This is a genomic window from Streptosporangium saharense, from assembly GCF_014203715.1.
GTDB classification, from domain to species: Bacteria; Actinomycetota; Actinomycetes; order Streptosporangiales; family Streptosporangiaceae; genus Streptosporangium; species Streptosporangium saharense.
Window position 1 is genome coordinate 1 of sequence record NZ_JACHJP010000017.1, and the last position, 56912, is coordinate 56912.

The following is a 56912-nucleotide window of genomic DNA, read 5'->3' on the forward strand; positions in this document are numbered from 1 at the left end:
GCCCTCGGCGAAGGCGACTGCACCGCACCGGGGCGCCAGTACGGCGAATACGAGAACTCCGTGGGCACCGGCCAGGTCCTGCTCTGGTTCGACCCACCCACCGGCGGTTTCCCCTCCCCCCGGCGCACCGACCCCTCCAACGACCCCTACCCCTACCCGTACCCCGGCTGATGTGCCCCGGGCCGTACGGCGCGCTCCGTTATCGTCGGGAGAACGCGCCGGTCGGCCCGGGTCCGTGGAAGCTTCCGATCTCTCAACGTGGAAAGGGCCGTTGATGCCCGAATATCGCAGAATCCTGCTCGACGGCGCCGCCACCCAGGTGCGACGTGAGGGCGAAGAGCTGGTCAGCGCCGACGGGCGGGTGGTCGGCGTCGAGGAGGCCGTGCACCTGCCGCCGGTCGTCCCCTCGAAGGTCGTCGCGGTGCACCTCAACCACCGCAGCCGGGTCGAGGAGTTCATGACGAGCCTGCCCGACGCCCCGACCTACTTCCACAAGCCCACCTCCTCCCTGAACGCGCACAAGGGCGCCGTCGTGCGTCCCGAGCGCTGCAAGTACCTCAACTACGAGGGCGAGGTGGCCATCGTCATCGGGCGCACGGCCAGGAACGTCTCCCCTGCCGAGGCGGGTGACTACATCGCCGGTTACACCATCGGCAACGACTACGGGCTGCACGACTTCCGCGACACCGACGCCGGGTCCATGCTGCGCGTCAAGGGCTCCGACACGCTGTGCCCGCTCGGCCCCGGCCTGGTCACCGACTGGGACTTCCACGGCAAGCGGCTGCGCACCCTCGTCAACGGGAAGGTGGTGCAGGACGGCTCCACCGACGAGATGGAGTGGGACATGCACTATCTGGTGGCCGACATCGCCCGCACCATCACCCTCTACCCCGGCGACGTGCTGCTGTCGGGCACCCCGGCCAACTCCCGCCCGGTCCAGCCCGGCGACGTGGTCGAGGTCGAGGTCGAGGGGCTCGGCAAGCTGACCAACCACATCGTGACCGGCCCCGCGCCGATCCGCGACGACTGCGGCGCCCAGCCGACCGAGTCGGAGGAGGTCATCTCCACCACCTTCGGCGGCGACTGGGAGTTCCGCGGCATCCGCGCCCCCATCCGCTAACCTCTGTCTGCCTTTCACCGGTGTTCCGTCTTCTCGCAGAGAAAGAAGGAGCACCGGTGTTTACTTTCCAGGGAAATTATTTCTTTAGAAAATAACGGTCTATAGGCGCTTATATCGTTATAAAGGCAGGGAAATCTGGGACATAGAGGACTGTTGGGCGTGATGCCAATAACATCCCGAGCAAGCGTGCGCGTGGCGGGCTGACCGTCGGCGGACGACCAGGATGACGAGCGGTCCGGCGCCCCCCGCGATCCGCCGACCGCGTCCGGAGGACCGCGCCATGAGAGCAGAGACCAGGACGCCACCCCAGGTTCCGGCCGTGCCGTGGAGCCATCCGTGACCGGCGCCGCCCCGGCCCTGCTGGTCGGGCGGGACGCGGAGCTGCGTGGCCTCCTGCTCGCGGTCACCCGCCCACCCGCGGTGGTGATGGTCGAGGGCGAGGCGGGAATCGGCAAGTCCCGGCTGGTCAGCACGGCCGTCAACCGGCTGCGCAGGAGCAGGCGCACGGTCCTCACCGGGCGGTGCAGGCAGGGCCGTACCCCCTTCCCCTACGGACCGGTCCTCGACGCGCTGCGCCAGACGGCCGGTGCCCTGCCCGCGCGGGAGCGGCTGAGCCCGGTCATCGGGGCCCTGAGCGGCCACCTGCCCGAGCTGGCCGGGGACCTGCCGATCGCCCCGCCCGCGCTCGGCGACCCCAGGGCCGAGCGGCACCGCCTCTTCCGCGCCGCGCACGCGCTGCTGTCCGCGCTGGCCCCCGCCGTACTCGTGGTCGAGGACCTGCACTGGGCCGACGAGGGCACCCGTGACCTGCTGCGTTTCCTCAGCGACCCGATGCCGACCGGGCTGGCGCTGGTGCTGACCTACCGGCGTCACGAGCTGCCGGTCGCCGGGCTGCCGCTCGGGCACGCGCTGCGGCGCTCGCCGGGCACGAGCGGCGGGGTGGTCGCGCTGGGCCCGCTGACGGCCGAGGGGGTGCGGGAGCTGGCCCGCGCGCTGCTCGGCCGCGAGGAGGTCTCGCCCGCCTTCGCGGCGAAGCTGCTCGAACGTACGGCGGGCATCCCGCTCGTGGTCGAGGAGGTGCTGGACACGCTGCGGGCCACGCCCGGGGAGGATTCCGAAGGGGAGGACGGCGAGGTCGACGCCCTCGACCGGCTGCCGGTGCCGCCGTTCCTGCGCGAGGTGACGGCCGACCTGCTCGCCGGGCTGTCCCCGGCCGGGCTCGCGGTGACCCACGCCGCCGCCGTACTCCACGTCCCCGCAGAGGAGACGCTGCTCGCCGAGGTGTGCGCCAGACCCGAGCCCGACGTGGCGCGGGGGCTGCGCGAGGCGCTCGCGGCCGGTGTCCTGCGGGAGTACGACGACGGCAGGTACGGCTTCCGCCACGCCCCCGCCCGGCAGGCCGCCTACGAGACGATCCCGGGACCCGACCGCAGGGCGGCCCACACCAGGGCGCTGACCGCGCTCGCCCAGGCCGTTCCCATGCCGCTCGCCGAGCTGTCCTTCCACGCCCGTCACGCCGGTGACCTCGACGCCTGGCAGCGGTACGGCTCGGCGGCGGCCGACCGGGCGGCGGAACTGGGCGACATCCCCGGCGCGATCGAGACGCTCGGCGGCATGCTCGCCGACCCCAGGCTGCCGAGGACGGGCCGCAGTGACCTGATGCTGCGCTTCAGCGGGCTGGCGATCGGCGGCGTCTCGCACGGCCGGGTGACGCGGCTGCTGCGCCGCCTGCTCGCCGACCCCCAGCTTCCCCGCAGCGTCCGTGGCGAGGTACGGCTCAACCTCGGGGTGCTGACCTGCAACCAGGCCGGGGCCGCGGCGGCGGGCAGACAGGAGGTCCTCTCGGCCCTCGCCGACCTGGACGACCAGCCCGTCCCCCTCGCCAGGGGGCTGGCGCTGCTGGCCGTACCGTATTGGGGGGACGAACCGCTCGCCAGGCACGTCGAGTGGATGGACCGGGCGGAACGGCTGGTGAAGGCCTGCGACAGCCCGGAGCTGACGGCGACCGTCCAGGCCAACAAGGTGACGCTCGCGATGTCGGTCGGCGACCCGGGGGCGTTCGCCCTGGCGGAGAGGCTGCCCGGCCCAGGGGAGCCGACGGTGATACGGCGGCAGACGGCCCGCGCCTACGCCAACCTGTGCGACGCGGCGACCAGCCTGGGCCGCTACGCCGACGCCGAGCGGTTCGCCCGCGAGGGCACCAGGATCGCCGAGGAGACGGGCGCCCCCTACCCCTCCTACCTGGTCGAGGTGACCTCGGTCCGGCTCGACTGGCTGACGGGCCGGTGGGAGGGGCTGCGGGAACGGGCACTGGCCATCGTGGAGCGGACCTCTGAGGCGCCGCTCATCGCGGTCGACGCGCGGCTGGTGCTCGGCCTGCTGGCGCTGGCGACGGGCGAGTGGGAGGAGGCGCGCGAGCACCTGTACGCCACGGGGCTGCGCGATCCCGACTCCGGCTTCCAGCCGCTGCTGGCCACCGCCTCCGCGGGGCTGATCGACCTGTACCTGGCCAGGGAGGCGCTCGACACCGCACTGACCGAGGTCGAGGAGGCGGTGGCCAGGCTGCGGCGCAAGGGGGTGTGGGTCTGGGGAGACCGCCTGGTCCCCTCGGCCGTCACCGCGCTGCTGTCCGCCGGGCGGCGCGAGGACGCCTCCGCGCTGACCGCCGACTTCGCAGAGGGCGTCGAGAACAGGGACTCTCCCGCCGCGCGGGTCGCGCTGCTGCTGGCCAGGGGCGCGCTGGCCCACGCCGAGGGCGGGTACGGCACGGCGGTCGATCTGCTCTCCCGGGCCAGGGCCGTACTGGAGGCGATGCCCCAGCCGTACGGCGTGGCCCGCGCGATGGAGGAGGAGGCCAGGTCGCTGATCGCGCTCGGGGACCGTCCCGCGGCGACCAGGACGCTCACCGACGCGGCCGGGCGGTTCACCGAGCTCGGGGCGGCCCACGACGCGGCGCGCTGCCGCAGGACGCTGCGCACGATCGGCGCCGGGGTGCTGCTGCCCCGGGGCAGGAGAAGACAGAACGCGCTCTCCCAGCGGGAGAGCGAGGTGGCCAGGCTGGTCGCGCTCGGCCGTACGAACGGGGAGATCGCGGAGGTGCTCTTCCTGTCGCCGCGGACTGTCGAGACGCACGTGGCCAAGGTGCTGCGCAAGCTGGGCGTGCGCTCCCGCACCGAGGTCGTGCTGCCCGGCGAATCGCTCAGGCAGGGACACGGCGAGCCCCGGCCGGAGTGATCCGGCCGGGGCTCCCCCCCACCGAGAGGACAGGGGTCAGGCGCGCGTCACACCGTGATGCTCCACGAGGTGAGCGTGCCGGTCACACCGTCCTGCCGGTTGTCCATGACCAGCAGGTACCACGTGCCGGTCGCGTTCGCGGAGACGGGCACGTCGAAGGTCTGTGCCTGCGACCACGGGGTGCAGGCGCTGCCGAACTCGGACTGCTTGACGGGGATGAACTCCCCGCCTCCGGGGGCCAGCAGCCACACCGACAGGCTCTCCCCACAGGGGTGGTTGACGGTCGCGGAGATCCGCACCGGGGAGTTGGCCTGGCCGCTGGCGGTCGAGGTGACCGGGCTGAAGGCGTAGGTGGTGTCGGTGACGGGGTAGCTGCTGGTGCTGGTGAAGGTCCGGTCACCGGGCGGGTTGGTCGGGGTGACGGTCGGCGTCACCGTGGGCGTCACGGTCGGGGTGGAGGTGGGCGTCACGGTCGGGGTCGGGCTCGGGGACGGGCTGGAGCCGACGGCGGCCTTCCAGATGGCGTAGGCGGTCGCGTCGCCCGCCCGGTCGAGGATGGTGTCGTTGATGTTGGTCGTGGTGTCGCAGGCGGAGTGGTAGCAGGAGTCGTAGGCCCTGCCCGCCGTACCGCCCCACTTGGTGGCCTGCGCCGAGGTCTTGGTGGCGCTGGCACCCGCGGCGACACCGGAGGTGGCGATGCCCGCGTTGCGGAAGGAGGCGTCGTCGGAGCGGTTGGCGCCCTCGACGTTCTCCTCCGTCTGGACCCCGATGCTCGTGTAGAAGGCCTTGAGGTCGGTCGCGGCGGCGGTGTTGATGTTGTTGATGAAGTAGCCGCCGTTGGGCGAGCCGACCATGTCGAAGTTCAGGTACTGCTTGATCTTGGAACGCTCGGTCGAGCCGAGCGAGTTGACGTAGAACTTCGAACCGAGCAGCCCCTGCTCCTCGTCCGTCCACCAGCCGAAGCGCACGTGCTTGTTCATGGTGGGGTTCTTCGCGGCCAGGGTCAGCGCGACCTCAAGCAGCATGCCGGAGCCGGAGGCGTTGTCGTTGATGCCGGGACCGGCCGAGACGCTGTCGAGGTGGGCACCGGCCATGATGACCTGGTTGGTGTCGCCACCGGGCCAGTCGGCGATCAGGTTGGGACCGGCGCCACCGGTGCAGCCGCTGGTGCAGTTCTGCCGGGTGACGGTGTAGCCCGCGGCGCGCAGCTTGTTCTCGACGTAGGTCACCGAGGCGGTGTAGCCGGCACCGGTCGAGCGGCGGTTGCCGCCGTTGCTGCTGGCGATGCTCTGGAACTGCTGCAGGTGGGACTTGACGTTGGCCACGCTGATGTCCGGGATGTCACCGGGACCCGTCGTGGGGGTGACGGTGGGGGTCACGGTCGGCGTCACCGTGGGCGTCACGGTCGGCGTCGGGCTGGCGGTCGGCGTGGTGCAGGTGGCCTCACCGGACTGGGCCGGGACGCTGACCGCAGTCCAGGCCGCCTTGACCGCGGCGCACTCGACGCTGGCGTTGCCGTACAGCTCGACGGCGGCGGCGACGGTGGCGACACGGACGTTGGCGTGCCGCCAGGTGGAGGTCTTGCGCAGCAGGCCGTTCAGGTAGATCTTGCCGGCCTTCTGGATGCCGATGCCCGTCAGGCTGGACGGACCGGCGCAGACCGGGCTGTTCGGCTTGCCACCGCCCGGGTTGGTGCCCTCGGCGAGCAGGTAGAACCAGTGGTTCTGCGGCCCGGCCGCGGCGTGCACCTCGGTGTTGGGGATCGAGGAGGAGTAGCAGTTGGGGTCGTTGTTCACCAGCGACGGCTGCGCCATGTTCCTGATCGGGCCACGGCCGACGAGGTTGACCTCCTCGCCGACCGTGTAGTCCGGCGGGTCGTTGGGGTTGTTCGCGTAGTTCTCCAGCAGGGCGCCGAAGATGTCACCGGTCGACTCGTTCAGGCCGCCGATCTCGTTGCCGCTGCCGGAGCTGCCGCTGCCCGCGAACTGGAAGATGGCGTGGCCGTACTCGTGGCCGACGACGTCCATCGAGGTGGCCTGCTGGCTGTTGGCCTGGTTGTGGCCGAAGTTGGTGTAGGAGCCGTTCCAGAACGCGTTGACGTCGTTCAGGCCGACCCGGGCGGGGAAGCCACCGCCACGGCCGTTGAAGCCGTTGTAGCCGAACCAGTCCCGGAGCATGTCCCACTCCTTCTGGGCGGCCCAGAGAGAGTCGACACAGGCGGCCTCAAGGTTCGTGCCCTGCCCGTTGCCCCAGGAGTCACTGCTCTTGGTGTACGGCGAGCCGTTCTGACCGCCGCACGCCAGGCCGCTGCGGGTGGTGTCCCGCATCGTGTAGGAGCTGCCCGAGCCGGAGGTGGTGATCGTCACCTGGCCGTTGTAGAAGCCGTTGCCGGTGCCGTACCTGACCAGGTCGTAGGCGTCCACGATCGAACCGTCGAGGGCGTCCACGAACACGTGCTGGATGCTCGGCTTGCGGTCGGCGATGCCGGAGACCACGGCCTCCCAGGCGAGCCTGTCGCCCTTCTCCCCGGCCCGCACCACGAGCTTGGGCTCCTGGGAGTCGTCAACCCGGGACAGCCGGGTCTTGGCGACCGTCAGGGCCTTCTTCGCGGTGATCTTCGGGGTCAGCGCGATGTCGTCGGTGGTCGGGCCGGTGGCCACGGCGGTGTCGGTGACCTGCCCGGCCGCGTCGGTGACGACGACCGCGTCACCGCCGACCACCGGCAGCCCCTTGTAGGTGCGCGCGTAGCTGACGTACTGCATGCCACCGGCGCCGGAGGTCACACCGGTGCGTTCGTAGGTCTCCTCGGGACCCTTGCGCAGCTTGCCGAACCCGGTGGCGATCGCCTTGTCCGCGGCCTTGGCGGCCAGCGACTTGGGATCGGCGGGGGCCGCGTTCGACGAGTTCTCCAGGACGGCCTGTCCGGCCGCGCTCACAGGTGATGTGTAAAGGGCCGTCGCCGCGATCGTGGCGACGCTCGCCGTCACCGCGATCAGTGCCTTCCGTCTCATACGTGTTGCTCCTTGCTGGCTTCCCCGCCTACCCGGCCGTCGTGGGGGTGGACGCCGGGCTCCGCCGTCACCGGGAATGTCCGGGAGGTACGGCACGTCACGGGGATTGGGGGGCAGAAAAGGGATGAGGTTCTCACCCTGTTGGCCAGACCGTAGGCACTGAGCCGTCACCGTAAAATCCGTTGATATATCCGTAGCTCTGGAGGAAAAGCTACGTATCTCCCCCCGGAAAAGCCGGTCCGAGGGCCTCGGGACCCGCCACCCCCTTTTCCCGAAATTTCATGACAAGGGGGATGACGTGCCCGGGAGCGGTGCTGTGGACGGTGGGCGGCGGGGGATATCGCACGGAGCTATGGAGGCCCGTTGGGTGCAAACGACCTCGGTCCCGTGCGAGCTTGAGGAAAGCCCAGCCATCCGGTTCCGAAAGTCCTTCCGCTCCTCCACGGGGCTTCCTCGCGGAACTCTGCCGCGGAGCTCTTTCGCGGAGCCGGACACCCCCAGGCCGAGGAGACCACCATGGATGCCGAGAACCACCCTCTGGAGAACGACGAGACCGCAGGCGGAATCAGCCGCAAGACTCTGCTGAAGGCCGCCGTCATGGGCGCGCCGATCCCGCTGCTGATAGGCCAGGCCGTACCCGCGCTGGCCAGGGACACCGGCCGGAACGGACGCCTGCTCGACCCGACACCGTTCTGCGGGACCGGAGACCAGCCGACCATCTCGCAGACCGAGGGCCCCTACTTCAAGCCCAACTCGCCCCAGCGCGACACGCTGCCCGGCTCCGGCACCGCGCTGACGGTCAGCGGCTTCGTCTTCAACCGCTCCTGCCAGCCGCTGGCCAACGTCCTGCTGGACTTCTGGCAGGCCGACAACCAGGGGAACTACGACAACACCGGATTCGAGTTCCGGGGCCACCAGTTCACCAACGCGCAGGGCGCCTTCAGGCTGACCACGATCGTGCCCGGCCTCTACCCGGGGCGCACCCGGCACATCCACGTCAAGCTCCAGGCCCCCGGCCGTCCGGTGCTGACCACGCAGCTCTACTTCCCGGGTGAGCCGCGCAACAGCACCGACACGATCTACGACCCCCGGCTGCTGATGGACGTGCGCACCAACGGCAACGGGCGGGAGGCGACCTACGACTTCGTGCTGAACGTCACCGGGACCCCGACTCCCACCCCGACGCCGACGCAGACCTCGACCCCGACGCCCACCTCCTCCCCCGGGAACGAGTGGCGGGCGGGCGTGTACTACCGGGTCGGTGACCTGGCCACCTACAACGGCGTGCTCTACCGCTGCCTGGCGGCCCACACCTCCTATCCGGGCTGGGAGCCGCCGAACTACAGCTTCCTGTGGGCCCGGGTCTGACCCGTCCATGAGCCGCGGGCGTGAGGTGCCAGACTTCCACGCCCGCACGGCCTGCTCCGTGGGTCCTCACCCCGTGGCGACGATCCACAGAACAGGCCGAGGGACCGGCGCCGTGCGGGGTGCGACACCTCCCCCACGGTGTCCTCGCGGCGCCGGTCCCCTTGTCTATCAGGGGGTGCTCACGGCGGCCTTCCAGATGGCGTAGGCGGTCGCGTCACCCGCCCGGTCCAGAACCGTGTCGCTGATGTTGGACGTGGTGTCACAGGAGGAGTGGTAGCAGGAGTCGTAGGCGCTGCCCGCCGTACCGCCCCACTTGGTCGCCTGGGCCGAGGTCTTGCGGGCGCTGGCACCGGCCGCGACACCGGAGGTGGGGATGCCCGCGTTGCGGAAGGAGGCGTCGTCTGAGCGGTTGGCGCCCTCGACGTTCTCCTCGGTCTGGACGCCGATGCTCGTGTAGAAGGCCTTGAGGTCGGTCGCCGCCGCGGTGTTGATGTTGTTGATGAAGTAGCCGCCGTTGCGGGAGCCGACCATGTCGAAGTTCAGGTACCGCTTGATCTTCGAGCGCTCGGTCGAGCCGATCGAGTTGACGTAGAACTTCGAACCGAGCAGGCCCTGCTCCTCGTCGGTCCACCAGCCGAACCGCACGTGCTTGGCCATGGCCGGTCTGGACTGGGCGAGGGTCAGCGCGACCTCAAGCAGCATCGCGGAGCCCGAGCCGTTGTCGTTGATGCCCGGACCGGCCGAAACGCTGTCGAGGTGGGCACCGGCCATCACGACCTGGTTGGCGTCACCGCCCGGCCAGTCGGCGATCAGGTTGGGGCCCGCACCCCGGCTGCAGCCGCTGGTACAGCTCTGCCGGGTGACGGTGTAGCCCGCGGCGCGCAGCTTGTTCTCGACGTAGGTGACCGAGGCGGTGTAACCCGGGCCGGTCGAGCGGCGGTTGCCGCCGTTGCTTGAGGCGATGCTCTGGAACTGCTGCAGGTGAGCCTTGATGTTGGCCAGGCTGACCCCGGGGACAGCCGCGGATGCCAGGGTGGTGCCCGGGACGACGGCGGGGACGTTGACCGCTCTCCAGGCCGTCCAGACGGCGACGTACTCGGGGCTGCCGAAGCCGTACAGCTCGGCCGCGGCGGCGAGGGTCGCGCGGCGGACGTCGACGTGACGCCAGGTCGAGGTCCTGCGCAGCAGGCCGTTCAGGAAGATCTTGCCCGCCTTCTGGATGCCGATGCCCTTCAGGTAGGACGGACCGGCGCAGACCGGGCTGTTCGGCTTACCGCCGCCGGGGTGGGTGCCCTCGGCGAGCAGGTAGAACCAGTGGTTCTGCGGCCCGGCCGCCGCGTGCACCTCGGCGACGGCGATCGCGGCGGAGTAGCAGTTGTGGTCGTTGTTTATCAGCGACGGATTGGCCATGTTCCTGATCGGGCCGGTGCCGATCAGGTCGACCTCCTCGCCGACCGTGTAGTCCGGCGGGTCGTTGGGGTTGTTGGCGTAGTGTTCGAGCAGCGCGCCGAAGATGTCGCCGGTCGACTCGTTGAGCCCGCCGGTCTCGTTCCCGGTGCCCATGGTGCCGCTGCCCGCGAACTGGAAGATGACGTGGCCGTACTCGTGGCCGACAACGTCCATCGCGGTGGCCTGCTGGGTGTTCGCCCGGTTGTGGCCGAAGTTGGTGGAGGAGCCGTTCCAGTACGCGTTGGCGTCGTTCAGGCCGACCCGCGTCGGGAAGCCGCCGCCACGGCCGTTGAAGCCGTTGTAGCCGAACCAGTCGCGGAGCATGTCCCACTGCCGCTGGACGGCCCACAGGGCGTCGACGCAGCCGGTCTCCAGGCTGGTGCCGGTCCCGTCACCCCAGGAGTCGACGGTCTTGGTGTACGGCACGCCGTTCTGCCCGCCGCAGGCCAGGCCGCTGCGGGTGGGGTCCTTCATCGTGTAGGAGCCGTCCGAGCCGGAGGTGGAGATCGTCACCTGGCCGCTGTAGAAGCCGTTGCCGGTGCCGTACTTGACGAGGTCGTAGGCGTCGATGACCGAGCCGTCGAGGGCGTCCACGAACACGTGCTGGACGCTCGGTTTCCGGTCGGCGACGCCGGAGACCTCGACCTCCCAGGCGAGCTTTTCGCCCTTCTCCCCGGCCCGCACCACGAGCCTTGGCTGCTCGGCCCTGTCCACCTGGGACAGCCTGGCCTTGGCGACCCGCAGGGCACTCCTCGTGCTGACCTTCGGGGTCAGCGCGACGTCTCCGGTGGGGCCGGTGGCCGCGACGGTGTCGGTGACCTGCCCGGCCGCGTCGGTGACGACAACCGCGTCACCGCCGACCACCGGCAACCCCCTGTAGGTGCGCGTGTAGCCGACGTACTGCATGCCACCGGCGCCGGAGGTCACGCCCGTGCGTTCGAAGCTCTCCTCCGGGCCTCTACGTAACGTGCCCTCGGCGACCGCCTTGTCCGCCGCCTGCGCGGCCAGCGCCCTGGGATCGCTTCCCGGGTCGGCCGTCGTCGCGTTCGACGTTCCCGGGGTGGTCTGTCCTGACGCGCTCACGGGCGCCGTGTAGAGCGTGGTCGCCGCGACCGTGGCGACGCCCACCGCGACCGCGATCAGTCCCTTACGTTTCATGCGTGTCGTTCCTTCCTGGCTTCCCCGCCTGCCCGGCCGTCGTGGGGTGGATGCCGGGCGCCGCCACCACCGGAAACATCCGGAAGGTACGGAACATCACGGGGATTGGGGGGACAGAAAAGGGATACGGTTCCAACTTTTTCGGCCAAACGGTAAGCACTAAGTGGCCACCGAAAAACCATCGCCACATGCGTGGCCCAATAGAAGAAGCTACGTATCTCCCCCCGAAAAAACCACCCCTGCGCCAGGGAGATCCTTCCTCCAATTACCGAAATTTCATGAAAAGGAAGGCACTATATCGGGGCCACGACGCCGCAAACAATGAACAGCCAGGGGGTATTACCCAAAACTATGGACACCCGTTGGGTACGAATAATCCCAATTCCACACGACCTTAAACAAACCAGCTCGCGCCGTGTCAGGCCTCCAGCACACGAAGCACCCACGTGTCCAGATGCAGGCAGTCACGCCGCAGAGCGGCAAGGCCGTACGCCTCGATGGCGCGAGGCCCATCATGGGTCTTCCGGTATCCCGGGCACAGCGCCAGGATGCGCTTCGAGGGGGCGGTCTCCCTTCCGCCGTTGACCAGCTCGGGTCCCCCGGCCCGCTCGACCTGCTTGCGCAACTCGACGGCGACCTTCGGCTTGCCGAGGAGCTTCCCCAGTTCGTTCGCCGCGGCGAACACCCACGTCTCCGTCTCGTGCAGGACGAGGTTCGGAATGAAACGCGGGTTGTCGTCCAGAGCACGATGGATGGCTCTTTCCACATGCTCGACGCATGTGTGAGGCGTCCCACCCGGAAGGTCGTCCATCCCCGGGGCGCCCTGGGGAAGGCCGTAATAGTCGATGAGCGTGGTGACACGGTGGTAGCTGGGATTCCGCAGCAGGAGCCGCAGATCGCGCTCGATCTTCTGCCAGGCGCTCACCCCGCCCCTTCCCGCTGTTCCTCCGGCCGGCCTGCTGGTCTTCAGGATGACCGGTGTGAGCCACACATCGTCGCCAAGCTGCGGGTTCAGCACGTCCCGGACGACGATCTCCTCGGTCTGTCCTTCGACGAGGACGCAGATGTGCCGCACGGATCAACCCCGGGGAGAGTGCGACTCGGGCGTCGGCCGTCCCCCGAGCACGTTCTTCTCCCACAGCTCCCCGAGGGAGTAGTCGTCGAGCCATTCCTGGAGAGCCTCGGCATCCGGCCTGCGCAGGACCGTTCCCCCCTCGTCTCTCTCGACCACCACGAGGTCGTCCAGAGAGAACTGGTTGAGCAGGGTCACCGACTGGGTGGCGATGACGATCTGACTGTGGGTGGCGGCGGATCTCAGCATGTCCGCCAACTGGACGATCGCGAACGGGTGCAGTCCCAACTCGGGTTCGTCCAGAGCAAGCAGGGCTGGAGGCCGCGGCTGCAGGAGAAGTGTGGTCAGACAGATGTAACGCAGGGTGCCGTCCGAGAGGGCCTCCGCAGGAAAGACCGCGTCAACGCCCTGCTGACTCCAGCGAAGACTGGTCCGCCCCTTGGCGTCCTCCGCCAGGACGAAGTCGCGGAAGAACGGCGCCATCACCTGCACCGTGCTTCTTATCCGTTCGTAGCTTTCCGGGTACTCCACCCGCAGGTACAGGAGGAAGGCGGCGAGATTCCCCGCGTCCGGCCGCAGAAAGTCCTGACCGTCCACGTAGCCGAGTTGTTTGACCGGGGCGTTCCTGCTGGTGTCCTGGAAGTGGAAGACCCGGCATCCCCGCAGGATGTCCACCACGTCCTCCGTGTCCTCCGGCGCGGTGTGCAGGAGCGTCTCCCGGTGGCCTCCACCCCACTGTTTCGTGAAGCCCCGACGGTCGACCCTCTCCTGTTTGAAGATCAGTGTGTCGTTCGCCGCGGGAACCAGCACCGCCTCGTAGCCGTTCGTCACCTTGCCGTCTCCGGCCTCTATCCGCAGGACGATGGCTCCCCCGCCCTTGGCCCCCGCGTGCAGGAGGGCCTGGGCTCCTCCCCTGAGGCCGACCTCAAGGCCGAGCTCGCCGTCAACGATCCTGCCGAGCAGTTCCATGGCGGCGATGAAGTTGCTCTTGCCCGCGCCGTTCGCCCCCACCAGGAGCGTGATGTCCCCCGGTTGGACATCGGCCCGGCGGATCGAGGTGTATCCCTCGACGTGGATGTTCTGGATCTTGCGCGGCATATCCCAAGCGTACGGCTTGGCCCCTCTCCCTCTCAGCTCTCCCGGCCCGCGATGAGGATCGCCACGCCGTCGAGGATGCGGTCGAGGCCGAAGCCGAGGGCGCCTTCCGGGTCGGCGGGGGCGTCGTACTCCTGGCCCGCCGCCTGGCCGACGCGGGAGGCGACGGGGAACCTGGTCTCGTCGGCGACCTTGTCGAGCAGGGGGGCGTTGGCGACCCACCACTCGTTGTCGGACATCCCGCTGTCACGCCTGGCCTGCTCCAGGCTCGCCCTGCTTCTCGCGGTGCCCTCGACGTGGGTGAGGACCAGGGTGAGGACGGCGTCCATCTCCAGGTCGGTCAGGCCGATGCCGTCGAGGGGCCGTAGCTCGGCCTCGTACTTGAGCACCGCGTTCGGCCCCAGGGTGGGGCGGCCCCCGGTGACCTGCAACATCCAGGGGTGGCGTAGGTAGAGGTCCCAGTTGCGCGCGGCGACGAAGCGCAGCGCCCCCCGCCAGCCGCCGGGCTGTGAGCGAGGCGCGTCCACGTCGTCGTAGAGCTGGCCGTACGTCGTGTCGATCATGAGATCCACCAGCTCGGTCTTGCCGGGCACGTGGGTGTAGAGGGACATGGTGCCGACCCGCAGCCGCTCGGCGACCTGACGCATGGAGACGGCCTCGATGTCCTCGGCGTCGGCCAGCTCGACGGCGGCCTCGACGATCGCGCGGATGGTCAGCCCGGACCTGCCCGGCCTGCCGTGCGCCCCCCACAGCAGGGCGAGGCTGCGCGCGGGGTCGGCGCCCTTTCTTCCGCTCACGGGAACAGTCTCCAAACCTTCGGCGTTGACCCCACTATAGTCATTCAGTACGGTGTACGGTACGCCGTACGACAGAAAGGGGTGAACGTGGGGCAACCCGAGTTCACGATCGACGCCGAGGATGTGCGCAAGCGCTATCCGAAGGCGCCGGAGGGGACGGGCCTGAACGGCTTCGACCTGCGGGTGCGGGCGGGCTCGGTGCGCGGGCTGCTCGGCCCCAACGGGGCAGGCAAGACAACCGCGGTGCGGATCCTGGCCACGCTGCTCGACGCCGACGCGGGGCGGGTGAGCGTCGCGGGCTTCGACGTCAGGACGCAGGCGCGGCAGGTCCGTCAGCGGATCGGGCTCGTCGGGCAGTACGCCGCCGTCGACGAGGTGCTGACCGGGCGGCAGAACCTCGTGATGTTCGGCAGGCTGAACCACCTGCCCGGCCCGGTGGCCAGGCGCAGGGCCGACGAGCTGCTCGAACGCTTCTCCCTGACCGACAGCGCGACCAGGTCGGCCTCGACCTACTCGGGAGGCATGCGGCGCAGGCTCGACCTCGCCGCGAGCCTGATCGTGGCGCCGTCGGTGCTGCTGGTGGACGAGCCGACGACCGGCCTCGATCCCGCGGCCCGCGCCGAGGTGTGGGAGGCGATCCGCGAGCTGGCCGACTCGGGCACGACCGTGCTGCTGACCACCCAGTATCTGGAGGAGGCCGACCGGCTGGCCGATCGGATCTCGATGCTCAGCGCGGGCAGGATCGTCGCCGAGGGCAGCCCGGACGAGCTCAAGGCCACCGTCGGCGGCGACCGGATCGACGTCGTGCTGTCCCGGGAGGCGGACGTGGACGTCACGAAGGTCCTCGCCGCCAGGTTCGCCTCCGGCGAGCCGTACGCCGAGGGCAACCGGGTCAGCGTCCCGGTCGGCGAGCGCACCCGCGCGCTGGTCGAGCTGGTGTCCGCGCTGAACGAGGCGGGTGTCGAGCCCGAGGACATCACCCTGCGCCGCCCGACACTCGACGAGGTCTTCCTCAAGCTCACCAAGGAGAAGGAGTTGGTCCGATGACGGCGCTGTCCACGCTCGGCTGGGCGTTCGCCGACACCTGGACGATCACCAGGCGCGACCTGAGCCACTGGGCCCTGCGCCCCGGCACGGTCGCGATCGGCTGGGTCTTTCCCGTCATGATCGTGCTGATGTTCGGCGGCCTGTTCGGCGGGGCGATCGAGGTGCCCGGCGCGGGAGGTTACTTCGACTTCCTGATGCCCGGAATGTTCGCCCTGACCATGTTCTTCGGCCTGGAGAACACGATGATGGCCGTGACGACCGACGCCTCGAAGGGCGTGACCGACAGGTTCCGCTCGATGCCGATGAGCCCGCTGGCCGTCGTGGCGGGCCGCTGCGTCGCCGACATGCTCAACTCGGTGGTCGGCCTGGCCATCATGGTCGGCGCGGGGTTCGCGCTCGGCTGGCGCTGGCACGAGGGGTACGGCTCGGCCCTGGCGGCCTTCGGGCTGCTGTTCCTGCTGCGCTTCGCCCTGCTGTGGGTCGGCATCCTGATGGGTCTGGCCGCAGGTGGCCCCGAGGCGGTGGCGGCCGTGCAGATCCTGGTCTGGCCGGTCGGCTTCCTGTCCAGCGTCTTCGTCGATCCGGCCACCATGCCGTCCTGGCTGGGCGCGATAGCCGAGTGGAACCCGCTGTCGGTCACGGCGGCGGCCGTACGGGACCTGTTCGGGACGCCGGGCTTCGAGGCCGGGTCGTGGATCACCCGGAACGCGACGCCGATGGCGGTCGTGTGGCCGCTGCTGCTCGTCGCGGTCTTCCTGCCGCTGGCCGTACGGAAATATCGTAATTTGGGCAGGTGATGAGGCGAGGGCCGTCCCGGGACGGCCCTCGTTCTCAGGCGCCCGTGCGCTCGTAGACGACCTTTCCACCCAGGACGGTCAGGTCGACCGGCATGGCGGCGTAGTCGTGCGGGTCGGTGGCGCGCAGGTCACCGCCGAGGACGCACAGGTCGGCGACCTTGCCGACCTCGACGGTGCCCTTCCAGGACTCGGCGAAGTCCTGGCGGGCGGGGTTGACCGTGTAGGCGCGCAGCGCGCTCTCCAGGTCGACACACTGGTCGGGGCCGCTGACCCTGCCGGTCGCCTTGGACTCGCGCAGCATCATCGCCGCGACGGCCTGACGCCAGTTGGGCTCGGTGATCGGCGCGTCCGAGCTGGAGCAGACCGCGACGCCCGCCTCGACCGCGGAGCGGACCGGCCACTGGTACTCAGAGCGCGCCTTGCCGAGGATGTCGTCCATCATGTCGGCCGTCATCCACTTGATGCCGGGGTTCATGTTGACCGAGTAGCCGTGCGCGGCGAGTTTGGCCAGGCTCTCGGCCGAGACGAAGTCACCGTGGATGAGATAGTGCCGGGCGTCGGGACGCGGGTGGACCTCGTTGGCCGCGACGAAGGCGTCAACCACGGCGTCGATACCCCGGTCACCGGTGACGTGCACGCCGAGCTGGTAGCCCGCGGCGTGCGCGTGCCTGATCATCTCCCGCAGCTCGGCCTCCTGCAGGGCGTCGGTCGCGCCGTGCACGCACAGCGAGCCATAACCGCCCGCGCTGCCGTACGGCTCGTGCATCCAGGCGGTCTCGTTGGGCGGGACACCGTCAGCGAAGATCTTCACGCCGATGACCGACAGCAGGTCGGGGTCGATGTCCTCGGGCACGCCGAGCCCTTCGAGACCGGCGACCAGGTCGGCCGCGGAGCCGCCGATGGCGGCGGGCAGCAGCAGGACCCTGACCCTGGCGCCGAGCTCTCCGGCGCGGGCCAGCTCGACGTAGGCGTTGAGGGACTCGGTGCTGAGGCCACCGCCGAGGATCTGGGTGCCGCCGGGGCCGAGGCCCGGCTCGGTGTAGCTGGTGATGCCCTCCGCGTGCAGGGCGGCGACGGCCGAGCGGATGGCCTCCTTGCGCTGCTCGACGCTCGCGATCGGGATGAGGCCCTGCACGAGAGCCTGGGCGGCCTCCTTCAGGATGCCGGTCGGCTCACCGTCGGCGCCGATCTCGATCACTCCACCGGGAGGAGAGACGGTCTCGCGGGTGATCCCGGCGATCTCCAGGGCCTTGGCGTTGACCCACAGCATGTGCGCGGAGAAGTCGGTAAGCGCCACGGGGTGGTCGGGCGAGACGGCGTCAAGGTCGCGGTGGTGCGGACGGCGGCTCTGGTCGGCGAGCACCTCGTCGAGGTAGCCGAGGTCCCAGCCGAGGCCGGTGATCCACTCCCCCTCGGGGGTGGTCTCGGTGGCCTGCCGTACGGTCTCGGCGATGTCGGCGATGGACCTGACGGCGGGATAGCCCACGCTGAGCGCGAAGGGCGGCCTGGTGAGGCCCCACGCCGCACCGTGCAGGTGCGAGTCGTTGATGCCCGGCAGGAGCGTACGGCCCGCGAGGTCGATCGTCCGGGTCTCCGGTCCAGCCAGCGCCTCGATCTCGGCGTTCCCGCCGACGGCGATGATGCGTCCGTCCCGCACCGCGACCGCCTGGGCCACGGAGAAGTCGGCGTCGACGGTCAGGACGTCGCCGTTGACCAGGATCAGGTCCGCTGGTTGGGACATCGAGGGCCTCCAAGGGTTGTTTGAATGAATGTATGGACCCAAATGACTCTCCGTCAATGGGCGCCGCACGGTACGAACCTTGCCAACGACCAGCTCCGGGACATACCGTTTGGATCCAAATCTTTAGATGTCAGGCGACCGACAGGCGGAGGCGTGGCTGTGGCGACCCCGAAGATGCTGCTCATCCTCAGCGAGAACTGGACGATGACACCGGGTGACGACCTGGCCTCCGTCGTCCGGTGGGCCCGCGAGGCGGAGGAGGCCGGGTTCGACTCGGTGATGCTCAGCGAGCACATCGTCCTCGGTCCCGACTCCGGGGCGCTGGGTGTGATGCCCAACCCCAGGGAGTACGCGCTGCCCGGCAACCAGGACCCGGCGACCTCCTGGCCCAACTCGATCGTCCTGCTCAGCGCCATCGCCGCGGTGACCACCCAGATCCGGCTCGTCGCCGGGGCGATCCTGGCGCCGCTGCGCCACCCGCTGGTGCTGGCCAAGGAGATGGCCACCCTGGACCGCCTCAGCCAGGGCCGCCTGGTCGTGCTCCCCACGGTGAGCTGGAGCCGTGACGAGTACGCCGCCCTCGGCGTGCCGTACGAGAAGCGGGGAAAGCTGCTCGACGAGCACCTCGCCGCGTGGGAGCTGCTCTGGCAGGAGTCTCCTGCGAGCTTCGACGGCGAGTACTACCCGTTCGAGGACGTCTACCTGGAGCCCAAGCCCTTCCGCCCCGGCGGCCCCACCCTCTGGTTCGGCGGCCAGACCCTGCACGGTCCGCTGCTGCGGCGCCTGGTGCGCTACGGCCACGGCTTCAACCCGCTGGGCAGGCCGAAGCCCGAGGAGCTCGACCTGCTCGCGAACGCCATGCGCGAGGCCGGACGCGACATCTCCGAGATCGAGATGATCGGCGGCACCCGGGCGATCTTCCCCGACAACGACTCGGTCGCCGACCTCGACCAGGCGCTGGACACCATCCCCGACCAGATGGCCCAGGGCTTCGACACCTTCTGCATCAAGCCGTCCCAGTTCACCGACGACCCGCACGACGTCGCGGCCTTCTGCCGCCGCGTGATGGCCCGCGTCGAGACCTTCACCAGCTAAGGAGACCCATGGACACCCTGCGCAACGTCATCGACGGGCAGAGCCGGGAGCCCGCGGGCGGTGAGTGGATGGACCTCGTCGACCCCGCGACGGAGAAGGTGTACGGCCGCGCCCCCCGCTCGGGCGCCAAGGACGTCACCGCCGCGGTCACCGCCGCCACCGAGGCCGCGCGCTCCTGGCGGCGCAGCACCCCGGCCAGGCGCCAGGAACTCCTGCTCGACCTCGTCCGCCTGATGGAGGACAACCTCGAAGCGCTCACCGACGCCGAGGTGCGGGCGACCGGCAAGCCCAGGGGAATCACCCGGCGCGTTGACGTCGGCGGCTCCATCGACGCCATCCGCTACTTCGCCGGCGCCGCCCGCGTCCTGGAGGGGCTGGGCGCCACCGAATACGCCGAGGGCCACACCTCTTTCGTACGGCGTGAGCCGATCGGCGTCGTCGCCCAGGTGACGCCGTGGAACTACCCGCTGATGATGGCCGCCTGGAAGATCGGCCCCGCCCTGGCCGCGGGCAACACGCTGGTCATCAAGCCCGCGGACAGCACCCCCGGCTCGACCGTGCTGCTCGGCGAGCTGTGCGCGAAGGTCTTCCCGCCCGGCGTCGTCAACGTCGTCTGCGGCGACCGCGACACGGGCCGGGCGCTCGTCGAGCACCCCGGCGTCGAGATGGTCGCCATCACCGGCTCCACCCGCGCCGGGATCGAGGTCATGCGCTCGGCCGCCGACGACCTCAAGGACGTCCACCTGGAACTCGGCGGCAAGGCCCCCGCCGTGGTCTTCGCCGACGTGGACGTTGCCGCGACGGCAAGCTCCATCGCCGAGGCCGCCTTCTTCAACACCGGCCAGGACTGCACCGCCGTGACCCGCGTGCTGGTCGAGGAGAGCGTCGCCGAGGCCTTCACCGAGGCTTTGGCCAAGGCCGCTCAGGCGCTGACCGTAGGGGCTCCCGACGAGGAGGGCGTCTTCCTCGGTCCGTCCAACAACGCCGCGCAGGCCGAGCGGGTCGCCGCCTTCGTCGAGGGCCTGCCCGCCCACGCCCGCGTCGTCACCGGCGGCAACCGCCTGGACCGACCCGGCTACTTCTTCGCCCCGACCGTGGTCGCCGGGGTCCGCCAAGACGACGACATCGTCCAGCAGGAGGTCTTCGGCCCGGTCGTGACCGTCCAGTCCTTCGCCGACGAGCGGGAGGCGATCGAGCTGGCCAACGGCGTCCCCTACGCCCTGGCCTCCAGCGTCTGGACCCGCGACACGGGCCGGGCGATGCGCCTGACTGCGGAACTGGACTTCGGCGCGGTGTGGGTCAACTGCCACCAGGTGATCATCCCCGAACTGCCCCACGGCGGCTTCAAGCACTCGGGCACCGGCAAGGACCTGTCGCGGTACGGCTTCGACGCCTACACCCGCGTGAAGCACGTGATGATCAGCCACTCCTGACGACCATCTTTTTCGACGTCCCCCGGGTTTGTTGAGCCCGGAGGACGTCTGCCGCTTGAGGGCGGCCTTGTGATGGTTGGCAGAAATCATGTTGTTTTTGGCAATTAACCCTGTTTTATGAAGAGCCGCGCTGACCTTGAATGAGGGCGTCAGGGACTTTACCTTCGATTTTTTGCAGGTACGGCCTCACCACTCACAAAGAGGAGTTCGGTCTTGATCAAACGCGCGATGCAGCTGGGTTCGCTGGTGGCGGCAGGGTTCATGATGACCGCCACCCTGGCCGTCCCCGCCCAGGCGGCCCAGGTCGCCCACGGTGGCACCTCGTACACGGCGGAAATGGTACGGCGTATCGTAGAAGGGCCGTTCTACGTCAAAGATTATTGCGAGTACGCTGTCCTGAATTATTGGCAGCCGTACAACGGGCAGTGCCTTCTCGACTCCGAATGGCCCGGCAGCTCCCGCTGGTGGATCTGGGCCGACCAGTGAGCCTCGCCAGGTGAGTGTGCCGTTTCCGCAGGAAACGACGCTGCCGTCCGCGTCCGTTACCTGCGGAAACAGGTAAACCTTTCGATCAGGCGCCCAGCTTCAGGGTCGTGACGATTCTCCATCGGTACCGACCCTCGTCCCGGTTCAGATCGATCAGCGACACCCGGTCAAAGGTGACGGGAATGCTCTTGCGATAACCGTCCAGTGCCTGCCGGATGGGACCCAACGGTTCGCCGTCGATGTTGGCGTAGGCGAGGCTGACGCGCGGACAGAACCCCTGCTCGGCCTCGGGCACCCGGTCCGCTCCCCACACCCGGCCGATGCCCGCCCTGATGGCCGCCCGCGCCCGGACGAGCTCCGCCGCGGGATCGGCCGGAAGGTGAACGCCCCCGGCATCGACCGTCAGCGGCCCCAGCCGCGTGGTGATCGGGCCGAGCCCGGCCAACTGCCCGGCCACCTCGTCGCCGATGGCCGTCAGGTCCTCCTGGCTCACCTCGTCGGCGAAACCGACCCCCTGGGTGGTCAGGTGCAACCACTGGGAGGGAATGGGATCCAGCGCCCTCACCGCGCGCAGCGCGGGCCGTATCCAATGGGCGAACACGTGCAGGGCCGGTTGGTTCTCCACCGGAAAGTGCCACATGTAGAACCCCCGCCCGGGCCGCCACCCCGGCCGCCGCCAGTGATCACAAGTCTCGCCGCCCACACCCCACCCCTCGCCGTACGGCCTGCTACCACCATGTCCTACCCGCCATACCGAGATGGAGCAGGGTGGTTCAGACGGGTTCGGCGCCGTGAGCTGCGGCGATGGCGTCGATGTGACGGGCCAGGTCGAAGTCCTTCTTCCCAGAGAGGTTTCCATACGTGGTCAAGGGCAGTGGGCGGGGTCGTGGAGGGCTGCCAGGAAGCGTGTGGTGTCTCGCAGATCCGGCAGCACGCAGGACGCCCCCGCCTCACGGAGTTCCTCGACCCCGCTGCGGCCGGTCGCCACGGCGATGACCGGCACACCGTTTTGCATGGCGGCTTCCACGTCGGCGGGAGTGTCACCGACGACCACCGCCTCATGTGGTTCCAGTGGCCCGCCGTACAGGGCGGCGGCGCGTTTCACCGCGATGCGCACCAGCTCGGCCCGCGCGTCGTCGTCCTCACCGAACGCCCCCGCCTCCCAGGCGATGGCACGATCAAGCCCGAACGTGTGCAGCTTGAACCGCGCGACCTCACGGACGTTGCCGGTCACCACCGTCTGCATGACGCCACCCATGTCGGCCACGGCCTGCAACGCCGCAGCCGCCCCCGCCAGAGCATGACCCCGCTGCCGCACCTCACCCCGCCGCAGCAGATGAGCCTCGGCCAAAGCAGCCGCGAACCGCTCGAAATCGTCTCTGTCTGTTGTCAGGCCGTGTAGCCGGGCTGTCTCCCGGAAGATCACCGCCTCCGTGATGCCGTCGATCTTCGCCTGCTGTCGCATGACCACCCCGGTCACCCGCTCGAACGCCTGCGCCGACAACTCACGCCCAACGCCCCCCATGTCCACAAGCGTATGGTCGACGTCCCACAACACCACCCGAACCACCGCCACCCCCCTTGATGTACGGCACGCTTCTATCGCAGGATCACCTGAAGGCCAGGCGTTGGAAAGAGACACCCCAGGCGAGGTTCCCAGCAGTCAAACCGCCAGACCAAAACCGGAGGCCTCCCGGCTGCCTCATCTTCGGATCGACTCCCTGACCGGACTACCAGACGGGATAGCGACCCTCAACGCCGAGGAGTGAAGGTGGTTCAGGCGGGTTCGGCGCCGTGAGCTGCGGCGATGGCGTCGATGTGGTGGGCCAGGTCGAAGTCCTTGGCGGTGAGGCGGTGCCCGGCGTCGTGGGTGGTGATGACGAAGCGGATCCGCTGCCAGGTGATGTGCATGTCAGGGTGATGCCCGATCTCACGGGCCTTGGCCGCGACGTACATCGCCAGGTGCACACACTCGTGGTAGGTGTGCCGGAAGGTCCGCTCGATCGCCTGACCGTGCCGCTCCCAGCTGGGCAGGTCGGCCAGTTGTTCGGTGATCTCCTCGTCGGACAACGGGTGGGGAGTCATCATCGTCTCCTTGGCGAGGGGCGTTGTAGGCCGCAGACATGATTCGCACGGTGGTGTTGCTGTGCCCCTCCAGGGCGATGAGCGACCCGTCGCCACGTTCAACTTGGAGAACGGCGGCGTGTTGCGAACCCTTCAGGGTGATGAGTGATTTCACCGTGCCTGGGCGGGTGGGGTTGTGCCCGGGGTGTGGCAGGTGAGGATGCCGCCGTGGCAGGTGATGGTGAAGGCGCCTTGGGTCTCGATGGCGGTGGTTGCCAGGTCGGTGGCGTGGTGGATGGTCTGGTGGAAGGGGACGTCGCTGAGGTGGGCCCAGGCTTCGTAGGAGGCCAGGTGGGCGGTGATTGGTGCGGGGTCGGTGAGGGTGATGGTGCCGGGCAGGTGCCGTACGCGGATGCCGGTGAAGGCTTCGGCGAGGTAGCCGGGGGCTTTTTCCAGGGAGAAGCGGGAGCTGAGGGAGACGCGGGTGGGACCTTCGAGCAGGCCAAGGATGTGGCCTGCGGCGGTGCTCCAGAGCTGGTCGAGTTCGTGTTTGTCGGTGTCGCCGTTGGTGGAGGCGATGAGCAGGCCGCCGGGGCGTAGGACGCGGGCGAGTTCGGTGATCGTGGCGGGGATGTCACTGACGTGGTAGAGCATGTGCAGCGCCAGGACGGCATCGACGCTGTGGTCGGCCAAGGGCAGGGTTTGGGCGTCGGCCACGAGGACCGGTGGTGGGAGGTGGGTAAGGATGCCCGCTGACAGGTCCAGGCCCACGAGGTGCAGGTCTGGCCGGTGGGTGCGCAGGTGGTTGAGGAATGTGCCGTTGCCGCAGCCGACGTCCACGACGGTGCCGGTGACGGCGGCCAACTCTTCGGCGACGATGGCGGGCAGGTCGTAGCGGGGCTGCTGCCAGCGGTAGATCGACTGCCGGGCGGCGAGGTGGCGCTCATCGGCGTAGGCGTGCTCGGCGAGGATGGCCTTGTCAGCAACGGCGGCGTCCTGCTGCGTGGTGTTGCTCGTCACGTGGGCTCCTGCGGAGGATTCGTAAGTGCGGGACGAGAACGAGTTTCCCTGCTGAGGTTCTTGTCTGCTTCGGCGATGAGGTTGAGCAGGTCGGTGAGGATCGCTGGGGTGGTGGCGATGGTGGCCTGGGCGTTGACGGTGTGTGGGGTGCCGTCCAGGTCGACGACCACGGCTCCGGCCTCGCGGGCGATGAGTACGCCTGCGGCGGTGTCCCATGGTTTGTTGCTCAGCATGATCGCCGCGTCGATGCGGCCTTGGGCTACCCAGGCCAGATCGACGGCGGCTGAGCCGAACATCCGGACCCGCTGCACCCGGGCGGCCAACTCGCCGGTGACGGCCAGGCGCAGCCGGTTCCTTGTGTCGGCAGCCTGGCCTACGGCGTAGTCGCCGATGCCCACGATTGCCTCGGCCAGGTCAGTGGCTTGGCCGCAGTGGATGGGTCGGCCGTCGAGGTGTGCTCCGTGGCCGTGGGCGGCGCTGTAGCGGGAGCTGAGAAAGGGCAGGTCGATCACCCCGAGGACAGAGGTGTCGCCGTCGATCAGTCCGAGGGACACCCCGCACAGGGGGATGCCGTGCAGGAAGTTGGCGGTGCCGTCCACCGGATCGAGTGCCCACACCGGCCCTGCTCCTCTGGCGGGGCCGCCTTCTTCCTCTCCGAGGAAGGCGATCTCGGGGGTTTCCCGGGTGAGGAAGTCCCGCACGGCGTGTTCCACTGCGTAGTCGACCTCGGTGGCCATGTCACGGTCGCCCTTGGCGGTGACGACGCCGGGCAGGCGGGTTGTGAGGATGTCGGCGGCGATGGTTACGGCCTGCTCGGCGATCGGCAGGAGCGTACGGACGTCAGGGGTCATACCGGCAGGCTCCGCTCCCATATCGAGGTGAACACCCGATCGAAGGCTGTCCGTCTCACCTTATTGGTTAAAGGGATGATTCGGATGATCATGTGTGGTCACCGCCTGCTTCTGACAGAACTAATGGCGAACTCTTCACACAGGAACCACCTCACGCCATAGCCTGAAATTGCGATACCGCGAGGAAGGTGCAGTGCCTTGAGCGACGCCAGCACGACAGTCGGACAACGGCTGCAAGCCAACCGCCTCAACCGTGGCTATACCCAGGCTGAACTCGCGCGTCGCGCGGGTGTCAGCGTGGACCTGATCTCGATGCTGGAACGCGATGTGCGTGAGTCCATGTCGTGGGCGTCGATGGTGAAGCTGGCACGAGCCCTTGACATCGACCCAGGAGTAATCGCTGGGAAATCCTCGCGCCTGGATCGTGTTCCAGGGGCCTCCGCGCTGGCGGTACGGGATGCGGTCATCAACCCTGATCTGCTTGAACTCCATCCTGATCACGATGGTGAACCGACGTCCTTGGCGGAACTCTGGCGACTGATCGAAAGGGCGTACGGTGCGTACTTTGGTGGCGAGTTCGGAGTGCTTGCCGCTGAATTGCCGGGACTGATCAATGAATGTCGCCTGCTGGAATCCGCAGATCCGGCGGCGGCTGCTCCGTTGTCCCATGCCTGGCAGCTCGCCGGGTCGGTCCTGGTGCACACCGGTCGCGACGACGCGGCGGCCATCGCCGCCGAACGTGCCATCCAGGCGGCGCGTAAGGGAAATGACGAATGGCGTCTGGCGACCCAGTACGGGGTCTACTGCTGGGTGATGCTGCACCAAGGGCGGGCGGATGAGTCGGAACGCCTCGCCATGCGGGCCGCCGATGCCATAGAGCCGTCGATGTCGAGGGCGGCGTCGGAGCAGATCGCCGTCTGGGGAGGGCTCGTGCTCCAAGCCGCTGTCGCGCGCGGGAGCACAGGTGATGTGGACGGTGCGGAGAACTACCTCAGGATGGCGGCTGCGGCGGCCGCCCGGCTGGGGACCGACCGGCATGACTACTGGACGTCGTTCGGACCCACTCATGTCGCGATCCAGACCACCCACATCATGACCTCCGCGCATCGACCCGACCGGGCGCTGAAAGCGTCTCGGGCTGTGAACCCGCAGGGGTTGTTCAAGGTCCAGTACGGGCGTCATCTGCTGGACGTGAGCCGAGCGCTTCTGGAGCGGCGCCGTACCGACGAGGCCGAAGAGACCGCCACGCGAGCGCTGGATCTGTCTGCTGAATGGTTCCGTCATCAGAGTGTCGCGGAAAGCCTTGTGCATGATCTTGTTGGGCGCAAAACTCGTCTTAATGCCAGATTGCGCACTTTGCTCCAGGGGGTCGAGCGCAACTGACCTGCGGTTCGTACACCATGTACGACACCTTTTTCTCTCGCCTTCAAACCCTACGTTGCGTCCCTGGGAAGAAATGCAGGAGAGCCCTAGTCTCAGGGCATGAGCTTCCGCGACAACAGCTCGCTGCACTATTGGGGCGAGGAGGACGAAGAGGAGCTGGCCATGCTCCGCGAGCGGTTTCCTGATTGGCGAATCTGGCGCGGTCAGGACGAGAAGCGCGAAACGCCCGGTTGGTATGCAGTGCGATCCTCTCAGCCTGAAGAGAATCCTTTCCGGGCGCTCGAAGCCGACACGGCTCATGCACTCACCCAGCTCTTGGAGCAGGAAGACCTCGCGTCACCGTAACGAACATCGCGGCACCGTATCCCGCGTTCGAGTCGGCAAATACGCCATCAGCTTCGCTGAGAAAACCGTTCTTGAACGGGGTTCGCCACCCCGAGTTTCTGCGTGAGTTCAACCGTTTGGGGCGATCCCGAAGCTCCGGTTTCATGTCGAATCCATCGCTGACCATTCCGTACGGCGTGCCCCAACACCTTCTTCCATCCAAAAATCGAACCCGACCGGCAATTCGCTGCCGGAAGGAGTCCTTGATCGAACCGTGGAGGCCCGTCCCGTGCACGATCGCAAGTCCGAGACAACCGCCCCGGCGATTCCGGGCTGGCGGCTGATCGTCAGTGACACCGGGCGGTACTGGGCCATCCGCAACCGTGCCTTTCCTCGGGTGGCGTTGCGGGCCGGGGTGGAACCGGCGGTGGACGCTGACACCTTCGAGGAGGTTCGGGCCGCTGTTGCCGTGCAGGAGGAGAAGGCCCGTGACGCGGTGGCCGCCGTTGAGGGAGGGGCCTCGTGATCGGGCGTTCCCGGCCCGGTGGGCGCCACCGTGACGGGCTGCCCGTGGCGACGGTGTATCGCAGGGTGTGGGACGGCCCGGCTCGGGCTGAAGCTGAGGTGCTCGACCAGGCGTGCTCCGGGTGGGCGGTGCTCTACAGCCTGAGTGAGCGTCGGTTCTTCGCGTTCTGCGCCTGGCCCAGCCCGCAGCCGGTGATCGTCATTGACGACACCGCCGAAGGTCTGGAGCAGCGGATGCGGGAGGCCGAAACGCTCCTGATCCTGCACATGCCGCTCTCCGAATCGTTGGGGAGGGCAGCGTGAGGAGTTGCGAGGCCGTACAGCAGGCTCATCCGGGTTGGTTGGTGTTCCACAGCTCGGTGACCGGGCTGTGGAGCGCCTATCGCAGCAGGCCGGAGCCCAGGAGCGTGCTGCTGATCCGGGCCGACTCGGTTGAGGAGTTGGACCGCAAGCTGGCCGCTCAGGTTTCCCCGTTGGTGCCGCCGAGCATTCGGGCCGTGGCCGCTGCCCGTGCACTTCAGGCCCGGACCGCTCATGGTCTCCAGGCTGCCGCCACCGCCCGGACCGTTCGAGCTGGTCAGCGGCCTGTCGGACTGCGCAGGTTACTGCGCTCCTAAAAGCCGGTACGGCGGGCAGAGGGACATCATCCCGCTCCCTGCTCGCCGTACCTCATGAACGTGCGGCTCAGTCTGGAGGGGTCTGAGCCGCACACCCTCGCAAGGCGGCTCCCACACACGTCGGGACATGGCAGGGCGTGTTGGGGAAGGGGGAGCCGTCTGGCGCACCGGTCTTCCACAGCGCGTGGAAGACCGGTCCTCCTCCAGGGTGCCCGGCCCGTGCTCCCCGGCTCGGGGCCGGGCACCCGCCCCATCCAGTTCCGCGACAGGGACCACCCATGACCGACTACGAGCAACGGCTGCTCGACGTGCTCGTCAGCACCCATCCGGGCTGGCGCTACGAACAGCATGACCTGCCCGGCCTGCCCCGCTGGTGGGCCATCCGCTACGAACCCCTGCGCCCCGACCAGCGCAGAGCCGGAGCCCGGGACGCGCTGGGCCGTACCACCCTGCGCCGGTTGGTCAGCGCCCTGGCCAGGCACGACGAGATCCTCCACAACCTCCGCTACTGAAGGCCACGCATGCCGTACAAGACGAAGAAGCCCCCCGCGGTCAGCCCCGACGGAACCTTCGCCACAGGAGAAACCACCGACCGGCTCCTCACCCCCGGCGAAGTCGCCCACATCTTCGGAGTGGACCCCAAGACCGTCAACCGGTGGTCCCTCACCGGGAAGATCCCCTCGATCAGGACGCCGAGTGGCCAACGTCGCTACCGTGAAACCGACATCAACGCCCTCATCAACGCCTCTTCAGAAGGGGGGCAAAAGGCACGATGACGAGCACGCGGGCCGTACGCCAGACAAGCGTCACACTGCCCGGCCTCGACGACGCGGACCTAGACGAGGTCGATTCGCTGGAAGGCGAGCATGGTCGGTTGCGCGACTTCCGGTATGCCAACGCCGGCCTGCGCGAGCTGTCTCTGTCAGGGGCCCAGCTCATGGACGGGCGTGTCTCCACCCTCACCACCCAGCGCGCCCGCCTGGACGATCTGAGCCTGCACTCGGTGGAGTTCTCCGGCTGTGACCTGTCCGGCCTCCGCTGGGCGGACAGCAAGCTCTCGCGGGTCACGTTCACCGACTGCAAGCTGCTCGGCTCCGCGTGGGAGAACGTCGCACTCGACGATGTGGTCTTCGAGCGGTGCAAGCTGGACTACGCGGCCTTCACCCGGCTCCGCTCCATAGGTTCGGTGATCTTCACGGGCTGCTCGTTGCGGGAGGCGCGCTTCAGCGGATCCGACCTGAGCGACGCGGCGTTCGACGAGTGCGACCTGCGTCTGACCGAGTTCGACGGCGGCGTTTACCATGCCTGCGACCTGCGCGGAAACGATCTGTCCGGCCTTCGCGGAGTGGGCGCGCTCAGGAAGGTCATCGTTGATCGGCCGCAGCTCCAAGACCTCGCCGAGGCGTTCGCCGCCGAACTGGAGATCACCGTCGGTTAGACCTCCGGCACCTGGAGTCCCGGCCAGGGAAACGAGAAAACCCGTCCTGTTCTGTCTTGTCGCGCCGCACCGCGAGATAAGGCAGAAGCAGGACGGGTCGTTCGCAGGACCCTGTTCCCCGGCCCACCGGGGAAGTGGGCCGGGGACTCACCTCACCGGCCCACGGGGTGGGTCAGGGGCCTTCGGGGTTGACCACGTCGGCGTCGACCCAGAAGGGGGCCAGCAGTTCGCGCAGGCGCTCGGCGCCTACCCGCTCCACCAGTTCGATCGCGTTGACGTTGTCGACGAGCTGCTGCATCTTGGTCGCCCCGAACAGCACGGTGCTGACCGAGGGGTGGGTGAGGGTGAACGCGACGCAGAGCTGGGCGGGGGTGACCTCCAGCTCGGCCGCGACCGCCGCGATGCCGTCGGCGGCCTCGACGATCCTCTCGCGGACGCCGCCGGGGTCACGGCCGATCTCGCGTCCGGGCTTCTTGTTGCCCGCGAGGATGCCACCTTCGAGGATGTCCGACGCCTGCATGGTGATGCCCTCGGCGAAGACCTGGGCGAACGGGGCGCCGTCCGGGATCGACCTGCGGCAGGGGCTGTACTTCAGCTGCGCGATCTGCGGTCCGGGAGAACCCGCCTTGATGGCGTGGTCCCGGATCGTCTTGATCGCGGTCGCCGACCAGTTGTTCACACCCCAGCAGCCGATGATCCCGTCGACCTCCAGCTCCGCGAGGTCGACCGCGAGCTGGTTCAGGTCGAGGTCGTCGCGGCGGATGTCGCCGAGGATCACCAGGTCGGCGTGGTCGGTCCCGACCCTGAACAGGGCCCTTTCGAGCTGCTCACGCAGTGACATCTGCGGGTACGGCTCCAGCCACAGCTTGGACGAGAGCAGGTACTCGTCCCTGGAGATGCCCGCCGCCCTCACGATGGCGGAGAACAGCACGTCGGTGAAGACCGGCGGGTGGCCGGGGAAACCGTACACGCCGACGTCGAACAGGTTGATGCCCAGGTCCACGGCGTGACGGACCATGGCCACCGCGTCCTCGAAGGCCATGCGGTCGTAGGTGTGCCAGGACCCCAGCGACAGGACGGAGACGTCGGGACCGTGGGTCCCGACCCTGCGGAGGGGAACCACCTTCTTGGGCGTGGACATCGGACTCCTCGATGAATATGTGAATGGCTGCGTTAGGGAAGCCACGGGTGAACGACGGCCTTGACCTGCTCAAGGCGCGACATGGACTCCAGCGCGGCCGAGGCCCCGCCGAGTCCGACGGGCTCGCTGAACAGCTCGTCCCAGGGGAAACGCGACTGGGTCGAGCGCAGGAACTCGATCGAGTTGTAGTAGTCGCCGACGTCGCCGTTGAGCGACCCCAGCACGTTCAGCTCCTTGCCCATGATCGTCCCGAGGGAGATCGGATCGGGGCGGGGGCCGGTGGTGCCGACGATGACGAACGTGCCGCCCCAGGCGGCGGCGTCCACGGCCTCGGCGCCGACACCGGGGGCTCCGGCGACGTCGATCACCAGGTGGGCGCCCCTGCCGTCGGTCGCCTCCATGATGGCGGCGCGGCGGCTGTCGGCGTCGCCGTCCAGGCCGATGGTGACGTCGGCGCCGAAGCGCTTGGCCAGCTCAAGCCGGGAGTCCGGGCCCCCGACGGTGATGACCTTGCTCGCGCCGGAGGCACTCGCGACCGCGGTGGCGACGATACCCAGCGCGCCCGCCCCCTGGACGAGGACGTTCGAGCCGAGCTTGGCGCCGCCCGCGCGGTCGAAGGCGTGCAGGACGGTCTTGACGGCGCAGCCGGCGCTGGCCGCCCAGGTGTCCTTGACGTCCTCGGGGAGGATGTACTTCTGGGCGGTCGGCGTGACGTAGTCGTACTCGGCGAGTCCGGCGGTCGAGTGCGGCCAGCGGTCAGAGCGCTGCAGGAACCCGTAGCCCCGGTTGGTGCAGGCCACGGGGTTGCGGATCACCGTACAGCCGTAGCAGTAGCCGCAGGTGGACTCCGACCAGCCGATCCTGGCGCCGACCTCGACGGGACGGCCGAGGGCGTCGACGGTGCCCGGCCCGACGGCCACGACCGTTCCGATCATCTCGTGGCCGAGCACCATCGGGAGCATGCCCGGGAAGGACATGCCTCCGCTCCAGATGTGCACGTCCGTCGCGCACAGCGTGGCGCAGTCGACCTTGACGATCGCGCCACCCGGCTCGCACTCGGCGGGGAGCGGCAGCTCCTCGATGACCAGAGGTTCCCCGTGGGCGCGCAGTACGGCGGCCCGCGTGGACGTAGGGACTGTCATGCGATGATCTCCCGAATTCGCTATCTGCTGTGGGCGGTGTCCCAGACCTCGTTACGGCTGCGCCACCACAGCAGCACCAGGATCACGAGGAAGGGGACGACGCCCCGGTACTTCTGGATCTCGTCGAGCGACGCGGCGAAGCCCTCCAGCAGGCCCATGAGCACACCACCCAGGAGTGTCAGGGGCAGGCTCCTGAAGGAACCGACCATCGCCACGGCCAGGGCCGTGGTGACGAGCCCGCTCAGCGTGGAGAAGTCCCCGCCGAGCCGGGGCGCCACCAGCAGGATCACCAGCGTGCTGACGCCACCGATGGCGGCCCAGACGGCGATGGCGAGCCTCGGGGCCGGGATGCCCACCACCTGGGCGGTGCTCGGACGCTCCGACAGGGCCTGCAGCCGCAGGCCGACGGAGGTCCGAGCCAGCATCAGGCCGACCCCGAAGGTGATGAGCGCCGCGAACGCGAGCGAGACCAGCACCGACTGGGGTACCACGACGTCGCCCAGGGTGAAGGCGGGTGAGTCGAACACGGTCGGGAACCTCCTGGCCCCCGTCGACGTGCTGCCGAACAGGCGCAGACCGATCGCCCCGATGGCCACGAAGAGGGCCACGGTGACGGCGGCCTTGGTGCGCTCGTCGTGCTCACCGAACCAGCGGACGAGCCCGGAGCCGATCAGGGCCGACAGCAGCGAGCCCGCCACGACGCCGATGACCAGCGCGATGGGCCAGGGAAGTCCCAGGTCCATCAGAGACACCATGATGAAGGCACCCATCGTGCCCACACCCGCCATGGCGAAGTTGACCACGGCGACGAGCCGGTAGGTCAGCACGACGCACAGGCCGAGCAGGGCGTAGACGCCACCGCTGGTCAGGCCCGCGACCAAGGAATTCAACATCGGACACCCACCTCCTGGGGCTCCTGAAAGATCAGTTCTTGCCGGGGACGATGAAGCCCTCGGGAAGGACCTTCCACTTGCCGGCCTCGACCTTCACGAAGCGGCTGCCCTCGATCGGGCTGTGGGCCTCACCGGGACCGAAGATCCACGGGGTACCGACCATCGGGTAGTCGATCGGCTTCATGTTCTTGAAGGCCTCGGTGACGGACTCGCGGGTGATGTCACCCTTGATCGTCTTGAGGACCTGGACGAACAGGTCGGCCGCCATGACGGCACCCTGGCTGAACGCGGTCTTCTGGATCTTGTTCTCGTCGATGATCTTCGCCCAGCGCTCGTTGCCGGGGAGGCTCTCGTCGGTGTACGGCTGCCACTCGGTGCCCGCGTAGACGTTGAGGCCGTCCGGGATGGCCTGCGCGTTGGCGTCGGTGTAGCTGTTGGCGGCGACGATGAAGTCGACGTCCTGCATGCCCTGGGTCTTGGCCTGGGCGAACCACGGGCCGACGGTGGCGTTGTACAGGATGGCCTGGCAGCCGGCGGCCTTGGCCTTGACGAGGTACGGCGTGGGGTCGCCCTGGCCGACCGAGGTGTCCTTGACGGCGAGCTGCTTGCCGGTGATGTCGGTCCACTCCTTGATGGCGGCGTCGATGCCGCCACCGCTGCCCGGCAGCACGGTGTAGTACATGCACACCTTGTCGCGCTTGAGCGTCTCGGAGGCGTAGTAGAGCATCGCCGTGATCAGCTTGAACGGGCCGGGGTTGACCGGCGCGATGTTCGGGCTGGTGAAGCAGGCGGGGTCGACGCCGACGGCGGGCATCGAGATGATCCCGGCGTTGCTGTAGGTGGCGCGGTTCAGACCGCAGTCCACGGCGCTGGAGGAGCCGACGAGGGCCACGACGTTCTCCGACTCCAGCAGCTCAAGGGCCGCCTCGGTGGAACGCTGCGGGTTCATCGCGTCGTCCTTGCTGACGAGCTCGATCTGACGGCCGTTGACGCCGCCCTGCTTGTTGACCTCGTCGAAGACGGCCTTGACGGCCTGGGGAACCTCAGGCGTCTGGAACAGGCCGGTGACTCCGTTGATGGAGCCGACCTTGATCGGGCCTGCCGTACCGGAGTCGCTGCTGGAACAGGCCGCGCTGGCCATGGCCAGGGCCGCGACCACCGCGACGCTGGTGAGGGAACGCTTCATCACTGCACTACTTCCTTGGGGCTGGGGGAAGAGGGGGGGTGGGGGTAGGGGTTGACGGACGGTTATACGAGGGGCACGTCGGCAGTACCGAGGTAGGCGGCCATGACCGCCGGGTCGTCGAGCACTTCCTGCGTGGTTCCGGACGCGATGACGTGTCCGAAGTCGAGAACGGTCACCTGCGCGCACGCGGCGCGGACCAGCTCCATGTCGTGTTCGACGAGGAGGATGGAGACACCGAATCGGGAGGGCACCTCGGCGAGCCTGCGGCCCAGCTTGAGCGACTCCGCGGCCGACTGACCGGCGGCGGGCTCGTCGAGCAGCGCGACCTTGGGCCTTGCCGCGATGGCGGCGGCCACGTCGAGCAGACGGCGGCTGCCGACGTCCACGATGGACACCGGGACCTCGCCGGGCGGGCAGCCGAAGAAGTCGAGCAGCTCGTCGGCCTCCTGCTTCGACAGCTTCCTGTTGGCGCCGATCGACAGGTACTCGTACTGGGTCAGCTCGGGCGCGATCACCGTCGTCTGGAACGTACGGCGCATGCCGCTGCTGGCGCGGGCACTGGGGCTGAGCTTGTCCAGGGACCTGCCCTCAAGCTCGACCGTGCCCTCGTAGGAGTGGAGGAACCCGCTGACCGCGGCGATGAAGGTGGACTTGCCGGCGCCGTTGGGGCCGATCAGTCCGACGACGCCACCGCTGGGGACGGTGAGGTCGATGTTGTCGAGAGCCACGACCTCGCCGTACTTGACGGTCAGGCCGCGCACGTCGAGGGCGGGCTGGTCGCCCGCGGGGGCGGGCGGCGGGACGAGAGGGGTCGTCTCGGACGCCGGGACCTCGGCCTCCCTGGGCTTGTCCGGCAGGCTCTCCAGCATCTTGCGGGCCGCGGCCTCGCGCTTGCGGGCCCGGGTGAAGTCGGTCTGGCTGACGCCGCTGCGCAGGGCGAAGATCGCCGAGAGGCCGAACAGGATGCCGCCCAGGTCCTGGGGCAGCCTGAGCTTCTCCAGGATCGTCGCCATCACGGCGCCGAAGATGCCGCCCATGAGGGCGCCCTCGGGGTTGTGCGGGCCGATGAGGATCGCCACCGCGAAGAGCGCGAGCGACTGTCCCATCGCGAAGTTGCTGGAGACCACGAGGCCGAGCTGACCCGCCATCAGGCCGCCGCCGATACCGGCGATGAAGGCGCTGAGGGCGAACGCGGCGAGCTTGCTGCGCGCGACCGAGATGCCGTGCGCGGCGGCGGCCCGCTCCGAGTAGCGGATCTCCAGCCAGGACATGCCGAGCCGGGTCCGGTTGAACCACGCGAGCCCGAGGCTGAGCAGCATGAAGACGATCACAACCAGGATGAAGTATCCACCGTTGGTGTGGAACAGCCCGGGGCGCTGCAGCGTCTTCAGCTCGGTGGTGCCGGGGAACTGGTTGGCATTGAGCACGATGTCCGCGGCGACGGCGAAGCCGAAGGTGACGACCGCGAGGTTGACGCCACGGATGCGCAGGGCCGGGAGGCCGATGGCGACGCCGACCGGGACGGCCGCGAGACCGCCGATGACCAGCCAGACGATGAAACCGCCGGGCGCGTCGGACAGGTTCAGGCGGAGCACGACCCAGGCGCCGATGGCCGCGAAGGACATCTGACACAGGGACATGACCCCGGCCCTGCCGACGATCACACCGTAGCTCTGCATGATCACCGAGCTGACGACCGCGGTGATCGCGAGGTAGACCCAGTACGGCGGAAGCACGTTGGGCACGATCACGCAGGCGGCCGCGGCGACGGCCAGGGCGATCCCCCATGAACGCTTGTCGATCATGTTCATTGGTTCTCGCCCCCAGCTTCGACGACGGCGTCCGTGGGCATGGCGCCGAAATAGAACTCGTGCAGGCGCTCGGAGTCGCCTCTGATCTCGTCACAGGGGCCGTCGAAGACGACGCGGCCCTTGCGAAGCACGTAGGCGTTGGCCCCGATCTCCAGCGCCAGGTTCGCGAACTGCTCGATGAGCAGTACGGCGATGCCCAGGCCGACCAGGTCCTTGACCGCGTGCATGAGGCGACGGACGACCACGGGCGCGAGGCCGAGGGACATCTCGTCAATGAGTATGATCTTGGGGTCGGAGATCAGCGCGCGTCCCAGGACGAGCATCTGCTGTTCACCGCCGGACAGGTGACCGGCCTGGAGGCTGCGGCGCTTCTTGAGCTCGGGGAAGAGCTCGTAGACCTTCTCCGCGTCGCCCTTGCCGGAACGGGAGACGAGCAGGTTCTGCTCGACGGTCAGCGTCCTGAAGACCGTACGGGCCTGCTCGACGTATCCCAGACCGGCCTGGGAGCGCTTGTAGACGGGGAACTTCTCGATCGGCGCGCCGTCGAGCTGGATCGTTCCTGAGGTCACGGGGGCCAGCCCCGCGATACCGTCCATCAGCGTCGTCTTCCCGGCGCCGTTGGCGCCAAGGACGACGGTGACGGTTCCGGGTGCGACGGTCAGGGAGACGTCGTGGACGATCGGGGTGTCACCCCGGTTGATACTGACGTCCTTAAGGGAGAGGACTTCGCCGCTCATTGGGCGCCTTTCACATAGGCGGATCGCAGTGCCTCGACGACACGGGCACGGACACCGCTGACCTCGGCCAGCTCAAGGGCGAGCAGGCCGAAGAAGCCGTGGATCATGCCGTCGAACACGGCCAGCTCAACCTGGTTGCCTGCGGCCTTGAGCGCCTCGGCGTACTCGACGCCCTCGTCGCGGAGGACGTCGTACTCGGCCTCGACGACCAGCGCGGGCGCCAGGCCCGACAGGTCCTTCGAGCGGAGCGGCAGGAGATAGGGGTCGTCGAGATCACTGGCGTTACGGGGGTACTGGGTGAAGAACCAGTCCATGCCTTCCTTCGAGAGGAAGTAGCCCTCGGAGCAGTCCCGGTAGGAGGCGCGCCCGTCGTCGGGGTGGCCCAGAACCGGGGAGACGAGCACCTGCAGGGACAGCCGGGGACCGTTCAGGTCGCGGGCCTTGAGCGCGACCACGGCGGCCAGGTTTCCGCCCGCGCTCTCGCCGCCGACGGCGAGGCGCGAGGCGTCTACCGAGAGCGCCGCGGCGTTCTCGTGGACCCACAGGAACGCGGCGTAGGCGTCGTCCGCCGCGGCCGGGAAGGGGTTCTCCGGCGCGAGCCGGTAGTCCACGGAGACGACGACCGCGCCCGCCCCGGCGCAGACCGCCCGGCAGGAGACCTCGTTCTCGTCGAGGGAGCCGATGGTCCAACCGCCGCCGTGAAACCAGATGAACGCGGGGAAGGGCCCTTCGCCCTCGGGGGTGTAGACACGAACCGGAACGTCTCCGGCAGGACCGGGGAACACGGTGTCGACCACGTTGCCGACCGGCTGAAGGTCGTCCGGCATGGTCCAGGCAAGACGGAATCCCTCGCGCATCGCCGCCGCGTCAAGCTGGGGGGCCTCGCCCTGGTCCTGAACGCCGGTGCGGTCGATTATTCGCTGCGCCTCGGGATGCAGGGGCATGGGGTTACCTCCGGGGGCGGCCCGAGTGCCTTCCCAAAGGTTCAGGCACTCGCAAATCGTATCCGATTCCATGTACGTTATGCGGGTCCAAATGACGTGTCTAGTGTGATGGTGAAATGTTGCCTAACGATTCGAGGTACGACGCCGCCTCGGCGGATGTGGTCATGACCGGCGGTAAGGTGCACACCGTCGATGCCGCCGACACTTTGGCGGAGTCGATCGCGATCACCGGTGGCCGCATCACCCGCGTGGGTACAGAAGATGAAATTTCATCTTTGATCGGCCCCGACACCCGCGTCATCCCGCTGCGGGGAAGATCGGTCCTTCCGGGGATCAACGACTCGCATCTCCACGGCGTCTGGCTTGGCCAGATGTGGCCGGCGCTCCTGATGGACCAGATGGCGGCCGGGCACCACGGAGGAGAGCCCCCGTCCCGGCTGGAGACCGCCCAGGACCGGCGCGGCGCGATTCTGCGCACCGCTGAACTGCTCGCGTCACTCGGGGTCACGAGCTACACCGAACCGGGCCTCGGCCCAGGGGAGGACAACGGGGCCAGCGGCTGCTTCGGCTCCGCGGCCCTGCGCGACTACGCCGATCTCGCGGCCGAGGGCAGGCTCACCGCCCGGGTGACCGCTCTCATGCTGTTCGGGGAACTGGACGGCGCCAGCTCGCTGTCCGGGGTGCTCGACGGACTGCGCGACTTCACCCCGCCCGCCGACGTGCCCGGCTGGTTCCGCGTCGCGGGCGTGAAGATCTTCGGTGACGGCATCCCGCCGATGCGCAACGCCTGGATGGACGAGCCCTACCTCGACGGCTCGTACGGCGGGCTGCTGGTCGAGGGGGCTTCCGAGGCCGAGCGCGAGGCCGTACTCATCGCCATGATCGACGCGGCACACGCTGCGGGACACCAGGTCGCGGTGCACGCGACCGGGAGCAGAACCACCAGGACGGTGACGGACGCCTTCGCCGCGGCGGCCTCCAGGGACGGCCGCGACGCGAGGCACTACATCATCCATGGCGACGTGATCTCCTCCCGGACCCTGGCCACGATGGCGGCCGCAGGCATCGGACTGAACACCCAGGTGGGAATACCCGTGGCGACTGAGCATATGGTGCTTGGTGCACTGGGCGAGGACATCCTTCCCCAGACGTGGCCGACCCGTGACGCACTGGACATCGGGGTGAGGCTCTGCCTCAGCTCGGACGCCCCGGTGCTCACCCCCGACTGGCGCGTCGGGATCGCCGCCGCGGTCACCCGGCGTGGTCTCGACGGGGCCGTGCACGGGGACGCCCAGCGGCTCGCGGTCGCCGAGGCGCTGCGGGCCTACACCATCACTCCCGCCTGGCAGGACGGGGCGGAGTCGTGGAAGGGTTCGCTTGAGGCGGGTAAGGTCGCGGACCTGTGCGTCCTCGACGCCGACCTGTTCGAGGTCGAGCCCGAGGCCCTGCCTCAGGTTCCGGTGAGCCTGACCATGGTGGACGGCCGCGTCGTCCACGAGATCTGACCGGAGGACACCACGTTCGACAGCACGGTAACGCCACGAGGGACCGGCCCGCGATCACGCGAACCGGTCCCTCGTCATGTCGTCCCTGTATACGGCCCCGCCCGGAACCCGGTTACGGCTCCTGTCCCGCTTTCCGGCCTGGCTTTCGACGCGTTTTCGGGCGCTGCCAGGCCGTACGGCACGGGCACGGGGTGGGGCGGGTCAGCCCTTGGCCGGGGCGTCGGTGCCCCAGGAGGCGTCGGGGGCCACGACTCCCCTGTCGATCCACAGCGCCTCGACCGCGGGGCGCAGCTCGTCGCCGTGCCGTTCGAGCAGTTCGAGGGCGCCCAGGTTCTCGTCGAGCTGGGCCTTGCTGCTGGCGCCGAAGAGCACGTTCGCCGCGGCGGGGTGGGTCAGGGTGAAGGCGATGGCGAGCTGGGCCGGGGTGGCGCCGAAGCTCTCGGCGACCCGCTGGACCTCGGGGTAGGACTCCCGGATGCGGTCGCGGATGCCGCCCGGGTCGGCGCCGATCTTGCGCTGCGGGTTCAGCTTGCCCGCCAGGATGCCGCCCTCGAAGACGTCCGAGGCCTGCAGCCCGAGACCACCCTCAGTGAACAGCCTGCCGTACGGCGCGCCGTCCGGCACCGAGCGGCGGGCGAGGCTGTACTTGAGCTGCGCGAAGGACGGCGGCTCCATGCCCTCGGCGATGGCGAAGTCACGCGCGAACCACAGGTCGTCGGCCGACCAGTTGTTCACGCCCCAGGTCTGGAAGCGCCCGGCCCGCACCAGTTCGGCCACGTCGGTGACCACGGCGCGGATGTCGAGGTCGCCGAAGAAGTCGCCGACCACGACGGAGTCGGCCCTGTCGGTCCCGATCCGGGACAGGGAGGTGTCGATCTGCTCGGCGAAGGAGGACTTGGGGTACTCCCACAGCCACAGCTTGCCGCACAGGAGATAGTCGTCCCTGGCCACCCCTGCCTCGACGACGGCCTCGCCGAAGATGATGTCGGTCACCGCGTTCTCCGCGTGCGGACCGAAGTTGTAGTGGGCGACGTCGAAGAGGTTGACGCCGCGGTCGACGGCGTAGCGGATCAGGGCTACCGCGTCTTCTCTCTCCATGCGGTCCCAGGTGTTCCACGAACCGAGACCGAAGACCGGAACCAGGGGGCCACGCTCACCGAGCCGACGCCGGGGGACCTGACCTGAGTACTCCACCGAGAACCTCCGATGTCGATGTGCGACCCCTGGTCGCTGCCTGGTGAATCGTATAGTATTCCCAATATTGTTTGGAATCAAAGGAGCGCATCGCATGTCGTCTCTCCCCGACAGCCCCTCGAAGATCGTTGACGTGGCCATCGGCTACATGGCCGCCAAGCAGCTCTTCGCCGCCAGTGAGGCGGGAGTGTTCGCGGCGCTGGCCGAGGGCCCCGCGACGGCCGCCGAAATCGCAGAGCGCGCCGGGATCCCCGCGAACGTCGCCAGGATCCTCGCCGACGCGATGTCGAGCATCGACCTCCTGACCCGCACCAACGGGGTCTACGCCAACACCCCCGCCACCGCGCGGTATCTCGCGGGCTCCGCCGGGGACCTCGACCTGCGTAAGTTCCTCGCGTTCCTCGACGCCGTCAGCTACGGCCACTGGCTCGGCTTCATCAACACCGTCCGCACCGGCAAGCCCGGCACCCTGGACATGTCCGGCGACCGCATGGACCTCTTCATGGGCGGCGTCATGACCTACAACGCGCTGCACGCCAAGATGCTCGCCGACAACTTCGACTTCTCGCCCTACACCAAGGTCCTCGACTACGGCGGCCTCTCGGTCTCCTTCCTCGTCGAGGCCCTGTCCGCCAACTCCTCGCTGAACGGCACCTTCTTCTCCGGTGGCCCGCTCGTCGAGGCCGCCCGCGGCGTGCTGGCCGAGGCCGGTCTGAACGACCGCGTCGAGATCGTCGAGGGCGACCCGCTGGAGGGCGACATCCCCACCGGCTTCGACCTGGTCTTCCTTGAGCACGTCGCGCACCGCTACGACGACGAGCAGAACAGGGTCATCGTCAAGCGCGCCCGCGAGGCCGCCGTACCCGGCGCCAAGCTCCTGCTGCTCGACTTCTTCCTCGACAACGACGACAAGCAGCGCAGCATCGACGCCCTGCACGCCGGTGAGTACCTCACCATCGACGGCACCATCGTCTACCCCGAGGACCAGGTCCACGGCTGGCTCACCGAGGCCGGTTGGACCCCCGTCGAGACCCTCTCGCTGCCCGGCAGCCCCCGCGTCATCGTCGCGGAAGCCCGATGAGCAGCGCCGAAGGTCGCGTCGTCCTCGTCACCGGTGCCGCCAGCGGCATCGGCAGGGCCGTCGCGGAGGCGTTCGCCTCCGCCGGTGACCGTGTCGTGGTCGCCGACGTCAACCGCGCAGGGGCCGACGAGGTCGCCGCCGAGATCGGTGGTCTCGCCGTCACCCTCGACGTCACCAACCCGGAGAGCGTCAGCGCGGCCGTCGACGAGGTCGCCGAGAAGCTCGGCCCCATCGAGGTTCTCGTCAACAACGCCGGTCTCGTCGCCGGTGGTGGCCTGCTCGTCGACCTCCCCTTCGAGGTCTTCGACACGGTCGTCTCGGTCAACTTCCGCGGCACCTTCACCGTCACCAAGACGGTCGCCGCGCAGATGATCAAGACGGGCAAGGGCGGCTGCATCGTCAACATCAGCTCCATCGGCGCCCGCCAGCCGACCCCCGGCATGGGTCACTACGAGGCCACCAAGGCCGCCGTGGACGCCCTGACCCGGACCGGCGCCGTCGAGCTCGCCAGCCACGGCATCCGCGTCAACGGCGTGGCCCCCGGTCCCGTGCACACCCCAATGACCGCCGGTCTGATGGAGAACCCGCAGGCCAGGGAGGCGTGGGAGTCGCGTATCCCGCTCCGCAAGATCGCGACCACCGAGGACATCACGCCGCTGGTGCTGTTCCTGGCCTCCGCGAACGCCGGTCACATCACCGGCACCGTGGTCCAGGTGGACGGCGGCCAGCTCCTGGTGTGACCCAGAACGACACAGCCCGGCGCACCGTGGGGGGGCGCCGGGTTGTGTTTGTTTTGCGCCCTGCTTGCTTTGCGGCGCCTTCGGCGTCGCGGGGTTCGGGCGCCTGAGGCCAACGCTTTCCCTCGTCGTTCGTCCGCTTCGCTCCCTCTCTCCTCAGTCCAAGCGTCGGCGCGCCCGAACGAAACTCTTCACGCACGGCACCGGTACCCCAAACCCTTCACGCTTGGGCGTTTTACCTTTTGGTGGCTGACCAGGCGGCTTCGATCATGGGGAAGATTTCGGTCAGGGTGGCTTCTGGGTCGGGGGATTCGCGGGCGAGGGAGTAGGCGTCTATGACGAATCTCGCGATCGTTCGGCAGGCGGTTGGGGTCTGGGGCAGGGCGGGGTCGGCGGCTAGGGCCGTGGCCAGGGAGTCCGCGTAGCGCAGCCTCATCGACTCCTCGTAGCCCCGCAGGGCGGGTGTTTCGTCGATCATGTGCCAGATCGGGGCGGCGTCGTCCGCCGTGCAGTGGCGCACCATGGCCTGGATCTCGCGGCGTAGCGCGGGGATGAGCGGCTCCTGCGGCGCCCGGCCGGTGACCGCCTGCCTGAGGCGTCGCTCGAAGTCCTCTTCCTGGCCGAACACCAGGGCTTCCTTCGAGGCGAAGTGCGAGAAGACCGTGGTGACGGCCACGTCGGCCTCGGCGGCCACGTCCCGGATGCCCACCGCGTCGTATCCACGCTCCAGGAAGAGCCGCAGGGCGGTCTCAGCGATCTTCTGGCGGGTCGCGGCCTTCTTCCGCTCGCGGCGCCCGGTCGGTACGGCCATGCGCTGACGCTACCAGATACAAAACTATAACCGTTTCAAAACACTAACCGTTAGTGCTACGGTCGGCGGCATGAGAAAAGTGAGCTTTGCCGTGTTCGGTGGTCCGGAGGTCCTGCGGCTCGTGGACGCCGAGGAGCCCCACGCCGGTCCCGGTCAGATACGCGTCGCCGTACGGGCGGCCGGGGTGAATCCCGTCGACTGGAGGATCCGCGAGGGCCAGTTCCAGGAGGCCCATCCGGTCGAGTTGCCCTCCGGGGTCGGGCTGGACGCCGCCGGGGTCGTGGACGAGGTCGGCGCGGGCATCGAAGGGGTGGAGGTCGGCGACCACGTGTTCGGCGAGGGATCGAGCACCTACGCCGAGTTCGCCGTGCTGTCGGCCTGGATCCACATGCCCGAGGGGCTGACGTTCGAGGAGGCGGCCGGATACCCCTCCGTGATGGAGACCGCGCTGCGCGTCATCCACGAGGTCGGCGTACGGCCCGGCCAGACGCTGCTGGTCAGCGGCGCGTCGGGGGGCGTCGGCTCTGCGGTGCTGCAGATCGCCCGCGACCGTGGCATCAGGGTGATCGGCACGGCCGGGGCCACGAACCAGGACTATCTACGCGACCTGGGCGCCGTGGCCACGCCGTACGGTGAGGGCTGGGTCGAGCGGGTGCGGCGGCTTGGGCGTGTTGACGCGGCCCTGGACCTGGCGGGGTCGGGGGTGATCCGCGAGCTCGTCGAGCTGACGGGGGACCCTCGGAAGGTGGTCTCCATCGCCGATCTCGGCGCGCCGGAGTTCGGCGTCCGGTTCTCCGGCGTGGCCGGGAGCGTGCCGGAGGCACTCGCCGAGACCGTCGGTCTCATCTCCCGGGGCAGGCTCCACATCCCCGTCGAGAGGTCATACACCCTGGCCGAGGCCGCGAAGGCGCACACCGACAGCCAGGCCGGTCACACACGTGGACGCCGGGTCATCGTCATCTGAGCCACCCCTGCCATACCGAACCCCCCTCCCGGCGGTCCCGGGACACGACTCCGGCACGTCGGACCCTGCGATCACGTTCCGGGGTGCGCCCTTTACTTCCCGACAAGACTCCCTTGCCTTTGCCTATCGAATTTCGATAGATTCTTATCGTTGTTCGATTGGAGGAAGTGATGGGGAAGCTGACCGTTCTGGGGTTGCGGGGTGTGCTCGTGGCGTTGCTCGGCGGGTCGCTGTTCACGCAACTGGTGATGGTTCCGCTGCTGAACGCCGACATGAACGATCTCAGGCCGGACATGGCCTACCTGCGGGTTCCGTTCCTGACGATCGTCGTGCTGGGGATCGTGGCCGCGCAGGTCGTGCTGGTCTGTGTGTGGCGGCTGGTGTCGATGGTCAGGCGCGGGACCGTGTTCTCGCCGACCGCCTTCCGGTACGTGGACGTCGTGATCGGCGCTGTCGTCGCGGCGGCCCTGCTGGTGTTCGCGCTCGCGGTGCTGCTGGCGCCGGGTGAGCCCGTGCCCCCGGGCATGGTCCTGCTGATCTGCGGGGTCGCCGTGGCGGTCCTCGGGGTCGCGCTCGTCGTGCTCGTGCTGCGGATGCTCCTCGCCCAGGCCATCGCGCGCGACGTCGAGGCGACGCGGATGCGGGCCGAGCTCGACGAGGTGATCTGATGCCGATCGTCGTCGACATCGACGTGATGCTGGCCAAGCGGAAGATGTCCGTCGGCGAACTGGCCGAACGCGTCGGCATCACCCCCGCCAACCTGGCCGTCCTCAAGAACGGCCGCGCCAAGGCGGTGCGCTTCACGACGCTCGCCGCGCTCTGCGAGGTGCTGGAGTGCCAGCCCGGCGACCTGCTGCGCTGGGAAAGCGCGGGAAACAGCACGGAGAACGACTGAGACCGAAAAGCGAGAAGCTCGGAAGGACCGAAAAGGGGGTCAGTCCGGGTCCTTCGGGGAGAGGCTGAGGGCGATGCCGTCGAGGACGAGGGCGAGCTTGCGCCGGAACCACACCTCGGTCGGCTCGGTGAGGGCGGTCCTGATCAGGGGAGCCAGGAGAGGACCGACCGTCTCCGACAGCCCCTCGGCGCTGCTCACCCTGAAGGGCACCCCTCCGGCCCGCCTGTCCAACTGCTGACCCCGGCTGAAGACGTCAACGGTGAGGTCGTAGACGGTGTCGGCCGCCAGGAAGGCGGCGTCGGCGGTGAACCCCTGGTCGATCAGGCGTTGGACGATCTCCGCGAAGCGGTGCATGATCTCGGGCGGATAGCGGGACAGCCGGAGGAACTCCTGGACCAGGCCCGGGTGGTCGTTCAGCAGCCGCCAGACCGTCCACGCCTCCTCCCGCAGGTCGGCCCGCCACTCCCCGGTCGGCTCCGGCCACTCGGCGCGCTGCAGCACCCGGTCGATGGCCAGGATGACCAGGTCCTCCCTGTCCGCGATGTGCCGGTAGAGCGCGGAATGACTGATGTTGAGCTGCCTGCCGACGGTGCTCAGGGTGAGGTTGTCGAAGCCCACGGCGAGCGCGGCGTCCGCGATGGCGCGCCTGCTGATGCGCGAGGGCCGTCCGGGGGGACGGCCCACCGCACGTCGTTTCTGGGTCTCTTCGGCCATCTCCCCATTTTCCCCGGTGACACGGTGCGATCTGGACGGTCGTGCCGCTCATGGGCTCCTCCAAGACGTGGGGATATTTTGTTACAGGCAGTCTTGAATAAGCAAGGCTTACCTAACTAATGTCGGGCCTCGATGAAGGAGGTCCGTATGAATCCCCCCGTGGGCGGATATCGGCCTGGCTGGGCGCTCGCCCTGGTCACGGCCACCTGCGTGTTGCTCACCCTCGACATAACGATCGTCAACGTGGCCCTGCCCACCATCAGGGACAGCCTGGGCTCCGACCTGTCCGGCCTGCAGTGGGTGATCACCGCCTACACGCTCGCCTTCGGCTCGGTCCTGCTCACTGCCGGTTCCCTGGCCGACGCGACCGGCAGGAAAAAGATCTTCCTCGGCGGCCTTGCCGTCTTCAGCCTCGCCTCCCTGGCCTGCGGCCTCGCGCCCTCGGTCGCCGTGCTGAACATCGCCCGCGGCGTGCAGGGGCTCGGCGGTGCGTTCGCCTTCGCCCCGGCCATGGCGATCATCGCCGCCTCGTACGGCGGAGCCGCCAGGACCAAGGCCATCGCGATCTTCGGCGCGGTCACGATGGCGGCCGGAGCGCTCGGCCCGCTGGCCGGGGGCGCCCTGGTCGAGGCCGTGAGCTGGCGGAGCATGTTCCTGGTCAACGTCCCGCTGGGGATCGCGCTGGGCTGGCTGACCCTGCGGAAGGTCGCCCCCGACACCCGGACCGGCGCCGTGCGCATCGACGTGGTCGGCGTCGTCACGCTCGCGGTCGGCCTGTCCTGCGTCACCCTGGCGCTGCTGCGCGGCGAGGAGCAGGGCTGGACCGGCGGCGCCACCCTCGCACAGGCCGGGGTCGGCGTGGTCGCCCTCGGTGTCTTCCTGCTCAGCCAGGCCAGGGGCCGTCGGCCGCTGCTCGACCTGTCGCTGTTCGGCATCCGGTCCTTCACCGGCGCCGCCGTCACCGCGCTGCTCGCCCGGCTGGTGAGCTTCGGCCTGCTCGCCTACCTGGTGCTCTATCTCGGGGCCGTCCACTCCTACGACGCCTTCGACGTCGGAATCCGGCTGCTCGCCCTCAGCCTCATGCTCGTGGCCGGCGGCCTGACGTCCGTCGCGCTCGCCTCCCGCGTCCCGCTCGCGGCGCTGTCCACCGCGGGGTTCCTGGTCGCCGCGGCCGGACTGTTCGCGCTGCTGCTGGCCGACGCGACGGGACCGTGGACCCGGCTGCTGCCCGCCCTGATGCTGCTCGGTCTCGGCCTCGGCCTGGTCACCACCCCCGGCATGACCGTGGCCATGGGCGTCGTGCCCGCCGCCCGCACGGGAGTGGCCTCGGGAGTGATCAACTCCTTCATGCCGCTGGGAACCGCGCTGGGCACGGCCCTGTTCGGCGTGATGTTCAGCACGCGCATCCACCAGAGCGTGCAGGAGGCCCCGGCGCTGGCCGCACTCGACGCGACGACCACCTCCCGGATCGCCGACGCCCTGGGGGCCGGGCGGTTGGACGCGCTCGCGGCAGCCGTACCGGCCGGGGCAAGAGAGACCGTGATCACCGTCGGCAGGGAGGCTCTCACCGACGCGCTGGGGACGCTGGGCGTCGTGGGAGCCGCCATGGCCGTGCTCGCCGCGCTGCTCAGCGCCCTGCTCATCCGCTCCCGCGACCTGCGGCACACGGGGGCCGCCGAACCGGCCGAGAGCAACGCGTGACCAGGACCGCCTCGCCGTACGGCACGCGCGTGGGCGTCAGGATGGCAGCCGCGCGGTCCTCTCCGTGACCAGGTGCTCCGAGTGTTTTGCCGTACGGCACGCGCGTGGGTGTCAGGGCAGCAGCCGTTCGATCTCCTCGGTGACCAGGTTGGGCTCGGTGAGGACCACCAGGTGTCCGGAGCGCCGGGCGAGCACGTGCCTGCCGTACGGCGACAGGCCTGCCCGGCGCGCGTGGGCCGCGTTGAGTCCCCGGCGGACCCGCGCGCCCATTCCCCCGTTGCGGGCGCCGGAGATGATCGTCACCGGGATGTCCCCCAGCTCGGGAGGGTCGTCGCGCAGCGCGCCCAGGTCCTCGGCGACGGAGCCCAGCTCGGCGGCGCGTCCCTCGACGGCGGCGGGTGTGGACTCCTCGGCGAGGACGTCGGCCCTGGCGTCGGGCGGCAGCGCCCTGACGAGCGGCTTCATGGCCGTCCTGAGCAGCCCGGCGCGGGCCAGCAGGCGCATGACGGCCAGCGAGACCCGCTCGGCCCTGCGGACCGTGGGCGAGAAGTGCCCGTCGTAGCCCTCGTCGCTGGGATCGACCAGCACGAGCCCGTGGACCAGCCCGGGGACGGCCGCCGCGGCGATCCGGATGACCGGCCCGCCCCAGCTCGTCCCGACGAGCACATAACGTTCCGCGCCGAGATGAACGAGCAGGTCAACGAGGTCGTCGGCCAGGCGGCCCAGGTGGCGCGGCTGGGAGTCCCGGTCGCTGCGGCCCAGGTTGGCCCGGTCGTAGACGACGGTCGGCGCCCGGCGCGCGACGGCGCGCTCGACGAGCGCCCAGCCAGAGCGGGTGCTCCCGAGCCCGGCCTCGAACACGACGGTCGGCGCGCCACCCCCGGCCGGGCCGGGTCCGCGCACGTAGTAGAGCCCCCGCCCGTCCCGGGTGACGGCCCGGCCCGGCAGCCCTCTCACCTGTCGCCCCCCACGCTGAAAGCACCGACGACCCGGCCAGGTGCCCCGCTCATTGATCGCTCCCCTCGCCGACAGCGCCGACGGCCCGGCCCGGCGTCCCGCTCACGCGCCGCTCTTCTCCTGAACAGCCTGAACGGCTTGTACGGCGGAGCGCAGGCGCCATTCGTCGCCGTGTTCCTGGTGGCGCCAGAACTCGGCGAAGCGGCCACCCTCCGCGCGCAGGCCCTCGACCGTGCCCTCCTCGACGAGCGTGCCGTCCTCGACGAACAGCACCCGGTCCGCGTGGCGGATGCCGCCGAGCCGGTGGGCGACGATGACACGGGTGCGTCGCCGTACGTCATGGCTGAGGGCTTGGGCGACGGCGGCCTCGTTCTCGGCGTCGAGCGCGCTGGTGGCCTCGTCGATCAGCAGGACCGGGGCCGGTTTGAGCAGGGCGCGGGCGATGCTGACGCGCTGCCGTTCGCCACCGGAGAGCGCGGCCCCGGCCTCGCCGACGTCGGTACGCTCCCCGTCGGGCAGCCGTCCGAGGATCTCGTCCACCTGGGCGAGCCGCATGGCCTCGGCGACACGCTCCCCTCCCGCGTCCGGGTCACCGGCGAGGACGTTGTCGCGGATGGTCCCGTCGAAGAGATACGGGTGCTGGAAGACCATGCTGGAAAGCCGCTGCCTGGTGGCCGGGTCGAGCCGGGCGACGTCCTGGCCGTCCACGAGGACACGTCCCCTGACGGGTTCGTGGAAGCCCGCGACGAGCGCCAGGATCGTGCTCTTGCCCGAGCCGGAAGGACCGACGATGGCCGTTGTCGTCCCCGGTTCGAGGGTGAAGGACAGATCCCTGAGCACCTCCTCGGTGCCGTAGCCGAAGCTCACCCCCTGGAACTCGACGCGGGGCGCCTCCAGTTCCTTCGCGGGCTGACCCGTGTCGGAGACCGCGGGGGCGTCGAGGATCGCGCGCAGGGTGTCGAGGGTGCCCCGTACGGACTCGATCGCGGGCGCCAGTTCACTGATCACGGTGAAGGGTTCGAGGAACCGCACGGCCACGACGACAAGTGCCACGGCCTCGGCCGCCCCGAGGCCTCCATCGAGGTAGAGCAGGGTGACCGCCCCGGCGAGCGCGACCAGCGCCGCCTGGCTGGCCAGGCCGAACAGCAACTGCCCCGGGATCTGGAGCAGCACCAGGCGCAGCGCCGTACCGTGCTGCGCGGCGGCCGCGGCACCCGCTCCGTTGCGGGCGGGCTCGACCCTGCGGGCGGCGCGCAACGCCTGCTGGGTGCGGGCGAACTCCAGGATGCGTTCGGTCAGCGCGCTGTGCGCCGCGGTGTCGGCGGCGTCGGCAGCGCGGGTGATCCTGGTGGTCGCCCACAGCGCGGCCAGCAGTCCCGCGACGGCGACCCCGGCCGCGGCGCCGAGCTGCCAGGCGACGCCCGTCAGGCCGATCGCGATCACGACGGGCAGCAGGACGGCGCTGAGCAGCGGGGTGAGCAGGTTGGCGACGAGGCCGACCAGCTCGGGGCCGCAGGCGGCGACGGCCTGCCTGGCGGTGGCGGTGCGTTCGGCGGTGAACCAGCCGAGCGGGATGCGGGTGATCCGGTCGGTGAGGTCGCGCTGCACGGTGCCGAGCAGCGTGAACCCGATGTCGAACCCGATACGGGAGATGACGGTGTCCACGACCCACACGAGCACGACGCTCACGGTGAGTGCGCCCAGCCACGGGAGCGCGTCGGCGGGGGCTGTGGAGAACAGCGCGCCGAGCAGGGGGACGAGCAGCAGGCAGGCCGCTCCCCGCAGGATCGCGGAGACCACGGTGAGCAGGGCGTATCCGACCACCTTGCCTCGGTCGGCCTCCGGGACCAGCCGGACCAGGGTACGGATCATCGGGACACCTCCGCCTGGACGGGCACGCCTGCCCGGCTCTCCCACAGCCTGCGGTAACGGCCATCGGAGGCGATCAACTCGGTATGGGTGCCGGTCTCGACGACCCGGCCGTGGTCGAGGACGACGATCTGGTCGGCGTCCACGACGGTGTGCAGGCGGTGTGCGACGACGAGGACCGTACGGCCCCGCGTGAGCCGGGTCAGTGCCTGCTGCACGAGGTGCTCGGACTCGGGGTCGGCGAACGCGGTCGCCTCGTCGAGCACCAGCACCGGGGTGTCGGCGAGCAGGGCCCGCGCGATGGTGAGGCGCTGCCGTTCCCCTCCGGAGAGCCCTCCGTCGAGCACGGTCTCGTAGCCGTCGGGCAGCCGCAGGATCCGCTCGTGGATCCGCGCGTCCCGCGCCGCCTCCTCGACCTCGGCCATCGTCGCCTCCGGCCTGGCCAGGACGATGTTGTCCCGTACGGTTCCGTGCACGAGCTGCGCGTCCTGGAAGACGAACCCGACGCGGGCGTAGAGGTCGTCACCGGACATCGAGCGGATGTCGCGTCCCTCGACGGTGACGGCGCCGGAGTCCACGTCGTGGAAGCGGGCGAGCAGCGCGGCGAGCGTCGACTTGCCCGAGCCGGACGGACCGACGAGCGCGGTGACCGTCCCGGGCCGCAGGGTCAGCGAGACGTCGTGGACGACCGGTTTGCCCGGCCGGTAGCCGAAGCTCACCCGCTCGAAGCGGACTACCCCCTTCTCCCCGGTCTCCGCCGTGCCGGGCCGTACGGCAAGCTCCTCCTCGCCGAGGGCGACGGCGATGCGGCGGGCCGCCAGGGCGCCGCCACGGATGCCGCTCAGCCCGAAGCCGATGCCCAGCAGTCGCGCGCCGAAGGTGGTCCCGAGCAGCAGGAACGGCAGCAGCGTCGTCGCCTCCATGGCCCCGGAGACGACCATGGGCGTGCCCACGGCCATGATCAACCACAGGAAGGTCATCGGCCGGGTGACCAGGTCGATGAAGGTCTTCTTGCCGATGAAGGGCCGCTGCCAGCCGTCCAGGAAGCCGATGTAGGCCTCAAGCCCACGCCGGAACGAGGAGGCCGCGACGCCGCCGAACATCCGGATCACCGGCTGCCCGTCGAAGAAGGCTGCCGACTCGTTGCCCATCCGCTCCGCCCACCGGGACGCCTCGGCGATCTTCGGCCCGCTCTGGAAGATCATCGCGGCGAAGGCGAAGAGATACACGACGATCGGGACGAACAGGACGAGAGCCAGCCGCCAGTCGGTCGCGAACAGGTAGACCAGCACCGCGACCGGGGCGACGACCGCCGCTACCGCGTCGGGGATGGCGTGGGTGACCAGGGCGTGCAGCGCGAGCGTGTCGTCCTGCACGAGCTTCTTGACCGCCCCGGAGCCACGCTGGGTGAACCAGCCGAGCGGCAGCCGTACGAGCTTGCCGAGAAGCCGGTGACGGACCCCCGCGCCGAAGCGCGCGTCCAGCACGTGCAGCCACACCATCAGCGCGCTGCCCAGCACCGCCCCGGCGCCGAAGACGACGAGGAAGGCCACGGCGGTGCCCCACAGCCGGTCCGCGTCGGCCCCCGCGAGCAGCAACCGCGCCAGCTCGACCAGCAGCACGAACGGCGCCAACTGGACAAGCGTGACAATCGCCTGCACCACCCCGGCGACGACCATCGCGGTCCGCACCGGCGCGAGCAGCTCCTTGGCCCCCTGCGACTTCCACCGCCCACGCTCTTGTTGTACGGCTTGCACGGCGGGAGCCTGCTTGGGCGCTTCCTCCTCGCCGGTACGGCGCAGCGACCCCATGGCCCTGCCGTACGTCCAGTAGGCCTGGGCGTAGGTGTCGGCCTTGGGGAAGCCGAACCCGTCACGCAGGGTCTTGCGCAGGTGTTTGAGCGAGCCCGCCTCGGTCGCCGCCCAGGCGTACCAGTTGGACCAGTCACGGTCGTCGAGCGCGGCGGCCATCGAGGTCTCGCCGTCCCTGGACACCCACCGCACCCGCAGCCCCGGATGGGAGGCGAGTGGGATCAACTCGTCCTCCTCGTGCTGTTTCTCCAGGTAGAGCTCGATCTCGACGTCGTCGGGCAGCGCGGTGACGATGCCGTTGATCGCGGGTATCGACGCGGGGTCCCCGAGCAGCAGATATCCCGCGGGCGGCTCGTCCGGTACGGCGAAGCGCGAAGAGCCGAACGACATCACCTGGATCTCGTCGCCGGGTTCTGCCTTCTTCGCCCACACCGTGGCCGGTCCGGCGGGCTCGTGCAGCACCACGTCCACCGCGAACTCACCGGTCTCCGGCTCGCAGGAGACGAGGGTGTAGGCGCGCTGGTGCTCCTTGTCGGCCCCGGCCGGGTCGGGGAACCAGAACCGCAGCCACGCGGTCGGGCCGACGGTGATGTTCTCGAACAGTGTGGGCGCCACCATGTGGATCCGCACCATGTGCGGCGTGACCATGGAGGTTCGCACCACGGTCGCCACGTGGTCACGGGCGCCGAAGCCGCGCATGACGGCTCCCTGGAAACCTCGCGCGGCCATCACCGCTCCTCCTCGGCTGCCGGGATCGCCAGGCTCGCCGTGATCTCGTTGACCGTCCGCCCGGGGGGCGCGGTGGTGAGGATGCCGTGCAGGCAGGCGTGGATCACCAGCCGGAAGTAGGCGTCGTTGCCGATCTCCGGCAGGTCGGCGTGGGCGGCGGCGAGGACTCCCTCGGTCCTCAGCAACCGTTGGGACGCGCTGAGCTGGTCCTGGAAACCGGGCGAGGAGGCGATGCCCCTGCGCTGGCTCTCCTCGGCCGCGGCCAGACTGATCGCGAGCAGCGCGACCGTCCCGCAGACCACCGCCGCCGCGTCCGGCTCGTATCCCCTGCGCGTCAGCGAGGTGATCTCCCCTTCGAGCAGCGCGGCCCCCGACTTTCCCCTGGGGAACAGGACCTGGAGGTAGGACGACATCCCCGGATGGTCGAGCACGAAGTCCCGCAGTTGGTCCGCGAACGACAGCAGATGCTCGGCCGCGTCGTGCTCGGGCCGGTCCACGATGGCCAGTTCGGCGAGAAGGCTCTCCCCGACCAGGTTCTCCAGCCCGAATTTGCCGTCCACGTGCCGGTAGAGGGCCGTCGGGGTGACGCCGAGCGCCGTGGCGACGCCCTGGACCGTGAGCCCTTCGAGGCCGATCACGCGACCGGCCCTCTCGATGTCACGAACGGTGATCTGCCCGGGACGCCCGCCAACCCGCCGTTGCGACGCCACCGCACCCTCCTAAGGTAAGGCTACCCTTTGTTAGGGGCATAACTTAGCACCAACAAGACATTTCAACCAGAGCCCGCTGACGACGCATGATTTCTGGATGACGAGAATCGAGACGCCCTGGGGCCCCTGGGAGGCCGCCCCGCTCGACGAGGTCATCGCGCTGATGCGCGGACTGACGGCGCCGTGGTGGGTGGCGGGCGGATACGCGGTCGAACTGGCCGTCGGCCATGCGTATCGCGACCATGACGACGTGGACATCGCGCTGCTGCGCCGGGACCAGCTCGCGGTGCGACGGCTGCTGGACGGCTGGGACGTCCACGCCGCAGTCGTGCCCCGGACGCTACGGCCATGGGAGCTGGACGAGGTGCTGCCCGAGTCGGCGCACGACATCTGGATACGTGAGCTTCCGGACGGCCCATGGCGGTTCCAGCTCATGCTGGACGAGGCCGAAGGACAGGAGTGGATCTACCGGCGTGACTCCCGGATCCGCCGCCCCCTGGCCGGGCTGACCGTCGAGGAGGACGGTTTCCACTGGCTTGTCCCGGAGGTGCAACTGCTCTACAAATCCAGGGGCATGCGCCCGAAGGACGAGACCGACTTCGCGATGGTCCTCCCCCTGCTGAACGACGAACAGCGCCGCTGGCTGGCCGAGGCCCTGGAGACCGAACACACAACCCACCCCTGGCGCGAACGCCTGCGCCACCATTCATGAGCCAGAGGTTGAGGGCTTCGAGGGCCGTTCCTCCGCAGGAGAGCGCGGAAAGCCGAGTTCCCGCGTCCTGCAAGAAGAAAGGGGCGACCCGGCCACCCGGCCGGGTCGCCCCTTGTGGGCGTGATGTCAGGCGGACACCGGAGCCTCGCGGGTCTCGCGGGCCTTGCGGGTCTCGCGGAGGATCAGCAGGCCGACCACCACCATCGTCGCCGCGGTCAGGCCGTGGACACCGAACGCGGCGGCCGTGGAACCGTTGTGGACCAGGATGTTGGTCATGTCGCCGAACGGGATGACGGCCTCCGCCAGCATGACCCAGCCCAGGGCCCTGCGCTGGCGCGCCACCATCAGGACGACCAGGATCAGGCCCGTCACGATGTCGCGGATGCCCTTCAGGACCAGGAAGCCACCACCGTCACCGGAGGGCCAGGTCGGCAGACCGAAGCTCGGGGCGGTCGCCTCGGGGATCAGGACGTAGGACACCCCGATGTAGAAAATGAACAGGGCGCCAAGGGTGGCCAGAACGGTGTTGACGGTCTTCAGCGACATGGTTTCTTCTCCTTGCGACATGCGACGTTCAGGGCGACGTTCAGACGGGGCGGGGTTCAGGCTGGGCGGGCAGCAGACCGGGCCGGGGATCAGGCTGAGCTGGGGCTCAGGCTGAGCTGGGGCTCAGACCGGGGCAGGGCTCAGGCCGCGTTCAGATTGGGCCGGGGGCCGCGGACGCGGCGGATGTAGCGGGCGTAGCGGGGGCGGCCGATGACGTGCCAGATGACGCGGACCGGGGCGGGCAGGCCGCTGAGGACGAGGGCGCGCTCGGCCGGGTTCGCGTCCTCCAGGACGGCGCCGAAGAGCGTGAGCAGGGTGAGCTTGGGGGTGTTGTTCACCAGGTGGTCGCCCAGCGAGGCCCACTCGCGCTCGGTGAGGTGCTTGGCCGCGAGCGGCAGCAGGGTGGCCTCCTCGTCGTCGAGGTGCTCCAGCACGACCGCGCGGTGCTCGGCGAGGGCGGCCACGAGGGTGTCGCGCTCATCGGCCCCCGCGCCGGCCTCCCAGGCGGGGAACGCGGCGTCCAGCCTGGTCATGGTGGCCGCGATGCGCTCGTGCTGGGCCTCCATGCGCAGGACGATGTCGGCCTCCAGGTCCACCCGGGCCAGCAGCGGCGGCCACAGCAGCTCGTCCTCGCCCTCGTGATGGTTGTGCAGGCCAAGCTGGTAGACCCGGAAGTGATCGGCGACCACCTTGGCGCGAGCCGTGTCACCCGGGACGACGTCCGCGACGAACTCCATCAACAGCCGTGACTCACGGCGGAAGACGCGGTGGGCGATCTCCATGTCCTGGGTGTTGATGCTCATCTGCTGCCTGCCCTTCATCGGTTGCGACGTGTTAAGGCTGCTCCCGGGTATTTGGAGGGCATTTGGAGATGATTTGGAGCAGCCCAATACGATGTGCGGACCATGGTCTTCATTCGGGTGCTGGGCTCGTTCGCGGCCGAGGTCAACGGTGAGACCGTTCATCTCGGCGGGCCACGACAGCGGGGCGTGCTGGCGTTGCTGGTGGCGGCGCGCGGCCAGGTCGTACCCGTCGACCGGATGATCGAGGACCTGTGGCGCGAGGAGGCGCCCGCGCGGGCGCTGCTGTCCCTGCAGGCGTACGTGTCCAACCTGCGCCGCCTGCTGGAACCGGGCCGCCCCCCGCGCACCCCGGCCCGCCTGCTGGTGAGCGCGTCACCCGGCTACGCGCTGCGCCTGCCGCCCGAGTCGGTGGACGCGTGGCGGTTCGAGGACCTGCTCACCCGGTCCCGTACGGTCGCCGACCCCCACGCCGCCCAGGTACGGCTCGCCGAGGCGTTGGGCCTGTGGCAGGGACCGGCGTTCGCCGAGGTCGCCGACGAACCGTGGGCCGCCACCGAGACCGCCCGGCTGAACGAACTACGCCTGGTCGCCACCGAACTGCACGTCGCGGCGGCCCTGCGCATCGGCGACCCCGCCACGGTGGTCCCCGAGGCCGAACGGCTCACCCGCGACGAACCCCTCCGCGAGGAGGGCTGGCGACTGCACGCCCTGGCCCTGTGGAGCAGCGGCCGCCAGGCCGACGCCCTGGCGACCCTCCGCCGCGCCCGAGCCATCTTCGCCGAAGAACTCGGCCTCGACCCCGGCCCCGACCTGACAGCGCTGGAGGAGGCCATCCTCACCCAACGCACAGACCTCCTCCGCGCCGCCGTCCCCCCACCCACACGGACGGCCTCTCTCCCTGGGACGATTCCCCTCCCAGGAACGCCCTCTCTTCCAGGCATAGTTCCTCCCACGGGAACGCCCTCTCCCCCTGAGGCGGTTCTTCCGGGGACGGCCCCTCACCCGGTGCCGGGGGCGGTGCCTCCCTCGGAGGAGGAATCTCGGGCGGGAGCGCCCCTTCTCCCAGGGACCCCCTCCCTCCCCAAGCCGCCCCACCTCCCGGGAGCAGTTCCCCTCCCAGGAACCCCGAAGACGGAACCTCTCGCGGGAACGCCCTCGCTCCGAGAGACGCCTCCGACCCCCGAGACCCCGTTCTTCGGACGCGAGACCGAGCTCTCAGCGCTCCTCACAACCGCCACCGAAGCCGCCACCGACGGAGCCCGCATCGCCCTCGTCACCGGTGAGGCCGGGCTCGGCAAGTCCACCCTCCTGGAGCACCTCGGCAGCCGCCTCGAACGCGACGGATGGCTGGTCGCCGTCGGCCACTGCCCCGAGATCGACGGCGCGCCACCCGCGTGGGCCTGGACCGAGGTGCTGAGAGCCGTGGCCACGGCCACCTCCCCGGGCGAATTCGCCGACGACCTCACGCCGCTGCTCACCGACGCCGGGCCGGTCAACGCCGACGCGACAGCGGGACGGTTCCGCCTGCGTCAGGCCGTGTGGAAGTGGCTCGCGACGGTCGCCACCGAACGCCCGGTCGCCATCGTGCTGGACGACCTGCACTGGGCGGACGCCGCCACGCTGGAGCTGCTCGGCGGCGGCCTCGGCACCCGGGCCCCCATCCTGGTCGTCGCGGCCTACCGGACGGACGAGAGCGAGCACCTCACCGAGACCCTGGCCTCCCTCGCCCGCGCCACGCCCCTCAGACTCGCCCTGCGCGGCCTGGACGACGCCGCCGTCGCGCGGCTCGTGAGGAACGAGTGCGAGACCGACGACGAGACCGTCGCCGGAATCGCCGAACGCACCGGCGGCAACCCGTTCTACGTGCGCGAAAGCGCGCGACTGCTGAACGGGGAAGGCGCGCTCGTCGCCCTCTCCGAGGTCCCCGAAGGCGTACGGGACGTGCTACGGCGCCGTCTCGCACGACTGCCAGAAGGAGGCGTCGCCGTACTGCGACTGGCGGCTGTCGCAGGCCGGGAGAGCTCGGTTGACGTGCTGGTGGACGCCGCCGACACCGACGAGGACGGCGTGCTGAACGCGCTGGACGCGGGCGTGATCGCCGGACTGCTGAGCGAGCCCGGCCCCGGACGGGTGCGGTTCGTCCACGCCCTCGTCCGCGACACCCTCGTCGCCGACGTCAGCCGCCTGCGGGCGA

At 69.4% G+C, this 56912-nt stretch carries 51 protein-coding genes (1 of these 51 running past the window's edge); 24 read left to right on the forward strand and 27 right to left on the reverse strand.

The window, feature by feature from the left end; all coding sequences use genetic code 11:
- Window positions 1-274 precede the first annotated feature (274 nt).
- Window positions 275-1120, forward strand: a complete 846-nt coding sequence (locus tag FHS44_RS38910) for a fumarylacetoacetate hydrolase family protein (protein ID WP_184725393.1) — start codon at window positions 275-277, stop codon at window positions 1118-1120.
- Window positions 1121-1456: 336 nt separating this feature from the next.
- Window positions 1457-4354 carry an ATP-binding protein gene (locus FHS44_RS38915; protein ID WP_312864002.1) on the forward strand — a complete coding sequence of 966 codons (2898 nt, stop codon included), beginning with the start codon at window positions 1457-1459 and terminating at the stop codon, window positions 4352-4354.
- Window positions 4355-4401: 47 nt separating this feature from the next.
- On the opposite strand, the gene FHS44_RS38920 is transcribed toward FHS44_RS38915, so the two are convergent.
- On the reverse strand, window positions 4402-7365 hold the full coding sequence (locus FHS44_RS38920) for a M28 family peptidase (RefSeq protein ID WP_184725395.1): 2964 nt from the start codon (window positions 7363-7365) through the stop codon (window positions 4402-4404).
- Between the two features lie 516 nt (window positions 7366-7881).
- On the opposite strand from FHS44_RS38920, the gene FHS44_RS38925 reads away from it, so the two are divergent.
- Window positions 7882-8733, forward strand: coding sequence for a dioxygenase family protein (locus tag FHS44_RS38925; RefSeq protein ID WP_184725397.1), 852 nt, complete (start codon window positions 7882-7884; stop codon window positions 8731-8733).
- A gap of 168 nt (window positions 8734-8901) precedes the next feature.
- Here FHS44_RS38925 and FHS44_RS42165 read toward each other — a convergent pair whose 3' ends face one another.
- The 4 genes from FHS44_RS42165 to FHS44_RS38945 form a co-directional block, all read right to left on the reverse strand.
- Complete coding sequence (locus tag FHS44_RS42165) at window positions 8902-11340, reverse strand: M28 family peptidase (RefSeq protein ID WP_184725399.1); 2439 nt, start codon at window positions 11338-11340, stop codon at window positions 8902-8904.
- Window positions 11341-11758: 418 nt separating this feature from the next.
- Window positions 11759-12415, reverse strand: a complete 657-nt coding sequence (locus FHS44_RS38935) for a DUF4276 family protein (protein ID WP_184725401.1) — start codon at window positions 12413-12415, stop codon at window positions 11759-11761.
- A gap of 3 nt (window positions 12416-12418) precedes the next feature.
- On the reverse strand, window positions 12419-13510 hold the full coding sequence (locus tag FHS44_RS38940; RefSeq protein ID WP_184725404.1) for an AAA family ATPase: 1092 nt from the start codon (window positions 13508-13510) through the stop codon (window positions 12419-12421).
- A 32-nt stretch (window positions 13511-13542) separates the two neighbouring features.
- Window positions 13543-14304, reverse strand: coding sequence for a TetR/AcrR family transcriptional regulator (locus tag FHS44_RS38945; RefSeq protein ID WP_184725406.1), 762 nt, complete (start codon window positions 14302-14304; stop codon window positions 13543-13545).
- A gap of 87 nt (window positions 14305-14391) precedes the next feature.
- Here FHS44_RS38945 and FHS44_RS38950 point away from each other — a divergent pair, with 87 nt between their 5' ends.
- The gene (locus FHS44_RS38950; RefSeq protein ID WP_184725413.1) at window positions 14392-15351 is read left to right on the forward strand and encodes an efflux ABC transporter ATPase subunit, DrrA-related; all 960 of its coding nucleotides are present in this window, start codon (window positions 14392-14394) and stop codon (window positions 15349-15351) included.
- Window positions 15348-16148: an ABC transporter permease gene (locus FHS44_RS38955; RefSeq protein WP_184725414.1), complete on the forward strand. Its 801-nt coding sequence runs from the start codon at window positions 15348-15350 to the stop codon at window positions 16146-16148. The genes FHS44_RS38950 and FHS44_RS38955 overlap by 4 nt, the downstream gene beginning before the upstream one ends.
- Before the next feature lie 34 nt (window positions 16149-16182).
- Here FHS44_RS38955 and FHS44_RS38960 read toward each other — a convergent pair whose 3' ends face one another.
- Window positions 16183-17889, reverse strand: coding sequence for an amidohydrolase (locus FHS44_RS38960; protein WP_184725416.1), 1707 nt, complete (start codon window positions 17887-17889; stop codon window positions 16183-16185).
- 159 nt (window positions 17890-18048) lie between these two features.
- Between FHS44_RS38960 and FHS44_RS38965 the strand changes: the two genes are divergently transcribed.
- From FHS44_RS38965 to FHS44_RS38975, 3 genes are all read left to right on the forward strand, one after another.
- Window positions 18049-18984, forward strand: coding sequence for a TIGR03619 family F420-dependent LLM class oxidoreductase (locus tag FHS44_RS38965; protein ID WP_221461830.1), 936 nt, complete (start codon window positions 18049-18051; stop codon window positions 18982-18984).
- Window positions 18985-18992: 8 nt separating this feature from the next.
- Complete coding sequence (locus tag FHS44_RS38970; RefSeq protein WP_184725418.1) at window positions 18993-20417, forward strand: gamma-aminobutyraldehyde dehydrogenase; 1425 nt, start codon at window positions 18993-18995, stop codon at window positions 20415-20417.
- Window positions 20418-20630: 213 nt separating this feature from the next.
- Window positions 20631-20903 carry a hypothetical protein gene (locus FHS44_RS38975; RefSeq protein ID WP_184725420.1) on the forward strand — a complete coding sequence of 91 codons (273 nt, stop codon included), beginning with the start codon at window positions 20631-20633 and terminating at the stop codon, window positions 20901-20903.
- Window positions 20904-20988: 85 nt separating this feature from the next.
- Here FHS44_RS38975 and FHS44_RS38980 read toward each other — a convergent pair whose 3' ends face one another.
- The 5 genes from FHS44_RS38980 to FHS44_RS39000 all read right to left on the reverse strand — a co-directional run bounded on the left by FHS44_RS38980 (window position 20989) and on the right by FHS44_RS39000 (window position 24838).
- Window positions 20989-21543: a 2'-5' RNA ligase family protein gene (locus tag FHS44_RS38980; RefSeq protein WP_184725423.1), complete on the reverse strand. Its 555-nt coding sequence runs from the start codon at window positions 21541-21543 to the stop codon at window positions 20989-20991.
- 225 nt (window positions 21544-21768) lie between these two features.
- The gene (locus FHS44_RS38985; RefSeq protein ID WP_312864003.1) at window positions 21769-22545 is read right to left on the reverse strand and encodes an HAD family hydrolase; all 777 of its coding nucleotides are present in this window, start codon (window positions 22543-22545) and stop codon (window positions 21769-21771) included.
- Between the two features lie 134 nt (window positions 22546-22679).
- Window positions 22680-22991 carry a 4a-hydroxytetrahydrobiopterin dehydratase gene (locus FHS44_RS38990; protein ID WP_246436714.1) on the reverse strand — a complete coding sequence of 104 codons (312 nt, stop codon included), beginning with the start codon at window positions 22989-22991 and terminating at the stop codon, window positions 22680-22682.
- 147 nt (window positions 22992-23138) lie between these two features.
- On the reverse strand, window positions 23139-23987 hold the full coding sequence (locus FHS44_RS38995; RefSeq protein ID WP_184725427.1) for a class I SAM-dependent methyltransferase: 849 nt from the start codon (window positions 23985-23987) through the stop codon (window positions 23139-23141).
- The gene (locus tag FHS44_RS39000; protein WP_184725428.1) at window positions 23984-24838 is read right to left on the reverse strand and encodes an inositol monophosphatase family protein; all 855 of its coding nucleotides are present in this window, start codon (window positions 24836-24838) and stop codon (window positions 23984-23986) included. The genes FHS44_RS38995 and FHS44_RS39000 overlap by 4 nt, the downstream gene beginning before the upstream one ends.
- Before the next feature lie 198 nt (window positions 24839-25036).
- On the opposite strand from FHS44_RS39000, the gene FHS44_RS39005 reads away from it, so the two are divergent.
- From FHS44_RS39005 to FHS44_RS39035, 7 genes are all read left to right on the forward strand, one after another.
- Window positions 25037-26221 (forward strand): helix-turn-helix domain-containing protein, encoded by a 1185-nt coding sequence (locus tag FHS44_RS39005; RefSeq protein WP_184725430.1) that lies wholly within the window; start codon window positions 25037-25039, stop codon window positions 26219-26221.
- Between the two features lie 99 nt (window positions 26222-26320).
- Window positions 26321-26566 (forward strand): hypothetical protein, encoded by a 246-nt coding sequence (locus tag FHS44_RS39010; RefSeq protein WP_184725432.1) that lies wholly within the window; start codon window positions 26321-26323, stop codon window positions 26564-26566.
- A gap of 268 nt (window positions 26567-26834) precedes the next feature.
- On the forward strand, window positions 26835-27071 hold the full coding sequence (locus FHS44_RS39015) for a hypothetical protein (RefSeq protein WP_184725434.1): 237 nt from the start codon (window positions 26835-26837) through the stop codon (window positions 27069-27071).
- Window positions 27068-27373: a hypothetical protein gene (locus tag FHS44_RS39020; protein ID WP_184725436.1), complete on the forward strand. Its 306-nt coding sequence runs from the start codon at window positions 27068-27070 to the stop codon at window positions 27371-27373. The genes FHS44_RS39015 and FHS44_RS39020 overlap by 4 nt, the downstream gene beginning before the upstream one ends.
- Before the next feature lie 592 nt (window positions 27374-27965).
- Window positions 27966-28199, forward strand: a complete 234-nt coding sequence (locus FHS44_RS39025; protein ID WP_184725438.1) for a hypothetical protein — start codon at window positions 27966-27968, stop codon at window positions 28197-28199.
- Window positions 28200-28208: 9 nt separating this feature from the next.
- Window positions 28209-28463 (forward strand): BldC family transcriptional regulator, encoded by a 255-nt coding sequence (locus tag FHS44_RS39030; RefSeq protein WP_184725440.1) that lies wholly within the window; start codon window positions 28209-28211, stop codon window positions 28461-28463.
- Entirely contained in the window at window positions 28460-29125 is a 666-nt protein-coding gene (locus tag FHS44_RS39035) for a pentapeptide repeat-containing protein (RefSeq protein ID WP_184725442.1), read from the forward strand. Before FHS44_RS39030 ends, FHS44_RS39035 begins: the two co-directional genes overlap by 4 nt.
- A 172-nt stretch (window positions 29126-29297) precedes the next feature.
- On the opposite strand, the gene FHS44_RS39040 is transcribed toward FHS44_RS39035, so the two are convergent.
- From FHS44_RS39040 to lipP1, 7 genes are all read right to left on the reverse strand, one after another.
- Complete coding sequence (locus FHS44_RS39040) at window positions 29298-30266, reverse strand: aldo/keto reductase (protein WP_184725444.1); 969 nt, start codon at window positions 30264-30266, stop codon at window positions 29298-29300.
- Between the two features lie 32 nt (window positions 30267-30298).
- Window positions 30299-31408: a zinc-binding dehydrogenase gene (locus FHS44_RS39045; RefSeq protein ID WP_184725446.1), complete on the reverse strand. Its 1110-nt coding sequence runs from the start codon at window positions 31406-31408 to the stop codon at window positions 30299-30301.
- A gap of 20 nt (window positions 31409-31428) precedes the next feature.
- A complete protein-coding gene (locus FHS44_RS39050) occupies window positions 31429-32301 on the reverse strand; it encodes a branched-chain amino acid ABC transporter permease (RefSeq protein WP_184725448.1) in 873 nt (290 codons plus the stop codon).
- 31 nt (window positions 32302-32332) lie between these two features.
- Window positions 32333-33487 (reverse strand): ABC transporter substrate-binding protein, encoded by a 1155-nt coding sequence (locus FHS44_RS39055; RefSeq protein ID WP_221461832.1) that lies wholly within the window; start codon window positions 33485-33487, stop codon window positions 32333-32335.
- Between the two features lie 62 nt (window positions 33488-33549).
- Window positions 33550-35292: a branched-chain amino acid ABC transporter ATP-binding protein/permease gene (locus FHS44_RS39060; protein ID WP_246436715.1), complete on the reverse strand. Its 1743-nt coding sequence runs from the start codon at window positions 35290-35292 to the stop codon at window positions 33550-33552.
- 2 nt (window positions 35293-35294) lie between these two features.
- The gene (locus FHS44_RS39065) at window positions 35295-36035 is read right to left on the reverse strand and encodes an ABC transporter ATP-binding protein (RefSeq protein ID WP_184725452.1); all 741 of its coding nucleotides are present in this window, start codon (window positions 36033-36035) and stop codon (window positions 35295-35297) included.
- Entirely contained in the window at window positions 36032-36979 is a 948-nt protein-coding gene (lipP1, locus tag FHS44_RS39070; protein ID WP_184725454.1) for a LipP1 family hormone-sensitive lipase, read from the reverse strand. The genes FHS44_RS39065 and lipP1 overlap by 4 nt, the downstream gene beginning before the upstream one ends.
- 164 nt (window positions 36980-37143) lie before the next feature.
- Here lipP1 and FHS44_RS39075 point away from each other — a divergent pair, with 164 nt between their 5' ends.
- Window positions 37144-38484, forward strand: a complete 1341-nt coding sequence (locus tag FHS44_RS39075; protein ID WP_246436716.1) for an amidohydrolase — start codon at window positions 37144-37146, stop codon at window positions 38482-38484.
- A 201-nt stretch (window positions 38485-38685) separates the two neighbouring features.
- On the opposite strand, the gene FHS44_RS39080 is transcribed toward FHS44_RS39075, so the two are convergent.
- On the reverse strand, window positions 38686-39678 hold the full coding sequence (locus FHS44_RS39080; protein WP_184725458.1) for an aldo/keto reductase: 993 nt from the start codon (window positions 39676-39678) through the stop codon (window positions 38686-38688).
- A gap of 94 nt (window positions 39679-39772) precedes the next feature.
- Here FHS44_RS39080 and FHS44_RS39085 point away from each other — a divergent pair, with 94 nt between their 5' ends.
- Window positions 39773-40759 carry a methyltransferase gene (locus FHS44_RS39085; protein ID WP_184725460.1) on the forward strand — a complete coding sequence of 329 codons (987 nt, stop codon included), beginning with the start codon at window positions 39773-39775 and terminating at the stop codon, window positions 40757-40759.
- The gene (locus FHS44_RS39090) at window positions 40756-41499 is read left to right on the forward strand and encodes an SDR family NAD(P)-dependent oxidoreductase (protein WP_184725462.1); all 744 of its coding nucleotides are present in this window, start codon (window positions 40756-40758) and stop codon (window positions 41497-41499) included. The genes FHS44_RS39085 and FHS44_RS39090 overlap by 4 nt, the downstream gene beginning before the upstream one ends.
- Before the next feature lie 232 nt (window positions 41500-41731).
- On the opposite strand, the gene FHS44_RS39095 is transcribed toward FHS44_RS39090, so the two are convergent.
- On the reverse strand, window positions 41732-42307 hold the full coding sequence (locus FHS44_RS39095; RefSeq protein ID WP_184725464.1) for a TetR/AcrR family transcriptional regulator: 576 nt from the start codon (window positions 42305-42307) through the stop codon (window positions 41732-41734).
- A 70-nt stretch (window positions 42308-42377) separates the two neighbouring features.
- Here FHS44_RS39095 and FHS44_RS39100 point away from each other — a divergent pair, with 70 nt between their 5' ends.
- The 3 genes from FHS44_RS39100 to FHS44_RS39110 all read left to right on the forward strand — a co-directional run bounded on the left by FHS44_RS39100 (window position 42378) and on the right by FHS44_RS39110 (window position 44166).
- Window positions 42378-43271, forward strand: a complete 894-nt coding sequence (locus FHS44_RS39100; RefSeq protein WP_184725466.1) for an NADP-dependent oxidoreductase — start codon at window positions 42378-42380, stop codon at window positions 43269-43271.
- A 170-nt stretch (window positions 43272-43441) separates the two neighbouring features.
- Window positions 43442-43939: a DUF2975 domain-containing protein gene (locus tag FHS44_RS39105; RefSeq protein WP_184725468.1), complete on the forward strand. Its 498-nt coding sequence runs from the start codon at window positions 43442-43444 to the stop codon at window positions 43937-43939.
- Window positions 43939-44166, forward strand: a complete 228-nt coding sequence (locus FHS44_RS39110) for a helix-turn-helix domain-containing protein (protein WP_184725470.1) — start codon at window positions 43939-43941, stop codon at window positions 44164-44166. Before FHS44_RS39105 ends, FHS44_RS39110 begins: the two co-directional genes overlap by 1 nt.
- 39 nt (window positions 44167-44205) lie before the next feature.
- Here FHS44_RS39110 and FHS44_RS39115 read toward each other — a convergent pair whose 3' ends face one another.
- Window positions 44206-44880 (reverse strand): TetR/AcrR family transcriptional regulator, encoded by a 675-nt coding sequence (locus FHS44_RS39115; protein WP_184725472.1) that lies wholly within the window; start codon window positions 44878-44880, stop codon window positions 44206-44208.
- 147 nt (window positions 44881-45027) lie between these two features.
- Here FHS44_RS39115 and FHS44_RS39120 point away from each other — a divergent pair, with 147 nt between their 5' ends.
- Window positions 45028-46581, forward strand: a complete 1554-nt coding sequence (locus FHS44_RS39120) for a DHA2 family efflux MFS transporter permease subunit (RefSeq protein ID WP_184725474.1) — start codon at window positions 45028-45030, stop codon at window positions 46579-46581.
- A gap of 111 nt (window positions 46582-46692) precedes the next feature.
- On the opposite strand, the gene FHS44_RS39125 is transcribed toward FHS44_RS39120, so the two are convergent.
- The 4 genes from FHS44_RS39125 to FHS44_RS39140 form a co-directional block, all read right to left on the reverse strand.
- Window positions 46693-47538 (reverse strand): alpha/beta fold hydrolase, encoded by an 846-nt coding sequence (locus FHS44_RS39125; protein ID WP_184725476.1) that lies wholly within the window; start codon window positions 47536-47538, stop codon window positions 46693-46695.
- Between the two features lie 102 nt (window positions 47539-47640).
- The gene (locus tag FHS44_RS39130; RefSeq protein ID WP_184725478.1) at window positions 47641-49410 is read right to left on the reverse strand and encodes an ABC transporter ATP-binding protein; all 1770 of its coding nucleotides are present in this window, start codon (window positions 49408-49410) and stop codon (window positions 47641-47643) included.
- Window positions 49407-51947, reverse strand: coding sequence for an ABC transporter ATP-binding protein/permease (locus FHS44_RS39135; protein ID WP_184725485.1), 2541 nt, complete (start codon window positions 51945-51947; stop codon window positions 49407-49409). The genes FHS44_RS39130 and FHS44_RS39135 overlap by 4 nt, the downstream gene beginning before the upstream one ends.
- Window positions 51947-52657 carry a TetR/AcrR family transcriptional regulator gene (locus FHS44_RS39140; protein WP_184725487.1) on the reverse strand — a complete coding sequence of 237 codons (711 nt, stop codon included), beginning with the start codon at window positions 52655-52657 and terminating at the stop codon, window positions 51947-51949. Before FHS44_RS39140 ends, FHS44_RS39135 begins: the two co-directional genes overlap by 1 nt.
- Window positions 52658-52754: 97 nt before the next feature.
- Here FHS44_RS39140 and FHS44_RS39145 point away from each other — a divergent pair, with 97 nt between their 5' ends.
- Entirely contained in the window at window positions 52755-53369 is a 615-nt protein-coding gene (locus FHS44_RS39145) for a nucleotidyltransferase domain-containing protein (protein ID WP_184725489.1), read from the forward strand.
- Window positions 53370-53495: 126 nt separating this feature from the next.
- Here FHS44_RS39145 and FHS44_RS39150 read toward each other — a convergent pair whose 3' ends face one another.
- Both FHS44_RS39150 and FHS44_RS39155 read right to left on the reverse strand, forming a co-directional pair.
- Entirely contained in the window at window positions 53496-53915 is a 420-nt protein-coding gene (locus FHS44_RS39150; protein ID WP_184725491.1) for a DUF4267 domain-containing protein, read from the reverse strand.
- A 140-nt stretch (window positions 53916-54055) separates the two neighbouring features.
- A complete protein-coding gene (locus FHS44_RS39155) occupies window positions 54056-54718 on the reverse strand; it encodes a hemerythrin domain-containing protein (RefSeq protein ID WP_184725493.1) in 663 nt (220 codons plus the stop codon).
- A 102-nt stretch (window positions 54719-54820) separates the two neighbouring features.
- On the opposite strand from FHS44_RS39155, the gene FHS44_RS42170 reads away from it, so the two are divergent.
- Window positions 54821-56912: the 5' portion of an ATP-binding protein gene (locus FHS44_RS42170; protein ID WP_184725495.1), read on the forward strand. The gene runs 1376 nt beyond the window's last position; the window shows 2092 of its 3468 coding nt (coding positions 1-2092); the start codon lies at window positions 54821-54823; its stop codon lies off the right edge, out of view.

Excerpts from the sequence above, each read along its gene's own strand:
- FHS44_RS38910 (WP_184725393.1), top strand. The coding sequence starts at position 275 with ATGCCCGAATATCGCAGAATCCTGCTCGACGGCGCCGCCACCCAGGTG.
- FHS44_RS38920 (WP_184725395.1), bottom strand. The coding sequence starts at position 7,365 with ATGAGACGGAAGGCACTGATCGCGGTGACGGCGAGCGTCGCCACGATC.
- FHS44_RS38925 (WP_184725397.1), top strand. The coding sequence starts at position 7,882 with ATGGATGCCGAGAACCACCCTCTGGAGAACGACGAGACCGCAGGCGGA.
- FHS44_RS42165 (WP_184725399.1), bottom strand. The coding sequence starts at position 11,340 with ATGAAACGTAAGGGACTGATCGCGGTCGCGGTGGGCGTCGCCACGGTC.
- FHS44_RS38940 (WP_184725404.1), bottom strand. The coding sequence starts at position 13,510 with ATGCCGCGCAAGATCCAGAACATCCACGTCGAGGGATACACCTCGATC.
- FHS44_RS38955 (WP_184725414.1), top strand. The coding sequence starts at position 15,348 with ATGACGGCGCTGTCCACGCTCGGCTGGGCGTTCGCCGACACCTGGACG.
- FHS44_RS38960 (WP_184725416.1), bottom strand. The coding sequence starts at position 17,889 with ATGTCCCAACCAGCGGACCTGATCCTGGTCAACGGCGACGTCCTGACC.
- FHS44_RS38970 (WP_184725418.1), top strand. The coding sequence starts at position 18,993 with ATGGACACCCTGCGCAACGTCATCGACGGGCAGAGCCGGGAGCCCGCG.
- FHS44_RS38980 (WP_184725423.1), bottom strand. The coding sequence starts at position 21,543 with ATGTGGCACTTTCCGGTGGAGAACCAACCGGCCCTGCACGTGTTCGCC.
- FHS44_RS38990 (WP_246436714.1), bottom strand. The coding sequence starts at position 22,991 with ATGATGACTCCCCACCCGTTGTCCGACGAGGAGATCACCGAACAACTG.
- FHS44_RS39000 (WP_184725428.1), bottom strand. The coding sequence starts at position 24,838 with ATGACCCCTGACGTCCGTACGCTCCTGCCGATCGCCGAGCAGGCCGTA.
- FHS44_RS39010 (WP_184725432.1), top strand. The coding sequence starts at position 26,321 with ATGAGCTTCCGCGACAACAGCTCGCTGCACTATTGGGGCGAGGAGGAC.
- FHS44_RS39025 (WP_184725438.1), top strand. The coding sequence starts at position 27,966 with ATGACCGACTACGAGCAACGGCTGCTCGACGTGCTCGTCAGCACCCAT.
- FHS44_RS39030 (WP_184725440.1), top strand. The coding sequence starts at position 28,209 with ATGCCGTACAAGACGAAGAAGCCCCCCGCGGTCAGCCCCGACGGAACC.
- FHS44_RS39035 (WP_184725442.1), top strand. The coding sequence starts at position 28,460 with ATGACGAGCACGCGGGCCGTACGCCAGACAAGCGTCACACTGCCCGGC.
- FHS44_RS39040 (WP_184725444.1), bottom strand. The coding sequence starts at position 30,266 with ATGTCCACGCCCAAGAAGGTGGTTCCCCTCCGCAGGGTCGGGACCCAC.
- FHS44_RS39045 (WP_184725446.1), bottom strand. The coding sequence starts at position 31,408 with ATGACAGTCCCTACGTCCACGCGGGCCGCCGTACTGCGCGCCCACGGG.
- FHS44_RS39050 (WP_184725448.1), bottom strand. The coding sequence starts at position 32,301 with ATGTTGAATTCCTTGGTCGCGGGCCTGACCAGCGGTGGCGTCTACGCC.
- FHS44_RS39055 (WP_221461832.1), bottom strand. The coding sequence starts at position 33,487 with ATGAAGCGTTCCCTCACCAGCGTCGCGGTGGTCGCGGCCCTGGCCATG.
- FHS44_RS39060 (WP_246436715.1), bottom strand. The coding sequence starts at position 35,292 with ATGATCGACAAGCGTTCATGGGGGATCGCCCTGGCCGTCGCCGCGGCC.
- FHS44_RS39065 (WP_184725452.1), bottom strand. The coding sequence starts at position 36,035 with ATGAGCGGCGAAGTCCTCTCCCTTAAGGACGTCAGTATCAACCGGGGT.
- lipP1 (WP_184725454.1), bottom strand. The coding sequence starts at position 36,979 with ATGCCCCTGCATCCCGAGGCGCAGCGAATAATCGACCGCACCGGCGTT.
- FHS44_RS39075 (WP_246436716.1), top strand. The coding sequence starts at position 37,144 with ATGACCGGCGGTAAGGTGCACACCGTCGATGCCGCCGACACTTTGGCG.
- FHS44_RS39085 (WP_184725460.1), top strand. The coding sequence starts at position 39,773 with ATGTCGTCTCTCCCCGACAGCCCCTCGAAGATCGTTGACGTGGCCATC.
- FHS44_RS39090 (WP_184725462.1), top strand. The coding sequence starts at position 40,756 with ATGAGCAGCGCCGAAGGTCGCGTCGTCCTCGTCACCGGTGCCGCCAGC.
- FHS44_RS39095 (WP_184725464.1), bottom strand. The coding sequence starts at position 42,307 with ATGGCCGTACCGACCGGGCGCCGCGAGCGGAAGAAGGCCGCGACCCGC.
- FHS44_RS39100 (WP_184725466.1), top strand. The coding sequence starts at position 42,378 with ATGAGAAAAGTGAGCTTTGCCGTGTTCGGTGGTCCGGAGGTCCTGCGG.
- FHS44_RS39105 (WP_184725468.1), top strand. The coding sequence starts at position 43,442 with ATGGGGAAGCTGACCGTTCTGGGGTTGCGGGGTGTGCTCGTGGCGTTG.
- FHS44_RS39110 (WP_184725470.1), top strand. The coding sequence starts at position 43,939 with ATGCCGATCGTCGTCGACATCGACGTGATGCTGGCCAAGCGGAAGATG.
- FHS44_RS39115 (WP_184725472.1), bottom strand. The coding sequence starts at position 44,880 with ATGGCCGAAGAGACCCAGAAACGACGTGCGGTGGGCCGTCCCCCCGGA.
- FHS44_RS39120 (WP_184725474.1), top strand. The coding sequence starts at position 45,028 with ATGAATCCCCCCGTGGGCGGATATCGGCCTGGCTGGGCGCTCGCCCTG.
- FHS44_RS39130 (WP_184725478.1), bottom strand. The coding sequence starts at position 49,410 with ATGATCCGTACCCTGGTCCGGCTGGTCCCGGAGGCCGACCGAGGCAAG.
- FHS44_RS39135 (WP_184725485.1), bottom strand. The coding sequence starts at position 51,947 with ATGGCCGCGCGAGGTTTCCAGGGAGCCGTCATGCGCGGCTTCGGCGCC.
- FHS44_RS39145 (WP_184725489.1), top strand. The coding sequence starts at position 52,755 with ATGACGAGAATCGAGACGCCCTGGGGCCCCTGGGAGGCCGCCCCGCTC.
- FHS44_RS39150 (WP_184725491.1), bottom strand. The coding sequence starts at position 53,915 with ATGTCGCTGAAGACCGTCAACACCGTTCTGGCCACCCTTGGCGCCCTG.
- FHS44_RS39155 (WP_184725493.1), bottom strand. The coding sequence starts at position 54,718 with ATGAGCATCAACACCCAGGACATGGAGATCGCCCACCGCGTCTTCCGC.